The following is a 43362-nucleotide window of genomic DNA, read 5'->3' on the forward strand; positions in this document are numbered from 1 at the left end:
TCATGTCCGGTTCGGTTGCGGCAAAACCAGTCTGCGTGAATGGCAGTGCGCAAAGCCCACGCACAACAAAGCGGCGGTTGACGAACATGGCGGAACTCCTCGCGCTGCTAGTGGGTAATCTGTACAATCCCACCCGCGCTGGAAACCCTTTAGTTCAAATGTCGGCTTCTGCATCCTCCCGCTTAAAGCAGCATTTCCACAATCCACCTCCTTGCGGCGAATGCTGACAGTCGCATCGCTCGATGGCAATATCAGCTAATGGAGCTCGAGAATTCTTAGCCGACGATTGGCCGTGGGTGCANCATTTCCACAATCCACCTCCTTGCGGCGAATGCTGACAGTCGCATCGCTCGATGGCAATATCAGCTAATGGAGCTCGAGAATTCTTAGCCGACGATTGGCCGTGGGTGCAGGAGTGGTTTCAGGACCCGCTCCTGAATCGCGAACTTGGGCCCATGGACCAGGAGTGGCTTGAGGCAATCATTGCTGAAGACAACGGAGTTCAGTTGGTCGTCTCTACCGGAGGCGAGCCTGTTGCCCTTCTCGGATGTGTTTGGGTACGGATCTACTACATCCCTCTCACTATATCACTGATATAGCCGTACCCCTTAGCTTGCGTGGCCAAGGGTTGGGGTCGAGGGTCTTGCAACTTGTGATGGCTTGGCCAGGGCATCCGCCGACTTCAGTGGACTGCGTTCGTAAACCCGCGCAACTACCCAGTACAATCGCTTCTTAGAAAGGCCTCTTGGCAAGACGCTGGCCTGCCTGATGGTATGATGAAATTCGAAAGATCAATCGCTAGCTAATTTTGGTCCGCATCCCACTACGCGGACCTAAGAGCCGCCTGTCAGCATTCCACCCATGCCGGTCATTCCGTCGAAGGAGTTCCCTTCCCTTGATGCGGCGGCGGAGTTGGGGCCGGAAGGCGTCAGTCAGCTTTCTGGATGATGTCATTGTTTAGTGGCCGTTCCGTTTGTGATCTGAGCGGACTTGCACGCCTGGGCCGGAATCCGGCGAAACCATTATCGAGGATAGCCCGGCATCCGCCTAGATCAGGAGATTAAGCTCTTGCGCCTGTCATCGGGTGTTCCCGGCGCATAGCCGCTGATGTCGCACAACGATAAGGCGCGGAAACCTGGCCGCAAGTGCGGTAGCCGACAGTCCGCAAGTTCTTCGGCCTCATGGTCGAGCGAGGGCTGGTGGTTGGCGGCAAGCCCGCTGAGAGCAAAGAAGCAAGTTGAACCTGGTGCAATCGCAGTTCCCAGCCAGCGCCGCGCGCCATCATTGATGAGGATGACTGGCGATGGCCTTTTCAAAAAGGATTACGCCGTCTCGTACCAATCAGTCTGTGCCCGCATAGGTCGCGCCGGGCCAGACCTTATCCGCTGCCCGCTGGTACTGGACCGGCCGCTCAATCTCGGCACCCAGAGCGCGGGAAGCCGACCAACCCCAATGAGGGTTGTCGAGGAAGGCGCGCCCAAGCGCGATCATGTCGGCCCTCCCCTCGGAGATGATCGCCTCGGCCTGTTTCGGCGTGGAAATGAGGCCGACGGCGCGGGTCGAAAGCCCCGCCTCGCGTTTCACGCGCTCCGCGAAAGGTACTTGGTAACCCGGCTCGATCCTGGGGACGGCATTCGGCGTCACACCGCCGCTCGACACGCAAACAAAATCAACGCCCTCCTGCTTCAGCCGATTGGCGAAGGCCACGGCGTCCTCCAGTTCGATGCCGCCTTCTATCCAGTCGCGTCCGGTGATCCGCAGGCCGAGTGGCCGGCCCTCCGGCCAGACCGCGCGCACCGCACGCACCACTTCGAGCGGAAAGCGCATCCGGTTCTCCACGCTGCCGCCATAGCCATCTGTGCGGTGGTTGGAAATTGAAGAGAGGAACTGGTGGAGAAGATAGCCGTGCGCCGCATGGACCTCCAGCACATCTAATCCGAGGCGCTCGGCCCGGCGCGCGGCTTCCACGTGCGCGACCTTCACGCGTTCCAGATCGGCCTCGTCCATTTCGCGCGGCACATGCCAGCCTTCACCGAAGGCGAGCGAGGATGGTGCCATTGTTGTCCAGGGGTTCTCATCCGCGCCAAGCGCGCGGCCGCCTTCCCATGGCTTGTGCGCAGAAGCCTTGCGACCCGCGTGGCCGATCTGGATGCCGAGCCGGGCCGATCCGTGCGCGCGGCAGTGGACCAGAACGCGCGCCAGCGCCTCCTCATTGGCGTCATTGTAAAGGCCGAGATCGCCATGAGTTATGCGTCCCTCCCTTTCCACGGCGGTCGCCTCGACGACCAGCAACCCCGCGCCGGATGCGCTCAGCGTTCCCAGATGAGCGAGGTGCCAATCCGTCGCCGAGCCGTCCTCCGCGCTGTACTGGCACATGGGCGAGACGACGATCCGATTGGCCAGCGTCGACTCTTTCAGTGTGAATGGCGAAAATAGAGCGCTCAATTGAATCTCCCAAGCACGCGGACGAAAGGTTCGGGGAGGATCAGCCGATCGCCAGATCCTGGAAATGACGCGACATCAGCATGGCATGCATCAACGCTGCCCGCGGGGCAACCGTGGATAGCAGAATATGCTCGTGAACGGCATGAGCGCCAGCACCGTTGCAGCCGAGCCCATCGAGCACCGGCCGACCGATGGCGGCTGCGAAATTGCCATCCGAGACACCGCCGCGCGAGGTTTCGTTCATCGGCAGGCCGAGATGCTCCGCAAGCGCCCGCGTCGCCTCATAGAGCCTGACGACCTCGGCTGAACGCATGAAAGGCGGCCGGTTCATTCCGCCCTCGACCTCCAGGCGGACATCCTCGCCGATCGGTCGGCGCGCCAGCATCCGTGCGACGAGGCGTTCGGCCGTCGCCATGTCTTCGGCGCGTATATCGACCTCGATCCGCGCTAAATCCGGCACCACATTGGCGCGCGTCCCTCCCATAACGGTGCCAACATTGAAGGTCGCCTTTTCTTCGGTCTCGTTCATCGCCTCGATTTCCATTATGTGGCGGGCGATCTCGTGAATGGCGCTTCGCCCGTCGGTCCGGTTACCGCCGGCATGCGAGGAAACGCCATGGGCGATGAGCGAGAAACGTGCCCAGCCCTTGCGCGCGGTGATGACGGTACCCGGCGCCTCGAAGGCGGGTTCGGGAACGAGGACAAAAGCCGCCCCGGCGGCGAGTTTTTCGATCGTCTCGCGTGAGTTTGGGCTGCCGATCTCCTCGTCTCCATTGAGATAGACCCGGATCGGGCGCGGCGGCACAAGGCCTTTCTCAACGATCCGCCGCAGGGTTTCCGTCGCCAGGTAAGAGCCGGCCTTCATGTCGAATATGCCTGGCCCGTGCAGGCGGTCGCCTTCACGCTTCACCGGCCTTTCGGCGAGCGTGCCGGCATCCCAAACCGTGTCAACATGCCCCATCATCAGTGCCGGCTGCCCCTCGCAGCCCTCGGGCGCGTACTCGATGACGAGCTGGCCGCCACAGCCATCGCGCGAGGGGATGCGGCGTATCTCGACCGGCAATCCCGAAAACGACTGCTCGACGTGATCGAGCAGCAGGTCGATCAAATCGGGGCGATCCGATGGCGTCTCCATCTCGACCCAGCGTATGATTCCCGCGAGGAGAGCCTCGGTGTCGATCTCCTCCGCGCGCGGCAGAGCCCGTTCGAAATTCTCAGACATCGATCCTTCCTTGCCCCATCGGGGATATTGCTTCCGCAGGCGCTGCGTGTTCCGGAACGTCCAGGCGGTAGACGTCGCGCGCCGTTTCGGGCGAGATGAAGCCGTCATCCAGGTCGCGCCGCACCGCTTCCCGGTCGCGTTCGGCCGGAGGTCCCCAGCCGCCGCCGCCCGGTAGACGGATCTCGACCAGATCTCCGGCCTTTAGCGGAAAAGTGCTCGTCGCGCCGAGTTCGATGAGCTCGCCATCCCGCTCGACCGTGAGCCGCGCGCTGACTCCGTCACGGCCGCCCGCGCGTCCGCGCGGAGCAAGCCGGAAGCGGTCGGAATAAAGACTGAGCGTGACATCGTTCCTGAGGATACGGAAACGCCGGAAGATACCCTGTCCGCCATTGAATTGTCCCTCTCCCCAGGAATCGCGGATCAATCCGAACCCTTCTATGCGGACATGGGGGTTGAGCTGTTCGATCGCCTCGGACGGTGTCAGCCGGCACGAGGACAGGACGTGATCGGTGGCGTGGATGGCGTCATAGCCACTTGCCGCGCCCCAGCCGCCGCCGAGCACATCGAGATGGATGGCGATGCCGCCCTCGGGCCTGTTGTGAGCAAGAAAGAAGCCCGTCGTGGAATTGGCGCCCTCGCCGGGCACACGGCCGGGCAATGCCTCGGCCAGGGCATCGTGAACGGCATCGAGAGCGCGGCAGCAGGCAGTCGCCCGCGCCCGCACGGGCGCGCCGGGCCTGGGATTGAGCACCGAGCCCTCGGGAAAGATCATGGTCAGCGGCCGGTTGCAGCCATCATTGGCCGGCATCTCGGTGTCGCCGAGAATACTGCGCAACGCCGTCACGGCGCCGGCTGTGCTGCTGGCCAGAGGCGAGTTGAACATCGTGCGCACTTGCGGATCGGTACCGGTGAAATCGAGCGTGGCCTCATTACCCGAAATTGTGACGTTTGCGGCGATCCGGATTGGCCTGCCGGTGGGCTCGCGCCCGTCGCTGTCGAGAAAAGCCTCGCCAGCCCAGCTTCCATCCGGAATCCTGGCGATCGCGGCGCGCATGCGCCGCTCCGAATAGTCGAGCGTTTCCCGCATGGCTGTACGTAGCGTGTCCGGCCCGTATCTCTCCGCGAGTTCGCGCACGCGCCGCGCGCCGACATCATTGGCGGCGAACTGGGCATCCATGTCGCCCATGCCGATCTCCGGCGTGCGGATATTGGCGAAGATCAGGCGTTCAATCATGCCACCATGCCAGTCGCGGTCGATATCGAGCAGCAAGGGCGGGATGACGATCCCTTCCTGGATTAGTTCATGGGCGGCCGTGTTGACGCCGGCGGAACCGCCGCCGATGTCGAGATGATGGGCGGTGCTGCCGCTCCAGCCCAGAAGCTCGCCATCGTGGAAGATCGGCGTGAACAGGATGATGTCGTTGAGATGCTGGCCGCCGCTATAGGGATCGTTCGTGAGCACAAAGCTGCGTGGCCCCACGCCGGCAAGGTCAAGCTGCTCAGCCGCGGCGGCGAAGGAAGCGCTGAGCGCGGCCGTCTGCATGGGGATCATGTCGGCTTGGGCCACGACGTTGCCTTGCGAATCGAGCAGAGCGGTAGAGCAATCGCGCGCCTCGCGGACGACGGCGGAGAAGGCGGAGCGGATGAGATTGGCCGCCATTTCGTCAGTGGCTGCCTGAAGCGCGCGCGCCAGGATCACCATCAGCGTGCGATCGGTATTCACGAAAACCTCCGCAAGATGAGGTCGCCGGTCGTCAGGCATTCCGCTTCCCATTCTGGCGGCACAACGGTCGTCGAGGTGGGTTCCGAAAGGATCGCGGGGCCGGAAACCTTGCCGCCGACGGCGAGATCATTGCGGGCGAGCGCCTTTGCTACGAGATCGGCGCCGGCGATCGAAATGGGGACTTCCTCCGGCACATTGCCCTTGCCCGCGGGCAGCGGCGTGGAAATCCGGGCGTCGGAGCTTGCCGTCAGGCGGATACGATAGGACACGACCTCGACATCCAGCCGGGCACGAGCATATCCGTAACTTGCGCGATGCTCGTCCTCGAAGAGCCGGCGCAGTTCTTCCTTCGCTCTCGCGCGCCCTTCCGTCCAGACCGTCAGCTCGAATGCCTGCCCCACATAGCGCATGTCGAGACCGATCTCGATCCCGTAGCCCCCCTCCTCGAGGCCATAGGTCCTGGCGAGTTCGTGGCAGCGCGCACGCAGATCGTTGCAGCGCGCGGCGTCCAGGCTCGTGTCGTTCAACCCGTGAAGATCGCTCTGGGCGGCGTCGATCAAGGTATCAGCGATCAGCAGGCCGAAGGCGCTCGCCAGACCGGGCGACCACGGTACGAGCACCCGCGTGATGCCGAGCTCGCCGGCGACCATGGCCGCGTGCAGCGGCCCGCCACCCCCATAGGCGACGAGCGTGAAATCGCGTGGATCGATGCCGCGCCCGGTCGAGACAAGCCGGACGGCCGCCGCCATGTTGCTGTTGACGAGTCGAAGCACGGCGTCCGCCGCGCGGGTCGCATCGCCCCCGCTGTCGAGCGGCGCGAGCGCGGCTTTCGCTGCGCTGCCGGAAAGCTCCATCCTGCCGCCAAAGAATTGTTGCGGCCGCAGCAGGCCGGCGATCACTTGCGCATCGGTGACGGTCGGCCGCGTGCCGCCGCGCCCGTAGCAGACCGGGCCAGGCACGGCTCCGGCGCTTTCCGGCCCCACGGCCAGGAATCCGCCCGGGTCGATGGTGGCGATACTACCGCCGCCAGCGCCTATCGTGGCCATGTCGACCGAGGCGGTACGCACGGGCAGGCCGTCGATCTTGAGCTCCGGGACCATGCTGGGAACGAGGCCCTGCGCAATCGCGACATCCGTGCTCGTTCCGCCCATATCGAGCGTGATGACGTCCTTGATCCCGTTGCGTTCGGCGAACCACATCGCCGCGCGCACGCCGGCCGCCGGTCCTGACAGAAGCATGCGAACGGCATTGGCGCCCGCCGCGTCCGCCGGCATGGCGCCGCCATTGGATTGCATGATTTTAAGGAGGCCGTTGTAAGCATCATCACGCAGACCGGCATCGAGGAGGTGGACATAGGATTCCACGACAGGCCCGACAAAAGCGTTCACCACCGTCGTGACGCTTCGCTCGTATTCACGAAATTCCGGCGACACTTCATGGCTCGCCGAGACCGCGACATGCGGCGCGCGTTGACGGATCATGTCCGCCAGCGCTCTCTCATGCACGGGATTGCGATAGGCGTGGATCAGGCTGATGGCGATGCCTTCCACACCTTGCGAGAGGAAGGCCTCGACCTCGCGCCAGGCAGCTTCAAGGTCGAGAGGAACGATGATCTCGCCATCGGGACCGATGCGCTCGGGAACTTCGCGGATCATGCCGCGCCGGATCGGCGGTGCCGGGCGGCGATATTGCATGTCGTAGACGCCGTGATCGCGGTCACCCCGCCCGACAATGACCACATCGCGGAAACCGTCGGTGGTCAGAAGCCCGGCCGATGCGCCTTTGCGCATGATCAGCGCATTCGTGGCGACTGTGGAACCATGGGTGATCCCGGCGACGTCGCCGAGCGGCATGCCGGCCTCGGAGATCACCGTCAGCACTGCTTCGTGGAGGGCGTCCGGCGTGGAAGGCGTCTTGCCCGTATGCAGCCGGCCGTCGGGGCCGGACCAGACAAGGTCGGTGAAAGTGCCGCCAATCTCGACGCCGATACGGTTCGCGCCGCTGCCTCCGCCGCCGAAATGCTTCATGACGCCTGATCCATGATGTTCGCTATCAGTGTATGCGTGCCCAGACCGTCGTTCAGCTGGCCTGCTCCTCGAGCGGTTCGCCGAGATAGGCCGAGATCACCTTGGGGTCGGCCACGATCTCCTGGGGCGTTCCCTCGGCGATCTTCTGGCCGGCGTCGATCACGAGGATACGGTCGCATACGCTGGTGACCGCTTTCATGTCGTGCTCGACCAGCCACACCGTCGTGCCCCGCTCACGCACCTTGCGAAGACAGTTGACCATTTCCTCCGTCTCGATGGGGTTGAGGCCGGCGCAAGGTTCGTCGGCGAGAAGAAGCGAGGGCCGGGTGGCATAGGCGCGCGCGATCTCCAGCTTGCGAAGCGAGCCGACGGTCAACCCCTCTGCGGTGCGGTCGGCGAGCTCCTCCAGACCGGCAATGGCAAGCGCCTCGTTCACCACGTTTTTGGGCTGGCTTCCGCCCGGCCTGCCGAACATCGCGCCCACGCGCACATTTTCCCGTACCGTTAGGGCGGGGAAGGGTTTCGATATCTGGAAGGCCCGGGCGATACCTGCCTGGTTGCGTCGATAGGTAGGCAAGCCGGAAGTATCCTCGCCCTTGAACCGGATTTCGCCTCCGGTGAGCGGGTAATAGCCGGTGATGAGATTGAACAGGGTCGACTTGCCGGCGCCATTTGGGCCAATCAGCCCGAAGATGGCACCGGCCGGTATCTCGAAATCGACGTTCTCGATGGCGGTCAGCCCGCGAAAAGACTTCGTGACTCCGCGCCCCGACAGAATGACCTCTGTCATGCCCTTGCCTCCGCCTCGACCGGTTCAACCTGGTTTGCCTGGCGTTTCCGGGAGCGCAGGGCGCCGATGATGCCGCCAGGCATCAGAAGGATAATCGCGACCACCATGGCGCCCGTGATGAGAAGGTGGATGTCGAGGAAGCGCGACAGCAGCACCTGTGTGATGAAGAGCATGACTGCGGTTCCGATGATCGGCCCAAACAGGGTGCCTATCCCACCAATCAGACAGAAGACGATCAGGTTCAGGGAGAAGTCCAGACGGAAGACGGTATAGGTCGTGAAATAGCCGACGCTGTAGCCGTAGACCGAGCCCATGATGCCGACGAGAGTGGCGGAAAGCACAAAGGCCATGATCTTGTAGCGCTCGGTCGCCACGCCCAGCATCATAGCGGTATCCTCGTCTTCACGGATCGACAGCAACGCGTAGCCGAAGCGGGAATTGCGCACCGCGATGGAGATCAGGAAGCACAGCAGGAGCAACCCGCCGAAGATGTAATAGAAGAAATCTTCCGGGGTCGTGCCGCTGGGAACCGGTGTCTGCAAGAAGACCCCGATGCCACCCTGGAACCAGCTTACATTGTTCACCAGCTCGCCGACGACCTGGCTCACGCCCAGCATGGCTATCGCGAAATAGATGCCCCGCAGGCGAAGAATCGGATAGGCGAGGATGGCGGCGAACAATCCGCAAATGAGGCCGGCGAGGAGGATCGGGACGATCATCGACAACGGCCCGTCGCCTAATGGGCCGAGCCTGTGCACGATATGAGCGGCGCTGAAGGCGCCCATTCCAATGAAGACCGTGTGGCCGAAACTCCAATAGCCGGAAAAGCCACCGAGAATGTTCCACGCGATCGCCATGCCGGCGGAGAAGAAGAAGAGCTGGGCCACGCGCGTATAGAAAGGTCCGATCCAGAGCGGCAGCAATGCCGCGGCAATGACTATGATCGCGCCGAGGACGAGAGCAAGCGTGCGGTTCATCGGCTTTCTCCAAACGCGTTGCCGAGCAGCCCGCTGGGCCGCACCAGAAGCATCAGGACCAACACCAGGAACATGGCTGCCTGGGTGAGCGAGGGACCGATATATTGCGCCGTGAACGCATTGATCATCCCAAGAAGCAGCCCACCCACGAGCGCCCCGGCCGGACTGCCGATGCCGCCGAGCACGACGACGATGAAGGCATTGAGTGTCCATGCGACCTCACTTGCCGCCGTGAAAGGCTGGACGATGCCGATGATGGCACCGGAAGCGCCGGCCATTGCCGCGCCAAGGCCGAAGGTGAGCCCATGTAGATTTCGCACATTGAGCCCGGAAAGTTCGGCCGCCAGCGGCTGCTGGGCGGTCGCGCGGATCGCCCGTCCGAAATGCGTGCGAGCGAGAACCAGGGCGAGGACCACCAGCAGAACCAGGCTCGCCCCTAAGGCGACGAGCCGCACAACGTCCATACGAAGCGGACCAAGGGTCAGGCTCATGAAGCTGTATGCCGGCGTGATAGTATGCACATCCGGCCCGAATACGAGTTGCAATCCGTTGCGGGCCATCATTGCAACGCCGAAAGTGACGACCAGCGAGGCGACGAGCGAAGCACGCGAAACGGCCCATTGGATGATGGTGCGCTGATACACATAGCCGACGGCAAACAGGACCAGCCCGATCGGGATGATGGCCACAAGCGGGTCGATGCCAATCTGTCCAAAAAAGAGAAGGGCGCCATACGCTCCGGCGACCACGAAGATGCCGTGTGTCAGATTGACGATCCCGAGCACGCCAAAGACGAGCGAGAAGCCAACGGCAGCGAGCGAGTAAATACCTCCCAAAACGAGGCCGTTCAGCACTGTTTGGAGAAAGAGCGTCATTGTGGTGAACCACCTCTACCGTTTTCGTTGGCGGCCCAGGCCGTGGCGACCTCTTCACCGGTTGCGAACCATACATTCGGGTAGCGGCGCATGAAGGCTATGAATTCACGCAGCATGGCAAGCCGGGAAGGTCTGCCGATGATCTGCGGATGGGTGACTATGTTGACGAGCCCGCCCCAGCGATAAATCTCCATGAATTCCTGCTTCCAGATATTCAGGATGTGATCGTTGGTGTGGATCGGACGCGGCGACTGGATGGCGAAGAGCGCGTAGGGCGCGTCGTCGACGCTCCAATGCCAAGGCAGTTCCACCGGCCCGCGCGATCCATCGGATAATTGATGCCGATAGGGGCTAACCTGATCCATAAGCGAGCTGTCATAGGCGAAGCCGTATTCGTGCAGTAGGGCGATCATGTTCTGCGATGTCTCGCCGGCAGGCGAACGATATCCCTTCGGCTTGACCCCAACGGTGTCCTCCAGCGCTTCAAGCCCTTTTTCGAGCGCCTCGCGCTCCTTGTCGGGATGGTCGGGGTCGACCCATTCATGCAGATAACCGTGATGGCCGATCTCATGCCCGGCGGCTGCGATCGCCTCGATCCGGTCGGTATATTTTTCGGCGGTCCAGCCCGGTACGAAGAAGGTGCCTTTCAACTCCTCTTCCCGCAGCAATTCGAGTATCTTCGGCACGCCGGTCTTGGCGCCGTAGATGCCCTGCGAGAGCACGCCGGGACGCCGCGCATTGTCGGGATTGCGCGACAGCCACAGCGTCTCGGCGTCGAAGTCGAAAGTCAGCATCACGGCGCAGCGCGCACCGCCCGGCCATTCGATCGGAGTCATGTCATCCACGGGAGTTTCTCCTCAGGCAGCATCGGAACGGGTCTCTTCCGCATAAAGCGGGAAAGCTTGGAAGGGCGCCTCACAGGGCGGTCCGTCAGTGGCGTAGAGGACGCGCTCATCGAGATCGAGCAGAATGGCGGCCACCGTGATCACGCGTTTTTCCGGCGGCAAGGCCAGGTCGGGATGACGGCAGATCGCGGCCGGCGCAGAGAAATGATCGCAGATCACCTCTTCGATCTCCGCACGATCGATTGAACCGAGATGCCGCCTTAAAAGGCGCGCGGCACGCGGGCCGCGATAGAGCGTATTGGGCGCGATGCGCTCCATCTGTGAGGTGGTGCGTGTTTCCTTCACCAGATGGTTGGCATGAACCACTAGCCCGTCGGCCGGCGTCAGATAGGCGCAATGTTCCGGTGTTGCCTCGATATCGAGGATCTCGCCCTCCCCGTGGCCGACGAGATAATTGCTCGATGCGGTGCGGTCGGTCTGTACGACTGGCAGGAGTGCCTGGTCGAACCTCCAGGCATCGAGAATTTCCTTACAACGGACATGGAAGGGCTTACGCATGCCGGTGGTACCGTCGCGCGGCGTCACCAGTCCGTTGACGCAAAGTCCGATCCCGGCGGCGTTCACCCCCATTTTCGAGCCGACTATACCTGCCTCGCTGAAGCCGATGAAATCGGGCTTGTCTTCCTCGCGAGAGGTCCCGCGCCTGACACGCTGGACGAATGTGCGTCCCTGGACATTCGCGAGCCAGTCCCAGTTCTGGCACAGGATCGTGTGGCCGTTAGCGGTCGCCTCCGGCAACAATCCGAAGGATGTGCAGCCTTCCTGCTCGAGCTTTGTTTCGGCGGCTCGGACCTCCTTGCCGAATGCAAGATAGGTGATCTCGTAGCGGGCGTTCAGCATGGCGATTTCGGTGAGCGAGACGCCAGACGCTTCCGCGATGGCGGCCATCTCCTCGGCATATTCGCCATTATCGTTCCGGATGAAATCGAGCCAACCCTCGCTCTGCTTCAGGATCGTCGGGCGGTCGGCGCCGGCAGCCTCGAAACGCGCGAGATAAGTCTCTACATTGTCCCTGATCGCATCGGCCAATGTCGAGCCGTGGATACGGCCCCGCTCGCGCGGATCCGGGCCGAGTTCCAAGAGCGGAAGAGCTGCCATGCTGGGTTCGTGTACCTTTCAGCTAGAATTGGGAGGCGTGGCACCCGGCGATGCGCCGGATGCCACAGCTATGTTCAACACACCCGATCAGGCGCGTTCTTCCCATGTCGGGGCCGGATAGATCGGTTCGGCAGAGGCCCCGTCGAGTGGCGCGATGACCTCCATCTCGCCTTCCTGGCGCTGGATCAGCAAGGGTCCCAGCAGGGACGCATCGCCGTCGCCGTCCTCGGTGAAACGTACATGCCCATAGAAACACTCAAAGTCGATCGCCGATAGCGCGTCGCGCACGGCGTCGACATCGAGCGAGCCGGCTCGCCTGGCGGCCTCAATATAGGCGACGATGCACACCGCGCCGCTGGCCATGTGATAGGTTAGTTCGCGGTCGAAATTGGCCCGGAAATACTCCGCGAAATCTGCGGCCGAGCCGAAGTAGTCGCCCGAGAATGGTGCGCGCTCCGACCAGTAGGCCTGCGTGACGATGCCATTCGCATAATTGCCCAGCGCATCGCGGAAAGCGGAGGTCTGCGGGCCGAGCGTCTGATAGAGCATAGGCACGTTGGTGTCGGACGACACCATCTGGCGTGCGATCAGGATCGAGGTCTGGTCATGCGTGGTACAGACCAGCACATCGGGTGTGTTTTCGCGAACCGAGGTCAGCACATTGGATACATCGCTGACTTCGGCCGGCAACCCGATGTAGTCCAGCACCTCGATACCCGCCTCCTCCAGGTTGGCACGGGCTCCCTCGGCCTGGAACTTCGAGAAAGCGTCATTGGTATAGATGATGCTTACGGTCTTCACCACCGGATCGAGACCGGTAAACATGTTTACCGAGGAAACGAACTGGCGCGAGGCGCGCGGGAATATGCCGAAGACGCGCTTACGACCCTGGGTGAAGATCAGATCGGAACCACCGCCCGCCTGCACCATGATGCGGCCAGCCGCCTCGGTGATTGCGCAGGTGGGAAGCACAATGTTGGAGCCGAAGGAGCCGAGAAAGAAATTGATGCCCTCGTCCACCTGGCGCTGGATCAGAGTCGTGGCGCGCGCCGGGTCGGATGCATCGTCGAAGAGGTTGAGGGCGAGTTGGTAATTCTGGCCGCCGATTTCGACTCCGCCCATCTCCTCATTGATGAAGTTGACGGCGCATTGATAGCCTTGAAGCACGTTCTGGCCGGTCTCAGCCGCCGCGCCCGTCATCGGGACCGAACCGCCGAAGGTAATCGTATTGTCCTGGCCGAAAGCGAGCTTAGGCACAGCGCCAACGATCATCGCTGCCGTCGTTCCCTGCAGGAAAGTACGTCTTCTCATCTGTTGTCTCCCATTGCGATTTCAGGCCATCAGGCTAGCCCGAGATAGGCCTCCTTGACATTAGGATTCTTGAGCAGCGCCTGGCCCTCGCCCTTCTGAACAACCCTTCCCTTCTCCAGCACATAGGCGTAGTCCGCGATGGCCAACGTGTGATGGACGTTCTGCTCAACCAGGAGGACGCTAATGCCCTCCTCATTGAGCTTGCGGACAAGAGAAAATACCTGCGAGACGAGAATGGGGCTGAGGCCAAGCGATGGCTCGTCCAGCACCAGGATGCGCGGCATGGTCATCAGACCGCGACCGATCGCCAGCATCTGCTGCTCACCTCCCGACAACGAGCCAGCATTCTGGCCCTGACGCTCCTTGAGCCTGGGAAACAGATCGAAAACGCGCTCCAGATTCTGTTGGCAGCGTTCGCGGGCGCGACGCACGTGGCCGCTGAGGACCAGATTCTCACACACTGTGAGATGCTGAAAAACCAGTCGCCCTTCCGGCACCAGCGCGATGCCTAGTTCGACGGTCTGATAAGCCGGTATGTTTGTGATATCCTGCCCGTCGAGAATAATCCTGCCGGAACGGGGCCTGAGCGCGCCCGCGATCATCTTGACGCTCGTCGTCTTGCCTGCGCCATTCCCGCCAATCAGCGCCGTGATTTTGCCGCGAGGGAGCTCCAGCGAGCAATCCGAGACGGCGCTTACGCCGGAATAATCGTAAGCCAGCCCCGAAACCTGAAGCAGCGTTTCGCCGGTCGGGCCGGCCTGTGACTGTTCGCTGAGTGCAGCGCCCATCAATTCCATGCTCCCCCACATTGACATCGCTGTGCGATACGATTGTTGTGCCAGTTTAGATTTCCTTCTCCCGTAATGTCAACCAATGCTGAAAATGCCACCCAGCACAGCGGGAGCGACACCTCATCTCTCAAACAGGGCGCAAACCGGCGGCCGCAGCGGTGACGAGCGGCCCCGCCCGCGAAACAAACTCGTCGGGCTTCCATTCGGCAAGCGAAGCCGCGATATGAACGGCGCCGACCGGCTGGCCCGCGCCGTCGAGCACTGCAGCGGCAACGGCAATCTCACCCACAAGAACCTGCTCGATGGCAAGCGAATAGCCGGTCTCCCGCACCTCCTCGATGCGGGCGAGTATCTCGTCGATCTCCACCGTGGTACGCGGCGTGATCTTGCGCCGGTCGGAGCGGTGAAGGATATCGAGCACCGCTTCACGGTCGAGATGACTGAGCACGGCGCGACCGCCCGATGTGCAGAATGTTGGAACGCGGCGCCCGATTAGATGGGCATATAATGTGTCCCGCTTGCTCTGCATACGCACCACGTAAATCATTGAAAGATCATCGAAAAGGCTTAGATCGACACGTTCCTTGATGGACCGGCGCAGGTTGGCGAGGATTGGGACGGCTCGATTGACGAGCGGGCTGGAGCGCAGATAGTCGAAGGAACGTTCGAGAACGCGCCTGCTGGGCGCAACGCCCCCAGACGTCTTCTCCAGATAGCCGATAATCAGCAATGTGTGGACGAGGCGCTGGACCGCGCTCTTGTCCAGCGCGGTTACCGCGGCGATTTCAGAAATCGACATCGGAGCAGGATTGTCGGCGAATGCCTCTAGCACGCGGAAGCCACGCGCAAGCGCTTCCACGAATAACCGGTCGTTCTTCGGTTCCCGCATTTCCGTTGGTGCCGCCGCGGCGTTCAGGGCACCAGTATCGCTTGCCGTCACACTTTCCTCCTAACCCGATTGTCTGGACCTGCCTTGCTTGCGTGCACCACCGGACCGGTTCGGTTGACGACCGTGAAAATCCCGTCCTATGATGATAGCAATGTAACCGAATTGCATAGCGATACACAAGCATGACAAAGCAGATTGCCGCGGAAATCGACGTGACGCAGCTTGCCTTTGATGCCAGCAGCATGGCGACAGGATTGCGCGAATGGGTCGAGACCGAGAGCCCGACCTATGATCGTGCGGCAGTCAACCGCATGATGGATGTCGCATCGCGCCATCTAGCCATCCTCGGCGCCGAGATCCAGCGCATTCCCGGCACACTCGGCTATGGCGATTGCGTTAAGGCCAGCTTCGCGCATCCGCGCCGCGACAAACCCGGCATCCTCATTCTCGGACATCTGGACACGGTGCACCCGCTTGGCACGCTCGATCACTTCGGATGGCGCGATGAAGACGGGCTCTGCTACGGTCCCGGCACGCTCGACATGAAATCCGGCAATTATCTTTCGCTCGAAGCGATTGGCCAGTTACGCAAGGCAGGCTTCGAAACGAAGCTGCCTGTCACCGTGCTTTTCACGAGCGACGAGGAAGTTGGAAGCCCGAGCACGCGGGCGCTCGTCGAGGCCGAGGCCGCGCGCCATCGTTACGTGCTGGTGCCTGAGCCTGCCCGCAGGAACGGTGGCGTGGTCACCGGACGTTACGCGATCGCCCGTTTCGAACTGGAAACGCGCGGCCTTCCGAGCCATGCCGGGCTGCGCCTGGGCGAAGGAGTCTCGGCAATCCGTGAAATGGCGCACCAGATCATCGCCATCGAAGCGATGACCGATGCCGATGCGGGCTATAGCGTGGGGGTGGTCAATGGGGGGCAATGGTCGAATTGTGTATCGACCATATGCCGGGCAAAGGCGTTGGTTTCTGCCACGTCAGACGAGAAGCTTGCCGAGGCGGACGAGCGCATGAGCAACCTGAAACCGGTTGGCGCCGATGTACAGGTCGACGTGAAACGCGACGTGGTCCGCCCGGTCTGGACGACGAGCGACGCATCATGGTCTCTCTACGAACATGCGGCGCGGCTCGCGCGTGGATTGGGCTTCGAGATTCCGCCACAGAATTCCGGTGGCGGCTCGGACGGGAACTTTACTGGGGCAATGGGAATCCCCACGCTCGACGGCCTTGGCGCCCGCGGCGACGGCCCTCACACCTTGGACGAGCATATCGTGACGGAAAGCCTCGCGGAACGCGGCCGGCTCATCGCTGCCCTTCTCGTCACGCTGGACGGCGTCGTCTGACACGAAGAATCGGCAAGTCGACTGCACGGGCCAGCGGCTCCCACTATATGCACAGCGCGGCTGCAGGTTTTCCGCTAGGCTCTGTCCGAGGGACGCGAGAAGGGGCCGAAAATTGCTATAGGCAGAACGCGACGAGTGCCAGAGGTTCTCGGGTTGGCTGCCGGTCAGTGCACCATGAGATCGACTTGTCAGGTCACCAGATCACGGCTTAGTCGTTCCTGAGCAGAACTTCGCCGGTTGTCTCACCGTTAGGCATCCGTATCCAGACGAGCGGCCGACCTTATCGATCGCGAACGCCCACATATTCACCGGCGCATCCTCGCGCAGCAGTTCTTCGAGCCTGAGCTTTGCTTGCCCGCCCGATAGCTTTTCGCGCGGACACTCGGCGGAGAGGGAGATGCAGGTAGAATGTCTCCTCACAACAGAAAGTTGCACTTCGGTTCCGCAGCACTATGCCGGGTTTTGGACACTCACAAATCGGCTGGAATGACCGTGATGGGGCGCAAAGCGGCCGGAGTTGAGGCTCCGTGAAGGGCACGATCTGTCGATTCCATATCCCAGTCCCCTGCCCCGGCTTACCGAACCGGGTACCGCACCGCCGCCGATCCACTCATTCGATACCAGGTCGTGCCACTCCGTGGCTGTGCATGTTCTTGCGTGATCAAGAGCGACCGAACGTGATCCACAACCACCCCACTTACCCTATTTCGATCACGCTTGATCACGCTCAAGCCTGTTGAAACATAATTGTTTTCTGGCTTGCGTACTGGGTGCTGCTTTGGCAAACTGGGGGCTGTTTAAGGGGTAGCGCACGGCATCCAGATCCCGAGCGCTGATCCCAGTTGCCGAGGGGGAATACGCCATGCCGAGCCTTACCGACACAGCCATCCGGCAAACGCTAAAGCACGTGGAGAACAGCCGAAAGCAGGAGAACCTGGTCGACGGCGAAGGGCGCGGCACCGGCCGGCTCGTTCTCGTTCTCAAGCCAATGCCAAAGCGCGTCACGGCCGATTGGATGGCGCAGCAATGGCGAGACGGAAAGCGGACGAAGAAGAAGCTCGGCTCCTACCCGTCGATGTCGCTTGCCCAGGCCCGCGAGGTGTTCAAGCGGGACTACGCCGACCTGATCCAAAAGGGCCGCAGCATCAAGATTGCGACGGACACTCGACCTGGGACCGTCGCCGATCTGTTCGAAGGCTATGTCGCGGCGCTGAAGGCAGCGGGGAAGCCATCCTGGAAGGAGACGGAAAAGGGTCTGAACAAGATCGCCGACACGCTCGGTCGCAATCGACTCGCGCGCGAAATCGAGTCGGAGGAAGTCGTCGAACTGATCCGGCCGATCTATGACCGCGGGGCCCGATCGATGGCGGACCATGTGCGAGGCTACATTCATGCCGCCTACAGCTGGGGAATGAAGTCCGACAACGATTATCGCTACACCTCCCCTCGCCGCTTCCGCATTCCGTACAATCCAGCCTCGGGTATTCCGACCGAACCCAAGGTCCAGGGCACCCGCTGGCTCAGCGAGGAGGAGTTCGTTAGGCTCTATCGCTGGCTCGAATGCCCGGACACACCTGTTCATCCCTCCTATCCACGCGCGGTGCAGCTCATCATGCTGACTGGCCAACGGGTCGAGGAAATCGCCCGACTGCATGTTGACCAGTGGGATGCAGAGGGGCGGATCATCGACTGGTCCAAGACGAAAAACCTGCAGCCCCATGCGGTTCCAGTCCCCTCGCTCGCAGCCGAGCTCATCGAGTCGATCAAGCCGAACGAACACGGCTGGTTCTTTCCCTCAGCGAAGGATCCGTCGAAGCCAGTCAGCCACGGCACGCTCTACAGCTTCGTCTGGCGGCAGCGCGATCGCGGCGTCATCCCCCACGCCACCAATCGGGACCTGCGACGGACCTTCAAGACGCTCGCCGGCAAAGCGGGCGTTTCAAAAGAGATCCGCGATCGACTTCAGAATTATGCGCTCCAGGACGTCAGCTCTAAGAACTATGATCGTTGGAACTACATGCCCGAGAAACGCGCCGGCATGACAAAGTGGGACAAGTTCGTGCGAGCGATGCTCGCTAGGAAGAGGCTGGATGCGGCAGCTTAAAACAGCGAAATTGGAATAGCTTGCGGCGGCATGCAAATATAATGCTTGTGGACCAGAGCTGAGCTGTTCTGACCTTTCTGCCTCGTCGCGTCCTGCCCCCGGCAGCAAGTGTTTGTTGTGGGAGGCCCTCTAACCTCAGCGGGAGGGTCGCGGCCCACGGCAGCGCCGGATCGGTTGCGGAGGCGCGCAACCGTCATACCGACATTCAGTTTCGGTGTCTGTATGACTGACTCGGGGCCGTTTCCAGACAGTCTGGTTTCCGGCAATCTTGCGATAAGCGGCCGCTCCGCAACCGACCTCTCAGCAGACCTTCGCGGCTCGCCGGCAGTGGAGATAGGACGAAGGTCAGAGACTGCTGGTTCGCTGGCAAACTGTCTCCGCGGCCGCAGAGACGAACTCTACACCGCCATGTCGTCCTTCGATTCGGCGCCCGCCTCTTCGCTATTCCCGGCCGCGGTCGTCCCTTACGCTGGCCTCAACGCCGCCAGCCCGAGCCCGGACCGGGCACCAGCATCACGAAAACACATTGCGGTCCGGTGGTTACAAGCACCCAGGCAAGTAGCGCGATCAAAACGATCGTGATCGAGAAGCCGATACAATTGGCGATCGCCAGCGCCGAGCCGACCAGCCTCGGCGGGGCGAAACGGGCGTTGAACGTGGAGATCCGGCTATGTCGGCCTAGTCTCTAGTAGGAGTCGAGGTCGATGAAGCTATGCTGTCTCTGCACTCTTGCCGACCACTCGTGGCGCAGAACTTCGGTTCCGCTGTCCAGCTTCTGGCCTTCGCTACCCACGATATCTTCACACCCCTCGACACGCTGGCGCGGACCGGCTTCGCGCCACTGCCCATGAGTGCGAGCCAGACATCAGCAAGCGTGGGCAACTGGTCTATGCACGTTGGCAAGGCGGCCCACAGGCGGTGCTTCAGACCATCGATATCGGTGATCGGGCGGTATATCGATAAACAGTTCTTTGCCGAGACCGTAGCCAATCAATCATCGTTGATGTTGCATGACGGCCTGTGCCGCCGGTCATCATTGAACGCGGTTGACATTGGAAGCGAAGTCCTGAGCCTGTTCCAGAACTCGCTCGCCGCTGTGGACGTAATGGTTGCCTCTCAGCTCGATGATCACGGCCGTCCCTTCACGAACGGACAGCACACCGGCAAGCCGCTGGAAATCGATGAAGCCGTATCCCCCGGGCGCATGCATGTCGCCGACGCCGTAGAAAAGCCGCTCGCCTTCATTGTCCCACTGCATGGTCGCGGGCACGCCGGTGGAATCGGAGAAATGGATATGGCCGACAAACGGCGCCAGTTGACCTACCTGCTCGAAAAGGTCGTAGCCCTGAAGCCCGGCCCCCTGTTTTGCGTGGCTGACATCGAGGCACGCGACGATACGCTCGTGGTTCACCGTACGGAGCTGATTGGCAAGGGCGGCAAGGTCGAGCGCGTAGGAGGTTTCGGTGCCCGCAACAATGCGGCGGTTGGGGCTCATATTCTCATAGGCAATGCGCACGTTTCCCAGCGACGCCGCCCGGTCTCCCAGCATTGCCAGAGCTTCCGCCTCTCGGGAAAGGAGCTGGCGCGAGCGGTCCACCCACACGGAAGGATGGACACGGCCCGGATGAAACACCACCGTGTCGGCGTTGCATTCGCTAGCCAATTCCAGGCTGGCCTCGGCGGCGCGGTACTGAAGGTCGAAATGCGCCTCGTCCATGAGGTTGACCGGAATGGGCGCATGCATCGTGTAGCGGATCGAATGTCGTTGCAGCACGGCCTTAAGCGCCGACACCCGGTTCGGGATCAGCCGGCAGGCGGCCACGGCATCAAGCCGCCAGGCCGCGATCTCGCAGACCGTCGCGCCCATTTCCACCTGCTCGGCGATGCGGTGGTCGAGGCCGTCGAGATCGCCCGACAGGCCGAAATCGGCGGCGTTGAAGCCTACATGCGTTATCGCGCTCATTCTGCCGCTTCCTTCCGTGCATCGCCTCCGAGCGCGGTTTCGAGATCGATATCGCCATTCCAATAGTCGGCAAAACGCTGCGCCGTGTCGGCCACCATGGCCTCGACGCCGCGATAGCGGCCTTGCAGTTCGATCATGGCGTAGGTGCCCTGGCGCAGCCGCATGGACGGCAGAACCTCCTCCCATAGAATGCGGCCCCAGCCCATCGGCATGTGCAGATCGCCGACGCCCATGGCCACGCGGTCGCCGCTGTCACCGACGGCGCCGGTGTCCGGGATGCCGCAATTGTCGTGCAGGTGCAGATGCCAGACCTGCTCGGAGAAATCGGCCACCGCCGCAAGGAAATCGAAACCGAGGACGGGGGCCGAGAGGAAGGCGTGGCCGAAATCCAGACAGCCGCCGAGCGCGGGGTGATCGACAGCCACGATCTGCTCCGCCACCGCGCGCGGATCAGCGCCCGAGCACACCTTCTTGCCCTTGGGATCGGCGATCAGGTTTTCGAGCGCCAGTTGCGTTCCGGCTATTCCGGCGAGATCGGACAGGCGCTTCAGATCCTCGCGCTCCTGCTCGATCAGCGTCTTTCTGGAGGCAAGCCACACATCGGCGGGCGCATGACCCGAATGGATGACGATGGACGGCATCTTCATGCGTTCGGCAAGCTTCACGGACGCCTCGGCCACGGCCCAGTGCATGGCGTGATTGGGACGGTCCATGAAGTTGATCACGTGATTGGCGTGCAGGACCGGCGTCATCTCATAGTGCGACAGGATCTCCGCCACCGCTTCGACGCGCTGTTCGATGATGCGGCCGCCGGCGATCATGTCGAGCCGGCGCGCGCTCACCTCCACGTGGCTGCAGCCGATCTGCGCGTAAGCGGCGAGCATCCGGTCGAGTGCGGTCATATCGCAGTTGGCTAGCGATGTGAGATTGAGGCCGGAGCCCAGCACCTTTTTTCCTGTCATTGAATCAGTCCTGTAACGAGGGATCGAAGCGGGTCCTGAGCCAGTCGCCGAAGATCGACATGGACAGGGTTGTGAGAAAAATGATGGTGCCGGGTATGACGGCCAACCACCACGCGGTGACCAGGTAGTCACGTCCTTCGCCGAGCATCTGGCCGAGAGAGGTCATGGGCGGGCGGATGCCGAGTCCCAGGAAGGACAGAGACGTTTCGAACAGGATCGTCTCGGGGAAGTTGATCGTCAGCTGCACGATCAGCGGCGACATGATGTTGGGCAGAACGTGCCGGCGGTAGATGACGGCCGGCCGGCCGCCGAGCGCCTCTACCGCGCGCGCATAGCCCTGCTCGCGCGCCGCGAACACCAGTCCTCGCGTGATGCGCGCATAGCGCTCCCAGCCGTAGAGCCCCATGAGAAGGAGGAAGACGAGCATGGAATTGCCCATGAACGCCAGAATGGCTAGGGCGATGATGAACCACGGCATGGCCGCCTGAAAGTCAACCAGTGTGGAAATGGCTTCGTCGACCCAGCCGCGGAAGTGCGCGGCGACAAAGCCGAGGAGCGTTCCCAGAACGGCACCGATGAGCGTCCCCAGCAGGGCAAGGAGGATGGAGGTCTGGGTGGCGATCATGAGACGCGAGAGGACATCGCGCCCCAGCTTGTCCGTCCCCAGCGGATGTGTCCAGTCGAAACCCTCGAGCGGAAAGGGCGGCGCCAGCCGCGCCCGCAGGTCCATCTGGTCGAACTCGAAGGGTATCAGCCAGCGCGCGAAAACGGTGACCAAGGCCATGATGACCAGGACGACCAGCGATAGCCGAACGCTGACCGGCATGCCCGTGGTGAGACGCCGGATGCGGTCCGTCTTCGTGCGGCGAGGGACGGCGGCGGCGGTATCGCTGACGGCGCTCATCGCGCCGCCTCCGGCGTGCCGTCCGCGCGGATGCGCGGGTCCAGCCACCCATAGAGAATGTCGACCACGAGATTGGAAACGACCATGGTGAGCGCGATAATCATGAGGATGCATTGCACCACCGCCAGGTCGCGAGCGGCGACGGAGAAGGTAAGCAGCCGGCCGATGCCCGGCCAGGCGAACACATTTTCGGTGATCACGGCGCTGCCGATCAATTCCCCCATCTTCAGCCCGATGATGGTGATCAGCGGGATGGCCGCGTTGGGCAGCGCATGGCGGTAAAGCCGCAGGAGGTCGCCCGCCCCCTTGGATTCGGCGGTGCGCATGTAGGGCTTGTTCAGCACGTCGATCATGGCCGAGCGCGTGTAGCGGGCGATCTGCGCGCCGAAGGCGGTGCCCAGCGTGAAGGCCGGCATGATGAGATGCTGCCAGCTGTCGGAACCGGACGAGGGCAGGATGCGCAGATGCAGCGAGAAGGCGAGGATAAGCAGAATGCCGAGAAAGAAGTTCGGCAGGCTGAAGCCGAAAACGGCGAACCCGACCACGAAGCGGTCGACGGCGGTGTCCTTCTTGAGCGCGGCGATCACGCCGAGGGGAATGCCGAAGACGAGCGCAAAGACGAGCGAGACAAACCCCAGAAGCGCGGTCTTGGGCAGGCGCGACAGCACCAGTTGCAGCGCATCCTGATTGTCGCGGAAGGAGATGCCGAAATCGCCCTGGGTGAGGGCCACCATATAGCGCCAGTACTGCACGAGGATCGGCTGATCGAGCCCCCAGAGGTGGCGGTAGAAATCGATCGTGTTCTGGTCGACGTCATCAGGCAGAAGCTGGGCGACAGGGTCTCCCGTGAGGCGCAGGACGAAGAACACGAAGGTAACAACCAGCCACATTGTGAGGATGGCGCGCAGCGTCTTCCAGAGGAGATATGTCGGTCTCAAGGGGCGACCTCCGCGAAGTGGCAGGCCACGCCGTGCGCGCCTTGCAGGGTCAGGCGCGGCTCCTCGCTCGTGCAGCGCTCCACCTTCAGCGGACAGCGCGTGTGGAAGCGGCAACCGGGCGGCGGCGTGTGCGGGCTGGGCGGGTCGCCCGAAAGCAGCCGACGCTGGCGCCGTCTTTTCGGGTCCGGGACCGGCACGGCGGAGATCAGCGCGCGCGTATAGGGATGGGCAGGATCTGAGAAAACCGTCTCGGACGGCCCGCTTTCCACGATCTGGCCGAGATACATGATGGCCACATGATCGGCGATGTGACGCACGATGCCGAGATCGTGTGAGATGAAGATCATGGAGAGGCCGAGCCGCGACCGCATGTCCTGGAGAATGGAAATGATCTGCGCCTGGATCGACACGTCCAGAGCGGCCACCGGCTCGTCGCAGACAAGCAGACGCGGCTTGAGTATAAGCGCGCGGGCAATAACCACGCGCTGCTGCTGCCCGCCCGAAAGCTCGCCCGGCACGGAGCCCCACATGTGCCGGCCGAGCCGGACGGCATCGAGCATTTCCTGTGCCGCTTGAACGCGGCTTTCGGGCGTGCCGATGGCGTGCAGGTCAAGCGGCTCGCGCACCTGCTCCTCGATCGGGAGACGAGGGTCGAGCGAGCCAGCGGTGTCCTGGAAGATTACCTGTATGTCGCGCCGGCTGGCACGCCAGGCCTGGCCGGAAAGCGAGGAGAGGGAAAGGTCCGCAAAGGTGGCCGAACCCGCGTCCGGGCGTGCCAGCCCGCTCAAAAGGCGGCCAAGCGTGGACTTGCCGCAGCCCGATTCACCGACGATGCCCAGCGTCTCACCCTCGCGCAGGGTGAGCGAGACGTCGTCGACGGCGCGGAAGCGGGCCTCGCGCCGCAACAAGCTCCCGCGGCGGTAGACAAAGGAGCGGCTGAGGTTCTCGGCTGCAAGCAGGGTGGGTGACGACACGGCATCGCGGTGTCGCGGCGTCCCGATTTCCGCCTTTTCGATGACAAGGCTGCTCATGCCGCCTCCCTTTCAGGCAGGGAATTGAAACAGGAGAACGCGTGGTCGGACCCGCCTAGCATAACCGGGGCCTCCGCACGGCAGCGCGGCAGCGCCCGGGCGCAGCGCGGCGCGAAGGCGCAGCCGGCGGGCATGGCGTTGATCGGCGGCACCTGCCCCTCGATGATGGCCAGTTCCCTCGAGACGCGGTCGACACGCGGCAGCGCGTCGAGCAGACCGCGGGCGTAGGGGTGCCGGGGTGTTGCGAAAAGCGACTCCACGTCGGCGCGCTCCACCACGCGACCGGCATACATGACGGCGACATGGTCGGCATATTCGGCAACGAGGCCGAGATCATGGGTGACCAGCAGGACCGCCATGCCGATCTCCCGCTGCAGATCGGCGATCAGCGCCATGATCTGCGCCTGGATCGTCACGTCGAGGGCGGTGGTTGCCTCATCGGCGATCAGGAGCTTGGGGCTGCCGGCAATGGCCAGCGCGATCATGGCCCGCTGGTTCATGCCGCCGGAAAGCTGGTGCGGGAACTCGCGCATGCGGCGTTTCGGCTCCGGCATGCCGACGCGCCTCAACAGGTCCAGTGCACGTGCATGCGAGGCTTTCCACGAGGCACCCTCGCGCAGCCGGACGGCCTCGGCGATCTGCCAGCCGATGGGTTTGACGGGGTTGAGCCCGTTGGTCGCATCCTGAAAGACGAATGCGATGTCGCGACGCCGCACGAGCCGCATGGCCTTGCGGTCGAGTACCGCCAGTTCGCGGCCGTCGAGCATCACGCTGCCGGCACTGATGTTGGCGCGCTTCGGCAGAAGCCCGGCCACGGCAAAGCAGGTGATGGACTTGCCGCACCCCGACTCGCCCACCAGCGCCAGCGTCTCGCCGGCGGTGACGCTGAAGCTGCCATTGCGCACCGGTTTGACGGCTTCGCCGGAACGGGCGGCGATGGTCACTTCGAGATCGGAAACCTGGAGTAACGGCATGGAATATCCTTCACGCAGCAGCGTCGGAAACGCTGCTGTGTGGGGTTGGGTTGAACGTGCGTCAGTTGCTGGCGGCGCTGCCGAACTGCAGATTCTCCGGACGGAAATCCATGTAGTAGAGCGACACGGGGCGCCACTGGATGTCCGCCTTCACCGCATAGGTTTCCAGCGGGTTGTAGAGCATCGTGCCGGGCGCTTCCTCGTTCCAGATGTCGAGCGCCTCGCGGTAGGCCTGCTTTCGCTCCTCGGTGGAGGTCGAGGAAGTCAGGACGTCCTGCAGCTCGTTGAAGCGCGCGGGCGCCTTCCACGAACGTTCCGGCAGGTCGTTGTTGTTCTGGATGCCGGAAGCCTTACCCCATTGCGGCACGAAGGAGCCGAGCGGGTCGGGAATGCGGTGCGTGTTGGACCAGGGGCGGACGTGGACCGGCGCATTCGGGTCCGTGACCTGGGTCCAGTTCTCCACCGGCTCCAGCTTCACATTGAGGCCGACCTCCTGCCACATCTGCTGCATAGCCTGTGCCGCTTCCAGCGAAAGCAGGTAGTAATTGAGCGGCATCTTATAGACGATTTCCTCGCCATTGTAGCCGGCTTCCTCCAGGAGCTCCCTGGCTGCCTCGGGATCGTAGGCGAAATCCGGATAATTGGCCAGGTAAAGGCCGTAGGAGGGAAGCTGATGGCCGTTCGGCGTGTAGTTCTTGTCGCCCCAGAGCGCTTCACGCAGTAGGTCGCGGTCGATGGAAAGGGACAGCGCGCGGCGAACGCGGCTGTCGGCCAGCGGCCCGATGGGGAAGAACACGAGCACGTGCGTGTTGTCGAGCACCACTTGCTTGACGGCGACGTCATCATAGCCCTCAAGCACCGGCACCTGGTCCGGCGGGACGTTGACGATGATGTCGTACTCGCCGGAGACGAGGCCGGCGATGCGCGCGGAGACTTCCGGCACGGCCCTGAAGGTGATCGACTTTGCCGTGGGCTTGCCGCCGAAATAGTCGTCGTGCGCGACCAGCCGAATATACTCGCCGTCCACCCACTCGTCCATCTTGTAGGGGCCGGTGCCGACCGGGTTACGGGCAAAGGCGTCCTTGCCCTTCAGCATGTATTCGCGCGCGTTAACGATCCACATTGCATAGCCGGCGAGGCGCTGCTCGAACAGCACGTCGGGCTCCTTGGACACGATGCGCACGGTGTATTTGTCGATCGGCTCGACGTGCGACAGGGTCAGCATCAGGCGGCGGGCGGAGCCGATCAGCGGGTTGTAGCCGTGGCCGCGCCCGGGATTTAGCGAGAACACCACATCGTCGGAGGTGACCTCGTCACCATTGTGAAACTTGACGCCTTCGCGCAGCTTCAGCTCGACAGTGCGGTCGTCTATCTTCGTCCAGCTTTCGGCGATGCCGGGAATAAGCTCGGACGACGAGCCCTCTTCATTTGCCAGAAAATTGCGGCGGATCAGAGGGTCGAACATGGAGTAGGTGATGCGGACGGCTACATTGCCCATCTCCTCGATAGACTCCAGACTGCCTGGCAGCCCGTTCACCGCCACCACCAGGTCCGGCCGGTCATCCGCATTTGCGGAGACGGCGCCGAAAGCCATGAATATGGCCGTCAGCAGAGCTGTCAGAATTCTCATGATTGCTACCCATCATTAAATTTGCTGTCGATGGGGGGCGTGTAGGCAATTAGTGCTTCAGCGGAATGTCGCCCAAATGAAGCTTTTGTGAATCAATCATGGGGGTGATTAAGGATCTACCGCCAAGGCCTCGCCGACACTTGCTGATTGCCGAAAAGGCAGGGATCGGACGTGCGACGCTCTACAAGTACTTTGCCGACGTGGCGGCCATTCTGCGTGCCTGGCACGCACGACGATATCGGGCCATCTTGAGCATCTCGCCGAGGTGCATAGTCGGCCGGGCAGCGCCAGCCAGCGACTTGCCGCCATCCTGGATGGCCTTCGCCTTCATTATCCGTGAAAGCCACAGGCAAAGAGGACATCATGATATGGAGTTTATGGCGTCCCTGCATCGGGACGAGCGGGTCAGCGCGGCGCGACAGCGGCTTAGCGATGGCGAGAGAAGCCGCGGTAGCCGGCAGGCGCATCGGCCTGGTTTCTGCACCCACGCCGAGCACGGGGAACCGAGTTCCGCACTGATCCGCAGCCATGCATATAATGTGACGCGAAAACTCCCGAACAGCAAGCTAGGGAGTATCCGAAGCCGCCAAGCGGCCCCGGATGCCACCGATCTAATACTTCAGCCCACATGCTGACGGATGGCGGGAGATGGGGTAACGCCGGTCAACTCAGCCTTGAACATAGCTCCCGAAATTGTTCAGGATCGCCTGCCAGCCGTCGCGCTGCATCTCGATGGAGTTCTGCGTCTCCGCATCGAATGTGATCGCCACATTCGTACCCTCCCCTGCGTCTTCGAAAGTTGTACGCGCCTTGCGCCCGTCGTTCATGGCCAATGTGATCGCCTTGTACGGCTCGACCTCTTCGTAGACAGCGTCGAAATCGAAGCCGAAGCTGCCGTCCTTGGCTTCCATGCGCGCCTTGTAGGCGCCGCCCACCCTCAGGTCGGCCTCGGCACTCGGGCAGCACCAGTCGTCGGAAGCGAAGTTCCACTGCGTGATCTCAGCCGGCGTCGTGTAGGCTTCCCAGACGCGTTCGACCGGCGCGGCGATCGTGGTGGCAACAGTGATCTGCTGGTTGGTCATTTCTGGTTCCTTGTTGTCTCAGTTGGATGAGATCTCGCCGACGGCTTATTGCGTGATTTCGGGCTCGACGAGCTTGGCAAGCTTACGCAGGGATTCCTGCCAGCCGAGGTAGCAGGCTTCGCGCGGGATCACATCCGGAATGCCTTCCTGCTCGATGCTCACTTCCGTTCCGACTGAAACGGCCTTCAGGGTGACCGTCACTTTCATTTCGCCCGGAAGGTTCGGATCATCGAACACATCGCTATAGACGAGCGTCTCGCCGGGAACGAGTTTCAGATATGTGCCGCCGAAGGAATGGCTTTGCCCGGTCGTGAAGTTTCGGAAGGACATTCTGTGCTTGCCGCCTTCCTTCGCCTCAAGCTCATGGACCGTACAGGTAAAACCGAAGGGCGGGAGCCAGTTCGCAACCGCGTCAGGCTCGACAAATGCGCGGTAGACCTTCTCGGGCTTGGTAGCGAAGACCCGGTGCAGTTTGACAGTGCTGGGCATGATCATCTCCATTCATTGAGCTCACCAAAGGCGTCATTGCCTTGGGCGGGTTAGCCTACTGCTGCCTCCAGCGCAGCTATATCAATCTTCTTCATCGTCATCATCGCCTCGAAGGCACGCTTGGCCTTGGCGCGGTCGGCACTGGTCGTCAGTTCCATCAGCCGCTTCGGCGTGATCTGCCAGGAAAAGCCCCAGCGGTCCCTGCACCAGCCGCAGGCGCTCTCCGCGCCACCGTTTCCGACGATTGCGTTCCAGTAGCGGTCGGTCTCTTCCTGGTCTTCGGTCAGCACCATGAAGCTGACGGATTCGTTTGCCTTGAAATTCGGACCGCCGTTCAGGCCCAGAAACGACTGACCGAGCACCGTGAACTCGACGGTCAGTTCATTGCCTTCCTTGCCGCCGGGATAGTCGGATGCGGACGCATTCACCCGATCCACATGACTGTCCGGAAAGGTGGCGGCATAGAACTCCGCCGCCTTACTTGCTTCGCCATGGTCAAACCACAGGCAGGGCACAAGTTTGGTCATATCCAATCTCCTCGGTACTTGGGGCTATTTACCTACACCGCATCTGCGGAGGGAACTTGGGCTTTGGCAGCATCCCGTCTTCCTGGCGCATTGGCGGGGCTACTTTCTTAAGACGAACGATCGTACCGCCTCCCGACACACCCGATAAAGTTTTCAGTCAGTCATTCGGGCGTAAGCTCCCGTCCGTGGAACGACAACGGCGCGCCAGCGAGATCTCAGTCAACCCAGCCCTTGGGCGTCTCGCCGGCCAGGAACGGTCCGAGAACTCCATCATAAGGTCGGCCTGGCCGATCAGCGCGGTGTGCGACGTGGCGGGCAGGATCGCGAGCCGCGAGGCGGGAAGCGGTTTGCCCATGTCGCCCATCGCGCCACCCCCGAGCAGCCGGAACATCTCGACATTGTGCTCGAGCGTCGACCCGTCGGCGTCGCCCTTCGCGCAGCGCTTCCGAGCCTGGCCGCGAAGGCCCAACGCTTCGGGTCCGTCTGCAGCGGCGGCTTCCTTCTCGCCGCGCTAGGCCTGCTCGACGGCTATCGCATTGTGAACCACTGGGATTCCTGCAGACCGCTTGCCGAGACCTTTCCGGCCATCACCGTCGATCCGGATGCGCTCTACGTGGTCGACGGGCGGTTGTGGACGTCGGCCGGCGTGACCACCGGCATCGACATGGCGCTGACGATGATCGCCAACGACCTCGACGCCACTGTCGCCGGAGAGGTCGCGAAACGGCTGATCCTCTATGCCCGGCGCCCCGGCTACCAATCCCAGTTCAGTCCGGTCCTCAAAGCGCAGGTCAAAGGCGACAGCGCGTTTGCCGACCTGATCGGATGGATATAGGCAAATCTCGACGGGCCGCTGAACGTGCCCTCGCTGGCGGATCGCGCCGGCCTGACCGAGCGCACGTTTCAGATTCGGCAGCGACAGGAGAGACTCCTGCCCGGTTCATCGAAACAGCCCGGCTCGACGCTGAACGCATGCTGCTCTCACGCGGCCTTTCGCTCAAAACGGTGGCAGCGCAAGTCGGCCTGTCCCCGGCTGCGTGTCTTTCGGAAGCCTTCGAGCGCCGTTTTGGCGTGGCGCCGAGACTATTCCGCGATATGCATGCCGGACTTTAAGGACCTGCTGTTTAGTAGCAGTAGAACAACATTCACGATCCGCTCCGAGAGGTGGGCTTCCGATGGGCGGCAACAGTCCACGCCAGCAAGTTGATGAGCACACCGTCTGAAGCAATCGTCGCTACTCAGGGCCCCAGGCACACCATCCAGATAAGCTGCGCATTCTGCCAGATCGCCCTACCGATATTAGCGAAGGGCCAGCACGGATCGCTTCGGCTGGTTCCCAGGAGTATTCCCCCGGGAATATTGCATCGCTTTTAGACACGTATCGCCGTTGGGCAGAATTGAACCTGGAACTTGCAAGCGGTTCGGGTCGGAAGCGAAACGACAGCTCTCAGGGTCAATCTGACGAAGCGGCCGAGCAGCATAGGGGAGCTAGCATTACACGGCGCGATGTCCACCGACCGCAGGCCGGGACCGCGGCTTCACCGACTCCTTGCCCAACGCGCAGTCACGATCCAGGCGCGCGAGTCAAAGAGCACACCATCTGCAGTCAAATGCGCGTCCAGCACGGCGCGCAACCGCCGAAGCGCCTCATCAGTCGCCGAGATCGTATCGGCACGCTGATCCTTCGCAAGGAACAGTTCGACTACAGCGTCATGGGCCGCATCGACATCCGAACCATAGAAGACCGGTTCGTGCACGTCGGCAAAAGATCTTTCTTCAACAACTACCGACCGGAACGACTGCGGGACTTCGTCGCGCTTACCCTGCGTCGCCATTCGCAACTGGCAGGTGTGCCGCCGGGCCCAAGTTGCCGCCGAGAGACTGCCCGCTTTTAGAAATCGGCAAGTACGCCGCGAATGACCAGAATGCGGCGCGTTCCTGCCCGTAAGTTGACCGTCAGCTTTCGGCGCCGGGAGGCGAATAGCGGACATTTGGCTTCTCCGATGCAGCCTCGTTCGTTTGTGCCACCTTCTGCATATTTGCCGAGACCTCCCTCCCGGGTGTCGGAACCGAAGCAGTTCATGCGCGTCCTTCGGATGTCAATCAAGGAGACATTCCATGAATGCACTCAACGACAAGTCTTCCTCGGCAATTGTCGCGGTGAGCGACATCGATCGGGCGAGGCGTTTCTACAGTGATATGCTGGGACTGGAACTCAACGACGAAGGCATGGAAGGCGTGCTGGTCTACAAGACGGGTGCGACGTATCTCGTCGTCTATCCTTCGGAATTGTCCGGCACCAACAAGGCCAATGCCGTGGTGTGGGACTGCGGACCAGATATCGACGCCATCGTTGCCGACCTGAGTGCCAAGGGTGTGACGTTCGAGCGCTATGAGATGGAGGGCGTGTCATACAAGGACGGGGTCCACGACGCGAACGGGTTTAAGATGGTCTGGTTCAAGGACCCTGACGGCAACATCCTCCATCTGAACAGCGCATGAACCCTCGACGTCGGAAGGATGGGACGACCAGATAGTGCGCTTTGCCGCCAGATATCCAGAGATTGGAACGCGATGCAGGACTATTCGGGTCGCGGCCCTGGATACGCCGGGCGGACTTCATACTGAACTGCGAGATACAGAGATGGACCATTCGCGAGAGATGACATGACGCGCAATGATTTCGACGTCAATTCGATCAGGCCAAGCGGAAGGGCGCCTGCTCAGGCAACGCTTTTCGACCCAGGTGCTGAAGGTCCCTGGCGTGGCTCTTTGCCGGGTGAAGCAGTCGGGGCACCGGTGACCGTGCTCGCTTACGGTACCGACCGCACTGGCGAAGGCCCACGTCTTCACGTGCATCCCTATGACGAGGTGTTTGTCGTGACCGAGGGTCGGGCCCGCTTTTTCGTTGGAGACACAGTTCTCGACGCGACTGCCGGTCAGGTTGTGTTTGGCCCGGCCGGCATCCCACACCGGTTCGAAAATTTGGGACAAGGGCGCTTACAGACGATAGACGTCCACCATTCGCCGCGTTGGATCCAGACCGATCTCGACTAGATGTCCCGGCACTTTTGGGGTGTAGATCCTTGAGATGAAAAGGCTCAACGGCCACTGAGGGGCCGAAACGGAATGGCAGCTATCGGGAACGAAGTCACCAACAAGCTGCCATTCCGCTCCGGGTCCGACACAGCGCCCATGGCGTCACCTAACGGCCATTCGTAAGCTCGTCATGGTGGACGTTGCCGCTCAGTGGAGATTCTGCTGGCATCCGGATTTGACGACGCAGTGGTCTCGCGCAAATTCTCAGTCGGCGAAAATACGAATGAAGGGCTCTTCTCCTTCGCACTGGGACGCACGGTACATTCCCAGAGTGTTGAAGGTAAGGACTGGATGCCCGGTCGTCCCGACTGCAATGACGCCGCCGGCGCCGCCCACCTCCGGCAACTCGACCAGAAGCTTTCGACTCACTGCTTCGGCGAGGTCCAAGCCCAGGTATTCGACCATTGCGGCTATATCGCGTGCGACCGTGAGGCGAATGAACATCTCGCCATGACCTGTAGCGGAGACGGCACAGCTCCGATTACCGGCATAGGTACCCGCACCGATCAGTGGCGCGTCACCAACGCGGCCGGGTTGCTTGTTGGTCATGCCGCCGGTGGAGGTCGCGGCGGCTAAACTGCCCGAAAAATCGCGTGCAACGGCGCCCACTGTTCCGTATTTCCCGTCATTGTGGTCCAACATGACCGTCGACGCTTCGCGAGCCTTTTCCAGTTGTTCGCGCCGATGATCCGTTAAGAACCATGCGGGATCTGCCGTCTCGGCACCAATGTGTCTTGCAAAGGCTTCAGCTCCTTGAGTGCCAATACGACATGGTCACTCTTGTCCATCACCTGGCGGGCGAGGCGCACCGGGTTGCGAACCGTCTTCAACCCGATCACCGCGCCAGCATTCAATGAGCAACCATCCATGATGGCCGCGTCCATTTCGACGGTCGCCTCAGAGGTGAGGACGGAGCCACTGCCAGCGTTGAACAGCCGGTTTTCCTCAAGGGCGACGACGGTTTGCTCGACCGCCTCGACCGCTTCCCCGCCGTTTTGCAACACTTTTCTTCCGCAGCTAAGGGCGCCGGCAAGACCTTGATAAAAGTGCACTTGTTCCGCTTCAGGCATCTTCCCGGGCAACATCGTGCCCGCGCCGCCGTGCAACGCTAGCGCCCATGGCACCTTGTGCTTCACGCCTGTTCTCCTTTTTGTTTGTAGCCAGGGAATTTGCAGAAGCTAACCGCTCGCCGTCGGCAATCATCCGCAAGACCGCCTCCTCGGCCAGGGCCTGCGTAGCATCGACGAGGCCTTTGCTTTTCGGGGCAACGAGAGGCAATTCGGTACAAGCGAGCACAATCCATTGCGCGCCGTCCGCAATGAGTGTTTCCACCACATCTCGCAATACATCTGTGGCTTGCCCAAGGCGCCCGGCTTTCACGTAGCCGATCACCGCGTCGATAAGGCAGCCCTGGGCGTCTGTTGGCTGGTGTTGCATGAAGCCGGCAGCGCTTAGGCGGGTGCGGTAGAAACCGGATTGGATCGTGCCCCGGGTCGATAATACGACAACCCGATCTGCCGGCTTGATTCCATTCGCGCGCAGTCGCGCGATCACAGCATCCGCGATATGAACGAAAGGAAGCCGGACTTCGCGTTCCAGCTCCTCGACCCAGTGATGGGCGGTGTTGCAGGGCATGACGCAACGCTGTGCACCCAGCTCCTTCAGACATCGGGCTGCCTGTGCGAGTCCTGGATAGGGCGAGGGCCCGGTTCCCATGATCGCCGCCGTTCGGTCCGGGATCTGCGGCACGTTCCACACGATGACGGGCAAGTGGTCCTGATCGCGTTCAGCCCTGGTCGCCAGCGTCAACTTGCGCATGAAATCTACGGTTGCAAGCGGCCCCATCCCACCCAAGATGCCCAGCATGAAGGCGCCCCCGTTCTCGTTGCGCCCATTGTGCTCATGCAAAAAAATTCCGCCAATGCCGAGTTACTCACGGTCATGTCAGCCGGGCATAGCGGGCGTATCCTCCTTTGGTGTCAGGTGCGTGCGGAAGGACGGCAGGAGGCTGCCGTCATAGGCCGACATTGGAGTGGCATGCCAGAGGGCGTTGAGGATCGCCTCCTCTGTCGCCTCTACCGCCGCCTTGAAGAAGGCATTCATGCGGCTTTCGCAAAGCCGAAGTGTGGCGTGGGTGTTGGCGCTGTCGCGTTCGAAAACGTTCGCGGTCGAAAAGGCCAGCGCAATATCGCCGCTTTGATGCCCGAGATAGCTGCCGAGGCGACCGAGCGCCGCACCGCTCCGGCGAGACAGGCGGCCAAGTTGGCGCGAGTCCATTGGTGCGTCTGTCGCCATGACGATGATGATGGAGCCCATGTCCTCATCATCAAGGTCCGCGCGAGGCGTGTCGGGAAAAAGGCGGCCGAACACCCGCAGATCTGCTTGCTGTCCGAAGTTTGAAAGAACGAGCGCCCCCACCGAGTAGATGCTGTCGCCGGAAAGCTTGACCTGCCGTGAGGCGGACCCGACCCCTCCGGCAAAGCCGAAAGTTTTCATGCCGCTACCCGCACCGACGGTGCCCTGGTTGAATTCACCATCTGCATTGGCAATCGCCGTCTCAGCGGTGATCTCCGTTACGCTTAGCGCTTGAATATCGTTCACCTGTCCGTCATTGCATTCGAGCACGAGCGGATTGACGGTCGCGCTGCGCCGGCCGATCTTCGGGTTCTGCCCAATGGCGCGCTTGATGAGGGTCGTCGCGCAGGCCGGCACACTAAAGGTATTGGTGAGCAGGATCGGTGTCTCTATCTCGCCAAGTTCCATGAGTTGCACTAGACCGATGCTTTTGCCGAATCCATTGAGTATGGCGGCGGCGGCCGGCACTGGCCGGCGGTACAAATCGCCGGCATGGGGCAGTATGGCAGTGACCCCCGTGCAGGCCCCCTCCGCGTGAACGGATTCGTGCCCTACGCGAACGCCATCAATATCGCAGATCGTGTTAGCTGGGCCCGTCGGCAATTGCCACCAGCCCTTATGTGGGATTGTATCTCGCATGTCTGGACTCAATTATCGTCTAGCTTCGGATCGAGCGCATCGCGCAGTCCGTCACCCAGTATGTTGAAGCAAAGCACAGTGAGGAAGATGGCCAGACCCGGAAAGAAGGTCAGATGCCACTTTCCAGCCAGCATGTATTCGCGTCCCGTCGAAAGCATCGCGCCCCATTCCGCGATGGAGGGTTCCACGCCTAACCCAATGAACGAAAGACTGGTGGCTGTCAGGATGGAAGTGCCGATGCGCATGGTGAAATAGACTATGACCGCACCCAGACCCCCGGGCAGGATATGACGGAACATGATGATGACGTTCGATGCTCCCGCAGCGCGTGCTGCTTCAACGTAGGTTGTCTCTTTGAGGCCGAGGGTACCGGAGCGCACGATGCGTGCGAATGCAGGAACGCTAAAAACGGCAACTGCTATGATGACATTGGTTAGGCCTGCACCGAGGATCGCAACAATGCCGATGGCAAGCAGGATACCCGGAAATGCGAAAAGCACGTCGGCAACACGCATCACGATCGAATCGAGCCAGCCGCCATAATACCCCGCCAGAAGCCCGGCGATGACACCGATGACGGCGCCGATGGTCACCGACACGAAGCCGATGAACATCGAAAGCTTCGCTCCGTTGAGGATGCGGGCAAAGATGTCGCGACCAAATTCATCCGTACCTGCCCAGTGAATGGCGGAGGGGGCACTTAGTGTGTTCTTGTAGTCGAACTCGTCAGGACCAAAGGGAAGGATCCAAGGCGCGGCCAGCGCTACCAGGAGCATGACGAGCAAGAAAAAGCCGGCGGCGAGCGCGCCTAAGCGCGTGACGAAGCGTCGCCTGAACTCGCTAAACGGCGAGCGCGCGATCCTTTCCGTTTTCTGCCCGGCCGCCGGTGCGTCGGAAACGAGAGCCATTTGCGGATCCTATTTGTATCGAATGGCAGGGTTGATGAAGCCGTACAGCATATCCACCGCCAAGTTGATCAGAAGGAATTGTAGGGAGAACAGCATGATCTCCGCCTGCACGACTGCATAGTCGCGGAAGTTGATGGCATCGAGCAGCAGCGAACCAAGGCCCGGCCAACGGAAGACCTTCTCCACCACGATTGAGCCTCCGAGTAGAAAGCCGAACTGGAGACCCGCCATCGTGACGACAGGGATAAGCGCGTTGCGCAGGGCGTGCTTCCAGATCACAATGCGCTCGCGCAGGCCCTTGGCGCGTGCGGTTCGGATAAAATCCTCTCGCGCGACATCGATGACTGCCGAGCGGGTGAACCGGGCCATAACGGCAGCAACGCCTGCGCCCAGCGTGATGGAAGGCAGAATGAGGTCGGACGGCTCGTCGAAACCGCTCGTGCCAAGCCAGCCCAGATGGACAGAAAAGAACTGCATCAGAAGCAGGCCGAGCCAAAAATTGGGCATCGAAATGCCCGAGACAGCTAAGAACATGCCCGCGTGATCTCCGGCGCTGCCGCGGCGCACCGCTGACACGACCCCCGCAACCAGACCAAAGACCACCGACCAGGCGAGCGCGCAGACTGACAGCCAGAAGGTGGGCATGAACGCCCGGCCAATCATCGTGGCGACGGGCTCACCGGTGCGCAGCGAAATACCCAAATTGCCGGTGGCCAGGTTCTTCAAAAAGTCCACATACTGCGCAAACAGCGGACGATCCAGATTGAGCGCCTTTCGGATCGCTTCCACTTCCTCCTGCGTGGCGGATTCGCCGGCAAGCAGCCGTGCCGGGTCACCCGGCAGCGCATGGATGAAGAGGAACACGAATATCGAGATCAGGAAGAGGACTGGCACGAGCGCTGCCAGCCGTCGCAAAAAGTACTGCAACATGGGTTTTCATCCGGTGCCGGTCCGGCGCAAGCGCCGGACCGTGGTCAATCGGCTATTCGTATGCGGCCTTGGTGAACTGCATCGTTCCGTCCGGCATCTGGAACACGCCGGTAAGCCCCGCCTTCCGGCCTGCCATCTTGTTCTCGATCGCAAGCCAGACGGCGGGCTCGTCCTTCCATATCTGCTTCTGCGCAACCGAATAGGCCTCACGCCGCTTCTCCGGGTCGGCGGTGTTGAGGGCGTCCTGGATCGCCTTGTCCACCGTCTCGTTGGAATAAAAGGCCATATTGTAGATCTTCGGAATCCAGCCCTCTGTCGCATAGACCGGGCGCAGGTGCCAATCGGCGTCACCTGTGGAGGGGGACCAGCCGCCGAGCAGCATATCGAACTCGGCGTTCTCAGGCACCATTGAGGAGAATACCTTCTCTGAGCGTGTCGCACCTTCCATGGGAACGATTTTTGCCCGCACATTGATCTGAGAGAGCTGCTGCTGCAGGAACTGCAACATGCGCACGCCGGTGGAGTTGTTGATGCCCCAGATGGTGACGTCCAGGCCATCTTCGTGGCCGGCTTCGTTCATCAGGCGGCGCGCTTCATCAATGTCGGTGCGTGGTGGCTGCTGGCTTTCGTAGAAGCGGGTGTCGGGTGCAATCGGCGAATCCGGCACCACGCCGTGACCCGAATAAACCACGTCTACAAAAGCCTCCTGGTCGACCGCCAGATTAAAGGCACGGCGCACCCGCTCATCCTTGAAATGCTCCTTGAGCATGTTCATGGCTGCCGTCCAGACAGTGATGCCTGGCACTTCCAGCACTTCATAATCGCCGCTCGCCTCCACCGATTCGGCAAGCTCGGCCGGCAGAACGTGGATGAACTGGACCTCGTCGGAAAGCAGCATTGAGACGCGGGTTGAGCTTTCGGTGACGGGATAGAATGTTACCTGTTCGACCTTCGGCCATTCACTGTCCCAGTAGTCCTCGTTCTTTTCCAGGACCAGCCGCTCGCCCGGAATCCACTGCTTGAACTTGAAAGGCCCGGTGCCGACGGGATGCTTTTCGACGCCCTTCCCCATCTCTTCCAACGCCTTGGGGCTGTGGATCACCACGGAGGGATGAGCCACGGTATTGATCATTGCACCAAAGGGCTCCCTCAGCTTGAGGACCACCGTGGTGTCGTCCGGGGTCTCCACTGTGTCCACGACCTTGAAAAGGCTGTTCTTGGCAAGATTTTGCGACTGATCCGCGAGACGGTCGAAATTGGCCTTCACAGCAGCCGCGTTGAAATCCGTCCCGTCGTGAAACGTCACGCCTTCGCGCAGCTTGAAAGTAAAGGTCTTCGCGTCGTCGCTGCCTTCCCAACTCGTCGCTAACTGCGGCACCAGCTTCATATTGTGGTCGAAGCCGATCAAGCGCTCAAGGACGCCGCTGGCCGCTGAGTAATCCACATTGTAGTTGGAGTTATGTGGATCCATCTTCTGGAAGATCTGATCCATCGCAATAGCCAAATCTGCGGTCATGGCCGGAGTAGCCAGAATGCTACTGGCAAGCAGTGCTGCGCTGTAGGCGGCGCGTTTGAAGAACGTCATGTCTTATCCTCCCAGGATTGCTGCAGTCATTGCATTTTTCGCATCAAGCGGCGCGGATTGCCTGTGATTGCGGTGTGGTGCGCTGACGCGCGACGTAGTGGCCGGCACCCACTTCTATCATTTCGTTGATGGGCGGAGGGTTGCCGATGGGGTGGACGGGGCTTGGTACCTCGCCCGTTATCAGCGCACGATCACGGTCCCGCATTCGAGGGTCAGGCATTGGGGCAGCCGCCATAAGCCGCTGGGTGTAGGGGTGGCGTGGATCTTCGAAGACCGCCCGCCGCGGACCCGTTTCCACGATCTGGCCGAGATACATCACCGCGACGCGGTGGCTGACGCGCTCCACTACAGCCATGTCGTGCGATATGAAGAGATAGGCGATGCCAAAGCGCTTCTGCAAGTCCATGAGCAGGTTAATCACTTGGGCCTGCACTGAGACGTCCAGCGCCGAGACGGCCTCGTCTGCGATAATTAATTTTGGGTCGGTGCCCAGCGCGCGCGCAATGGCGATGCGCTGGCGCTGACCGCCTGAGAAGGCGTGCGGATAGCGATTGGCGTGCTCGGCCTTAAGTCCCACCTGCTCAAGAAGCCAAACCGCCTTGTCGAAAGCGCTTTGCCTATTCTCCAGACCGTGGAGGAGCATTGGCTCGGAAATGGAGTACCCGACGGTCAGCCGTGGATTCAGTGAGGCGTATGGGTCCTGGAACACAAACTGGATTTGCCGCCGGAGCTTCCGCAGGTCATGCTTTGACAGGCCAGACAGGTCTTCGCCGTTAAACCGGAGCTTCGTTGCTTCCGCCTCGACGAGGCGGAGGATAGATCGGCCGGTGGTGGATTTCCCGCAGCCAGACTCGCCCACCAGCCCCAGTGTTTCGCCTGGCCAGAGGTCGAGGTTGAGATGCTCCACCGCATGCACCCGCTTCGTCACGCGACCGAAAAGGCCCTGGCCTATGTCGAAACGTGTCGTCAGGCCATGGACGGAAAGAAGCGGGTCTTGCGTGTAGTCGATCGCCTGCACCGGTACGCTCTGTTCAGATGCTTCATCGTCGCCCGGTACTGGAAAAGGCACGGGGTTATCCGTCCCTTTCATCGCGCCCAGATGCGGAACGGCCTTAAGGAGCGCACGCGTATAGGCATGCTGCGGAGCGCGGAAAACCGTCTCCACATCTCCTTCCTCCACCTTCTCGCCGCGGTACATCACGACGACACGATCCGCGACTTCGGCAACGACGCCCATGTCGTGTGTAATAAACAGGACAGACATCGCCTGCTGATCCTGCAACTCTCGGATTAGCCGAAGGATCTGCGCCTGGATTGTCACATCGAGCGCTGTGGTCGGCTCATCCGCGATAAGAAGTTGAGGCCGGCAGGAAAGGGCCATCGCGATCATCACCCGCTGCCGCATGCCACCGGAAAGCTGGTGCGGGTGGCGCTTCATGGCCTGGACGGCATCGGGTATGCGCACCCGGTTCAGCGTTTCGAGAGCCACGGCGGCAGCATCAGATCGGCTCTTTCTCTGATGGGTGACGATGGCCTCTATGATCTGGTCGCCAATGGTGAAGACCGGGTTGAGGGACGTCATCGGCTCTTGAAAAATCATGGCGATCTCGTTGCCACGCATCAGACGAGCCTGCTCCGGATCCAGGCTGCCGATATCGATCACGCTGTTCTCGCGGGTCCTGAATGCGATGCTTCCGCCTACGATCCGGCCGCCGCCGAATTCCACCAGACGCATGACCGAAAGCGCGCTCACGGATTTCCCGGAGCCGGATTCGCCAACGATCGCGACGGTTTCGCCCTTCTTCACGTGCAGGTCCAGCCCGCGGACGGCCTGCAGAGCATACTCGCCATGGCCAAAGCAGACATTGAGGCCTTTGATGTCGAGCAGGTTCTTTGCGTCCATTCCACGTTCCTTCCCCACCGGAAGACCCCGACAGCCTGCCGCGATCTTTCTGGACGCTTCTTTCGGCGTGTTACGTACAAGTGAAGCGGTCGCGGCGTGCTCTGGCCAACGCCGTTTTGGTATAAACTATGCACAATAGGCATAACCCACTTCTTGTGCAGACTCGAAAAGCATGATCGATTTCCGGTATGGACATGAAATGGCTGGAAGACTTTCTGGCGCTTGCACAGACGCGAAACTTCTCCCGAGCATCTGAAGAGCGCAACGTCACACAGCCGGCTTTCAGCCGCCGAATTCGGGCGCTGGAAAGCTGGTTAGGCGCTTCGCTATTCGACCGACGGACATATCCGGTTACATTGACGGCGGAAGGCCGCGCCTTTCGCGAGACCGCAGAAGACGTCATCGCGGCGCTCTATACGGAGCGGGCCCAGTTCCAAGAGCGATTGCATGTCAACCGACCGGACTTGAGAATCGCTGCCGCCACTACCCTCAACCTCAACTTCATCCCCGGCTGGCTGCACGGGCTGGAATCGGAAACTGGCCATCTAACGACGCATATCTTCACGGAAAACTTTCACGACATGGTCCACCACCTTGCCGAGGGCGAAACAGATCTCGTTTTGCAATACGCACATACGGACGTTCCGTTGCTGTTTGAAGCCTCCCGTTTCGATTCCCGGGTTCTTGCCGACGAGCCGATGGTTCTGGTTTCCCCAGTAGATAATCAGGGTCGCGCCCTACACGACCCTACTCGCGCTGGCGGGGGCGCTACATTCCCGTATATGGGCTATTCGCCCGATGGCTACTTCGCGGAGGTAGAAAAGCTGCTTCTCGGCAGGCGTCAGGGACAAGGCTTGATGATGCAGCGGCTGGGCGAGAGCCCGACCTCGGAAGTGTTGAAGCGCATGGCGGTCAGATACGGCGCGCTGACGCTCCTGCCCGAAAGCTGCGCGCGTGACGCCGTTGAACGCGGCGAGATGGTAAGCGTCGGAGGCCTGGAATGGCAGGTGCAGTTGGAAATAAGGCTCTACCGCATGCGCGATTCGCGGCGACCGGCATTGCGCAAACTTTGGGCAGCGCTAGACAAGCAGGAGCAGGCGGATACCGCCCCACTGGAAATTAGCGAGAGGCAGACATGAAGATCTTCATTTCAGTGGACATCGAGGGCGTAGCCGGCGTGTGCGAAGCTGTACAAGGTCAGCGCGGTAACCCGGAATATGAGACCGCGCGACGACTGATGACTGAAGAAGCCAATGCCGCCATACGTGGTGCCTTCGCCGCTGGGGCAAGCGAGGTGACGGTCGCGGACTCCCACGGCCCCATGCGCAACATGATGGCCAACGAACTCGACCCGCGTGCAATGCTTGTTGCAGGAAAGCCACGTCCCCTTTCAATGATCGAGGGGGTTCGTGAGGATGATGCCGGCGTCGTGCTAATCGGTTTCCATGCGGCCGCCGGACACCTGGGCGTGCTTGCCCACACGATAAGTGGGCTGGCCTTCAGCCGCATCGAAATGAACGGCGTTGTGGTGGGGGAGCCGACCCTTTTCGCCGGCCATGCTGCCGAAATTGGCGTGCCGCTTCTCGCTGTAAGCGGCGATGATCGGCTGGGCCGGGAAATCCGGGAGCAATTCCCGAATACACGGGTGATCGAAACTAAGACAGCGCTCGGCGCCAGCGCGGTCCGCAGCCTTTCGCCACAAGCTTCGTGCAAGTTGATTGAGCTGAAAGTAAAGGCAGCTGTCGAGGGGGCCGCAGGTCAACAGCCCCATGCTCCATGCCGACCGCCGCTACAGGTCGCAGTAACGTTTAACAAGCAGTTGTTCGCCGACGCCGCCTGTCTGCTGCCCACCATCTCGCGTAAGGGCACTACGGAAGTTGCATTCACCGCCGGAAGTTATGCTGAAGCGATCGGCACGATCTCGGCATTCTCGCTCATCGCGCAGGGGCTTACGTGAAGATAAATCGCGGTCGAAGGGACCGCAACGGCATCTTCAAGCGGGCGCGTGAGGTCACCTTCTCCCGATCATGCCGTTCCGCCGGCTTCAGCAGGCCGGTCACAAGCCTGTCGTCCGGTTCTGTTGCAAATTTTCGTCCGGGTACAGAAACTGCCGGGCGTTAAGGGCTTCACGCCGCAGCGATGATTTCAAACTGTTCAGCAATCGACGGGTTCGGATTGTAGGCGTACCTCGCCTGTCGTTTGCGCATCATGTGGATCATCTCGACTCCGGCCAGGGTTGCAGTGGCACTTGCGAATGACTTGAAACCGAGCATCGGCCGTACCCGGCGTTTGATACGCCGATGATCCTGCTCGATGCAGTTGTTGAGGTATCGGCTCTTGCGGATGCGAATCCGCTTCGAAGCGCGCCGGGAGAGATGGCGCAGTCGGTTCTCGGTATCGCAGAAGACAATCGCCTCACGGTTGGTCTGGCTGCCGTCAATGACGACCCGCTCGGGCCGGCCATGGCGGCTAAGCGCTTTATGGAAAAACCGCTTGGCCGCCGGCAGGTCCCGGTGTTTGCTGAACCAGAACTCGACGGTGTCGCCGGCGCTGTCAATCGCGCGATAAAGATACATCCACTTTCCGTGAACCTTGATGTAGGTCTCGTCGAAATGCCATTTTCTGGTCACGGCGCACTTGCGCCGATTAAAGCGCTCCAGCAGCCAGGGCGAGAAGTGAACGACCCAGCGATGGATCGTCGAATGGTCGACTCCGACGCCGCGCTCCGCCATCATTTCCTTCAGGTCGCGTAGGCTCAGGCCATAGGCAAGATACCAGCGCACGCACAGCAGGATTACTGATTGGTCGAAATGGCGGCCCTTGAACATGAACAACTCTCCGGCAAAATGCCGGCCACCTATGACGCGCCAGCCGTAAGCGAAAAGTTTGCAACGGAACCGGGGCGGACCGTTACTGTTCGCGGCCATTTTCGCCATCCCG

The 43362-nt window shown here is 61.5% G+C and carries 39 protein-coding genes and 1 pseudogene; 9 read left to right on the forward strand and 31 right to left on the reverse strand.

Features of this window, described 5'->3' with window-relative positions:
• A partial coding sequence (locus LY631_RS19765) for a hypothetical protein (RefSeq protein WP_274427320.1) occupies positions 1-227 on the forward strand: 227 nt, incomplete at its 5' end.
• 1114 nt (positions 228-1341) lie between these two features.
• Here LY631_RS19765 and LY631_RS19770 read toward each other — a convergent pair.
• The 12 genes from LY631_RS19770 to LY631_RS19825 all read right to left on the reverse strand — a co-directional run bounded on the left by LY631_RS19770 (position 1342) and on the right by LY631_RS19825 (position 15104).
• The gene (locus tag LY631_RS19770; protein WP_274427321.1) at positions 1342-2445 is read right to left on the reverse strand and encodes an NADH:flavin oxidoreductase/NADH oxidase; all 1104 of its coding nucleotides are present in this window, start codon (positions 2443-2445) and stop codon (positions 1342-1344) included.
• Between the two features lie 40 nt (positions 2446-2485).
• Positions 2486-3667, reverse strand: coding sequence for a M20 family metallopeptidase (locus LY631_RS19775; protein ID WP_274427322.1), 1182 nt, complete (start codon positions 3665-3667; stop codon positions 2486-2488).
• Positions 3660-5390, reverse strand: coding sequence for a hydantoinase B/oxoprolinase family protein (locus tag LY631_RS19780; RefSeq protein WP_274427323.1), 1731 nt, complete (start codon positions 5388-5390; stop codon positions 3660-3662). The genes LY631_RS19775 and LY631_RS19780 overlap by 8 nt, the downstream gene beginning before the upstream one ends.
• On the reverse strand, positions 5387-7417 hold the full coding sequence (locus tag LY631_RS19785; RefSeq protein WP_274427325.1) for a hydantoinase/oxoprolinase family protein: 2031 nt from the start codon (positions 7415-7417) through the stop codon (positions 5387-5389). Before LY631_RS19785 ends, LY631_RS19780 begins: the two co-directional genes overlap by 4 nt.
• 52 nt (positions 7418-7469) lie before the next feature.
• The gene (locus LY631_RS19790) at positions 7470-8207 is read right to left on the reverse strand and encodes an ABC transporter ATP-binding protein (RefSeq protein WP_274427326.1); all 738 of its coding nucleotides are present in this window, start codon (positions 8205-8207) and stop codon (positions 7470-7472) included.
• On the reverse strand, positions 8204-9184 hold the full coding sequence (locus tag LY631_RS19795) for a branched-chain amino acid ABC transporter permease (protein WP_274427327.1): 981 nt from the start codon (positions 9182-9184) through the stop codon (positions 8204-8206). Before LY631_RS19795 ends, LY631_RS19790 begins: the two co-directional genes overlap by 4 nt.
• Positions 9181-10059, reverse strand: a complete 879-nt coding sequence (locus LY631_RS19800; protein WP_274427328.1) for a branched-chain amino acid ABC transporter permease — start codon at positions 10057-10059, stop codon at positions 9181-9183. Before LY631_RS19800 ends, LY631_RS19795 begins: the two co-directional genes overlap by 4 nt.
• On the reverse strand, positions 10056-10895 hold the full coding sequence (locus LY631_RS19805) for a polysaccharide deacetylase family protein (RefSeq protein WP_274427367.1): 840 nt from the start codon (positions 10893-10895) through the stop codon (positions 10056-10058). Before LY631_RS19805 ends, LY631_RS19800 begins: the two co-directional genes overlap by 4 nt.
• Before the next feature lie 21 nt (positions 10896-10916).
• Positions 10917-12062, reverse strand: coding sequence for a C45 family autoproteolytic acyltransferase/hydolase (locus tag LY631_RS19810; protein WP_274427330.1), 1146 nt, complete (start codon positions 12060-12062; stop codon positions 10917-10919).
• Positions 12063-12149: 87 nt separating this feature from the next.
• Positions 12150-13373, reverse strand: a complete 1224-nt coding sequence (locus LY631_RS19815; protein WP_274427331.1) for an amino acid ABC transporter substrate-binding protein — start codon at positions 13371-13373, stop codon at positions 12150-12152.
• 29 nt (positions 13374-13402) lie between these two features.
• Positions 13403-14161, reverse strand: a complete 759-nt coding sequence (locus tag LY631_RS19820) for an ABC transporter ATP-binding protein (protein ID WP_274427332.1) — start codon at positions 14159-14161, stop codon at positions 13403-13405.
• A gap of 130 nt (positions 14162-14291) precedes the next feature.
• Positions 14292-15104: an IclR family transcriptional regulator gene (locus LY631_RS19825; protein WP_274427333.1), complete on the reverse strand. Its 813-nt coding sequence runs from the start codon at positions 15102-15104 to the stop codon at positions 14292-14294.
• A gap of 155 nt (positions 15105-15259) precedes the next feature.
• Between LY631_RS19825 and LY631_RS19830 the strand changes: the two genes are divergently transcribed.
• On the forward strand, positions 15260-16399 hold the full coding sequence (locus LY631_RS19830) for a M20/M25/M40 family metallo-hydrolase (protein WP_274427368.1): 1140 nt from the start codon (positions 15260-15262) through the stop codon (positions 16397-16399).
• An 862-nt stretch (positions 16400-17261) separates the two neighbouring features.
• A complete protein-coding gene (locus LY631_RS19835; RefSeq protein ID WP_274427334.1) occupies positions 17262-18503 on the forward strand; it encodes a tyrosine-type recombinase/integrase in 1242 nt (413 codons plus the stop codon).
• 1033 nt (positions 18504-19536) lie between these two features.
• Here the strand turns inward: LY631_RS19835 and LY631_RS19840 are convergent.
• The 10 genes from LY631_RS19840 to LY631_RS19885 all read right to left on the reverse strand — a co-directional run bounded on the left by LY631_RS19840 (position 19537) and on the right by LY631_RS19885 (position 29003).
• Positions 19537-20466, reverse strand: coding sequence for a sugar phosphate isomerase/epimerase family protein (locus tag LY631_RS19840; RefSeq protein WP_274427335.1), 930 nt, complete (start codon positions 20464-20466; stop codon positions 19537-19539).
• Positions 20463-21428, reverse strand: a complete 966-nt coding sequence (locus LY631_RS19845; RefSeq protein WP_274427336.1) for a sugar phosphate isomerase/epimerase family protein — start codon at positions 21426-21428, stop codon at positions 20463-20465. The genes LY631_RS19840 and LY631_RS19845 overlap by 4 nt, the downstream gene beginning before the upstream one ends.
• Positions 21429-21432: 4 nt before the next feature.
• Positions 21433-22332: an ABC transporter permease gene (locus LY631_RS19850; protein ID WP_274427337.1), complete on the reverse strand. Its 900-nt coding sequence runs from the start codon at positions 22330-22332 to the stop codon at positions 21433-21435.
• Positions 22329-23270, reverse strand: coding sequence for an ABC transporter permease (locus LY631_RS19855; protein ID WP_274427338.1), 942 nt, complete (start codon positions 23268-23270; stop codon positions 22329-22331). Before LY631_RS19855 ends, LY631_RS19850 begins: the two co-directional genes overlap by 4 nt.
• Positions 23267-24301 carry an ABC transporter ATP-binding protein gene (locus tag LY631_RS19860; RefSeq protein ID WP_274427339.1) on the reverse strand — a complete coding sequence of 345 codons (1035 nt, stop codon included), beginning with the start codon at positions 24299-24301 and terminating at the stop codon, positions 23267-23269. Before LY631_RS19860 ends, LY631_RS19855 begins: the two co-directional genes overlap by 4 nt.
• The gene (locus LY631_RS19865) at positions 24298-25275 is read right to left on the reverse strand and encodes an ABC transporter ATP-binding protein (RefSeq protein WP_274427340.1); all 978 of its coding nucleotides are present in this window, start codon (positions 25273-25275) and stop codon (positions 24298-24300) included. Before LY631_RS19865 ends, LY631_RS19860 begins: the two co-directional genes overlap by 4 nt.
• Before the next feature lie 61 nt (positions 25276-25336).
• On the reverse strand, positions 25337-26905 hold the full coding sequence (locus LY631_RS19870; protein ID WP_274427341.1) for an ABC transporter substrate-binding protein: 1569 nt from the start codon (positions 26903-26905) through the stop codon (positions 25337-25339).
• A 668-nt stretch (positions 26906-27573) separates the two neighbouring features.
• On the reverse strand, positions 27574-27987 hold the full coding sequence (locus LY631_RS19875; RefSeq protein ID WP_274427342.1) for an SRPBCC family protein: 414 nt from the start codon (positions 27985-27987) through the stop codon (positions 27574-27576).
• A gap of 45 nt (positions 27988-28032) precedes the next feature.
• The gene (locus LY631_RS19880) at positions 28033-28476 is read right to left on the reverse strand and encodes an SRPBCC family protein (RefSeq protein WP_274427343.1); all 444 of its coding nucleotides are present in this window, start codon (positions 28474-28476) and stop codon (positions 28033-28035) included.
• A 50-nt stretch (positions 28477-28526) separates the two neighbouring features.
• Positions 28527-29003, reverse strand: coding sequence for a VOC family protein (locus LY631_RS19885; protein WP_274427345.1), 477 nt, complete (start codon positions 29001-29003; stop codon positions 28527-28529).
• Positions 29004-29304: 301 nt separating this feature from the next.
• Between LY631_RS19885 and LY631_RS19890 the strand changes: the two genes are divergently transcribed.
• The gene (locus LY631_RS19890; RefSeq protein ID WP_274427347.1) at positions 29305-29838 is read left to right on the forward strand and encodes a DJ-1/PfpI family protein; all 534 of its coding nucleotides are present in this window, start codon (positions 29305-29307) and stop codon (positions 29836-29838) included.
• A gap of 137 nt (positions 29839-29975) precedes the next feature.
• Entirely contained in the window at positions 29976-30116 is a 141-nt protein-coding gene (locus tag LY631_RS20380; RefSeq protein WP_338000452.1) for a hypothetical protein, read from the forward strand.
• 425 nt (positions 30117-30541) lie between these two features.
• On the opposite strand, the gene LY631_RS19895 is transcribed toward LY631_RS20380, so the two are convergent.
• Positions 30542-30838, reverse strand: a complete 297-nt coding sequence (locus LY631_RS19895) for a hypothetical protein (protein ID WP_274427349.1) — start codon at positions 30836-30838, stop codon at positions 30542-30544.
• 283 nt (positions 30839-31121) lie between these two features.
• Between LY631_RS19895 and LY631_RS19900 the strand changes: the two genes are divergently transcribed.
• Together LY631_RS19900 and LY631_RS19905 are read left to right on the forward strand one after the other, a co-directional pair.
• Positions 31122-31505 (forward strand): VOC family protein, encoded by a 384-nt coding sequence (locus LY631_RS19900; RefSeq protein WP_274427350.1) that lies wholly within the window; start codon positions 31122-31124, stop codon positions 31503-31505.
• A gap of 165 nt (positions 31506-31670) precedes the next feature.
• Positions 31671-32060 (forward strand): cupin domain-containing protein, encoded by a 390-nt coding sequence (locus tag LY631_RS19905; RefSeq protein ID WP_274427352.1) that lies wholly within the window; start codon positions 31671-31673, stop codon positions 32058-32060.
• A 246-nt stretch (positions 32061-32306) separates the two neighbouring features.
• Here LY631_RS19905 and LY631_RS20550 read toward each other — a convergent pair.
• The 7 genes and pseudogenes from LY631_RS20550 to LY631_RS19945 all read right to left on the reverse strand — a co-directional run bounded on the left by LY631_RS20550 (position 32307) and on the right by LY631_RS19945 (position 40422).
• Positions 32307-33187: pseudogene (locus LY631_RS20550) on the reverse strand (isoaspartyl peptidase/L-asparaginase family protein).
• A complete protein-coding gene (locus LY631_RS19920; protein ID WP_274427356.1) occupies positions 33165-33968 on the reverse strand; it encodes an aspartate/glutamate racemase family protein in 804 nt (267 codons plus the stop codon). The pseudogene LY631_RS20550 and the gene LY631_RS19920 overlap by 23 nt, the downstream one beginning before the upstream one ends.
• Positions 33969-34046: 78 nt before the next feature.
• Positions 34047-35096: a DmpA family aminopeptidase gene (locus LY631_RS19925; protein ID WP_274427358.1), complete on the reverse strand. Its 1050-nt coding sequence runs from the start codon at positions 35094-35096 to the stop codon at positions 34047-34049.
• A gap of 8 nt (positions 35097-35104) precedes the next feature.
• Positions 35105-36004 carry an ABC transporter permease subunit gene (locus LY631_RS19930; protein WP_274427359.1) on the reverse strand — a complete coding sequence of 300 codons (900 nt, stop codon included), beginning with the start codon at positions 36002-36004 and terminating at the stop codon, positions 35105-35107.
• A 9-nt stretch (positions 36005-36013) separates the two neighbouring features.
• Complete coding sequence (locus LY631_RS19935; protein ID WP_274427361.1) at positions 36014-36934, reverse strand: ABC transporter permease subunit; 921 nt, start codon at positions 36932-36934, stop codon at positions 36014-36016.
• A 52-nt stretch (positions 36935-36986) separates the two neighbouring features.
• Positions 36987-38519 (reverse strand): ABC transporter substrate-binding protein, encoded by a 1533-nt coding sequence (locus LY631_RS19940; RefSeq protein WP_274427362.1) that lies wholly within the window; start codon positions 38517-38519, stop codon positions 36987-36989.
• Between the two features lie 43 nt (positions 38520-38562).
• Entirely contained in the window at positions 38563-40422 is a 1860-nt protein-coding gene (locus tag LY631_RS19945) for an ABC transporter ATP-binding protein (RefSeq protein WP_274427363.1), read from the reverse strand.
• Positions 40423-40610: 188 nt separating this feature from the next.
• Here LY631_RS19945 and LY631_RS19950 point away from each other — a divergent pair, with 188 nt between their 5' ends.
• On the forward strand, positions 40611-41561 hold the full coding sequence (locus tag LY631_RS19950) for a LysR family transcriptional regulator (protein WP_274427364.1): 951 nt from the start codon (positions 40611-40613) through the stop codon (positions 41559-41561).
• On the forward strand, positions 41558-42379 hold the full coding sequence (locus LY631_RS19955) for a M55 family metallopeptidase (RefSeq protein WP_274427366.1): 822 nt from the start codon (positions 41558-41560) through the stop codon (positions 42377-42379). Before LY631_RS19950 ends, LY631_RS19955 begins: the two co-directional genes overlap by 4 nt.
• A gap of 169 nt (positions 42380-42548) precedes the next feature.
• Here the strand turns inward: LY631_RS19955 and LY631_RS19960 are convergent, their stop codons facing one another.
• Positions 42549-43250, reverse strand: coding sequence for an IS6 family transposase (locus LY631_RS19960; RefSeq protein WP_274427370.1), 702 nt, complete (start codon positions 43248-43250; stop codon positions 42549-42551).
• Between the last annotated feature and the right edge of the window lie 112 nt (positions 43251-43362).

Source organism: Chelativorans sp. YIM 93263, assembly GCF_028767125.1.
Classification (GTDB): Bacteria; Pseudomonadota; Alphaproteobacteria; order Rhizobiales; family Rhizobiaceae; genus Chelativorans.

What these genes read in the sequence shown, in the direction of transcription:
- LY631_RS19820 (WP_274427332.1), bottom strand. Translation starts at nt 14,161, where the DNA reads ATGGGCGCTGCACTCAGCGAACAGTCACAGGCCGGCCCGACCGGCGAA.
- LY631_RS19795 (WP_274427327.1), bottom strand. Translation starts at nt 9,184, where the DNA reads ATGAACCGCACGCTTGCTCTCGTCCTCGGCGCGATCATAGTCATTGCC.
- LY631_RS19880 (WP_274427343.1), bottom strand. Translation starts at nt 28,476, where the DNA reads ATGCCCAGCACTGTCAAACTGCACCGGGTCTTCGCTACCAAGCCCGAG.
- LY631_RS19940 (WP_274427362.1), bottom strand. Translation starts at nt 38,519, where the DNA reads ATGACGTTCTTCAAACGCGCCGCCTACAGCGCAGCACTGCTTGCCAGT.
- LY631_RS19930 (WP_274427359.1), bottom strand. Translation starts at nt 36,004, where the DNA reads ATGGCTCTCGTTTCCGACGCACCGGCGGCCGGGCAGAAAACGGAAAGG.
- LY631_RS19815 (WP_274427331.1), bottom strand. Translation starts at nt 13,373, where the DNA reads ATGAGAAGACGTACTTTCCTGCAGGGAACGACGGCAGCGATGATCGTT.
- LY631_RS19790 (WP_274427326.1), bottom strand. Translation starts at nt 8,207, where the DNA reads ATGACAGAGGTCATTCTGTCGGGGCGCGGAGTCACGAAGTCTTTTCGC.
- LY631_RS19865 (WP_274427340.1), bottom strand. Translation starts at nt 25,275, where the DNA reads ATGCCGTTACTCCAGGTTTCCGATCTCGAAGTGACCATCGCCGCCCGT.
- LY631_RS19905 (WP_274427352.1), top strand. Translation starts at nt 31,671, where the DNA reads ATGACGCGCAATGATTTCGACGTCAATTCGATCAGGCCAAGCGGAAGG.
- LY631_RS20380 (WP_338000452.1), top strand. Translation starts at nt 29,976, where the DNA reads ATGCTGCTCTCACGCGGCCTTTCGCTCAAAACGGTGGCAGCGCAAGTC.
- LY631_RS19805 (WP_274427367.1), bottom strand. Translation starts at nt 10,895, where the DNA reads ATGACTCCGATCGAATGGCCGGGCGGTGCGCGCTGCGCCGTGATGCTG.
- LY631_RS19945 (WP_274427363.1), bottom strand. Translation starts at nt 40,422, where the DNA reads ATGGACGCAAAGAACCTGCTCGACATCAAAGGCCTCAATGTCTGCTTT.
- LY631_RS19810 (WP_274427330.1), bottom strand. Translation starts at nt 12,062, where the DNA reads ATGGCAGCTCTTCCGCTCTTGGAACTCGGCCCGGATCCGCGCGAGCGG.
- LY631_RS19960 (WP_274427370.1), bottom strand. Translation starts at nt 43,250, where the DNA reads ATGTTCAAGGGCCGCCATTTCGACCAATCAGTAATCCTGCTGTGCGTG.
- LY631_RS19935 (WP_274427361.1), bottom strand. Translation starts at nt 36,934, where the DNA reads ATGTTGCAGTACTTTTTGCGACGGCTGGCAGCGCTCGTGCCAGTCCTC.
- LY631_RS19800 (WP_274427328.1), bottom strand. Translation starts at nt 10,059, where the DNA reads ATGACGCTCTTTCTCCAAACAGTGCTGAACGGCCTCGTTTTGGGAGGT.
- LY631_RS19775 (WP_274427322.1), bottom strand. Translation starts at nt 3,667, where the DNA reads ATGTCTGAGAATTTCGAACGGGCTCTGCCGCGCGCGGAGGAGATCGAC.
- LY631_RS19950 (WP_274427364.1), top strand. Translation starts at nt 40,611, where the DNA reads ATGGACATGAAATGGCTGGAAGACTTTCTGGCGCTTGCACAGACGCGA.
- LY631_RS19900 (WP_274427350.1), top strand. Translation starts at nt 31,122, where the DNA reads ATGAATGCACTCAACGACAAGTCTTCCTCGGCAATTGTCGCGGTGAGC.
- LY631_RS19885 (WP_274427345.1), bottom strand. Translation starts at nt 29,003, where the DNA reads ATGACCAAACTTGTGCCCTGCCTGTGGTTTGACCATGGCGAAGCAAGT.
- LY631_RS19840 (WP_274427335.1), bottom strand. Translation starts at nt 20,466, where the DNA reads ATGAGCGCGATAACGCATGTAGGCTTCAACGCCGCCGATTTCGGCCTG.
- LY631_RS19925 (WP_274427358.1), bottom strand. Translation starts at nt 35,096, where the DNA reads ATGCGAGATACAATCCCACATAAGGGCTGGTGGCAATTGCCGACGGGC.
- LY631_RS19955 (WP_274427366.1), top strand. Translation starts at nt 41,558, where the DNA reads ATGAAGATCTTCATTTCAGTGGACATCGAGGGCGTAGCCGGCGTGTGC.
- LY631_RS19835 (WP_274427334.1), top strand. Translation starts at nt 17,262, where the DNA reads ATGCCGAGCCTTACCGACACAGCCATCCGGCAAACGCTAAAGCACGTG.
- LY631_RS19845 (WP_274427336.1), bottom strand. Translation starts at nt 21,428, where the DNA reads ATGACAGGAAAAAAGGTGCTGGGCTCCGGCCTCAATCTCACATCGCTA.
- LY631_RS19785 (WP_274427325.1), bottom strand. Translation starts at nt 7,417, where the DNA reads ATGAAGCATTTCGGCGGCGGAGGCAGCGGCGCGAACCGTATCGGCGTC.
- LY631_RS19870 (WP_274427341.1), bottom strand. Translation starts at nt 26,905, where the DNA reads ATGAGAATTCTGACAGCTCTGCTGACGGCCATATTCATGGCTTTCGGC.
- LY631_RS19875 (WP_274427342.1), bottom strand. Translation starts at nt 27,987, where the DNA reads ATGACCAACCAGCAGATCACTGTTGCCACCACGATCGCCGCGCCGGTC.
- LY631_RS19920 (WP_274427356.1), bottom strand. Translation starts at nt 33,968, where the DNA reads ATGCTGGGCATCTTGGGTGGGATGGGGCCGCTTGCAACCGTAGATTTC.
- LY631_RS19850 (WP_274427337.1), bottom strand. Translation starts at nt 22,332, where the DNA reads ATGAGCGCCGTCAGCGATACCGCCGCCGCCGTCCCTCGCCGCACGAAG.
- LY631_RS19895 (WP_274427349.1), bottom strand. Translation starts at nt 30,838, where the DNA reads ATGGCGACGCAGGGTAAGCGCGACGAAGTCCCGCAGTCGTTCCGGTCG.
- LY631_RS19860 (WP_274427339.1), bottom strand. Translation starts at nt 24,301, where the DNA reads ATGAGCAGCCTTGTCATCGAAAAGGCGGAAATCGGGACGCCGCGACAC.